Origin of the sequence: Micromonospora sp. NPDC005206 (assembly GCF_040608175.1) — a bacterium.
GTDB lineage: Bacteria > Actinomycetota > Actinomycetes > Mycobacteriales > Micromonosporaceae > Micromonospora.
The window spans coordinates 281708-338993 of record NZ_JBEXHU010000003.1 but is presented as its reverse complement, the minus strand read 5'-3'; the positions used below and the strand labels follow the sequence as shown (position 1 = coordinate 338993).

General features: G+C 73.2%; 49 protein-coding genes, 1 pseudogene and 1 riboswitch (2 of these 51 cut by a window edge). Of the genes and pseudogenes, 35 read left to right on the top strand and 15 right to left on the bottom strand.

Features of this window, described 5'->3' with window-relative positions; translation table 11 throughout:
* On the bottom strand, nt 1-633 hold the beginning of the coding sequence (locus ABZU69_RS05725; protein WP_354963229.1) for a glycogen debranching N-terminal domain-containing protein. 1470 nt of this gene lie to the left of the window's left edge; only the first 633 of its 2103 coding nucleotides appear in the window; its start codon is at nt 631-633; the stop codon falls past the left edge of the window.
* A 145-nt stretch (nt 634-778) separates the two neighbouring features.
* Here ABZU69_RS05725 and ABZU69_RS05720 point away from each other — a divergent pair, with 145 nt between their 5' ends.
* From ABZU69_RS05720 to ABZU69_RS05705, 4 genes are all read left to right on the top strand, one after another.
* Complete coding sequence (locus tag ABZU69_RS05720; RefSeq protein ID WP_354963228.1) at nt 779-1768, top strand: LacI family DNA-binding transcriptional regulator; 990 nt, start codon at nt 779-781, stop codon at nt 1766-1768.
* A 25-nt stretch (nt 1769-1793) separates the two neighbouring features.
* Nucleotides 1794-3044 (top strand): extracellular solute-binding protein, encoded by a 1251-nt coding sequence (locus ABZU69_RS05715; RefSeq protein ID WP_354963227.1) that lies wholly within the window; start codon nt 1794-1796, stop codon nt 3042-3044.
* An 88-nt stretch (nt 3045-3132) separates the two neighbouring features.
* Complete coding sequence (locus ABZU69_RS05710) at nt 3133-4254, top strand: sugar ABC transporter permease (protein WP_354963226.1); 1122 nt, start codon at nt 3133-3135, stop codon at nt 4252-4254.
* A 1-nt stretch (nt 4255) separates the two neighbouring features.
* Nucleotides 4256-5143, top strand: coding sequence for a carbohydrate ABC transporter permease (locus ABZU69_RS05705; protein WP_354963225.1), 888 nt, complete (start codon nt 4256-4258; stop codon nt 5141-5143).
* A 45-nt stretch (nt 5144-5188) separates the two neighbouring features.
* On the opposite strand, the gene ABZU69_RS05700 is transcribed toward ABZU69_RS05705, so the two are convergent.
* The 3 genes from ABZU69_RS05700 to ABZU69_RS05690 form a co-directional block, all read right to left on the bottom strand.
* Entirely contained in the window at nt 5189-5569 is a 381-nt protein-coding gene (locus ABZU69_RS05700) for a VOC family protein (RefSeq protein ID WP_354963224.1), read from the bottom strand.
* A gap of 78 nt (nt 5570-5647) precedes the next feature.
* Nucleotides 5648-6622 carry a sigma-70 family RNA polymerase sigma factor gene (locus tag ABZU69_RS05695; protein WP_354963223.1) on the bottom strand — a complete coding sequence of 325 codons (975 nt, stop codon included), beginning with the start codon at nt 6620-6622 and terminating at the stop codon, nt 5648-5650.
* A 78-nt stretch (nt 6623-6700) separates the two neighbouring features.
* Nucleotides 6701-7297 (bottom strand): GNAT family N-acetyltransferase, encoded by a 597-nt coding sequence (locus ABZU69_RS05690; RefSeq protein WP_354963222.1) that lies wholly within the window; start codon nt 7295-7297, stop codon nt 6701-6703.
* 35 nt (nt 7298-7332) lie between these two features.
* Between ABZU69_RS05690 and ABZU69_RS05685 the strand changes: the two genes are divergently transcribed.
* The gene (locus ABZU69_RS05685; protein WP_354963221.1) at nt 7333-8607 is read left to right on the top strand and encodes a glycosyltransferase 87 family protein; all 1275 of its coding nucleotides are present in this window, start codon (nt 7333-7335) and stop codon (nt 8605-8607) included.
* Here the strand turns inward: ABZU69_RS05685 and ABZU69_RS05680 are convergent.
* On the bottom strand, nt 8506-9057 hold the full coding sequence (locus ABZU69_RS05680) for a GNAT family N-acetyltransferase (RefSeq protein WP_354963220.1): 552 nt from the start codon (nt 9055-9057) through the stop codon (nt 8506-8508). The two genes, ABZU69_RS05685 and ABZU69_RS05680, sit on opposite strands and share 102 nt — an antisense overlap.
* An 80-nt stretch (nt 9058-9137) precedes the next feature.
* On the opposite strand from ABZU69_RS05680, the gene ABZU69_RS05675 reads away from it, so the two are divergent.
* From ABZU69_RS05675 to ABZU69_RS05655, 5 genes are all read left to right on the top strand, one after another.
* Nucleotides 9138-10367: a crosslink repair DNA glycosylase YcaQ family protein gene (locus tag ABZU69_RS05675; protein WP_354963219.1), complete on the top strand. Its 1230-nt coding sequence runs from the start codon at nt 9138-9140 to the stop codon at nt 10365-10367.
* A gap of 4 nt (nt 10368-10371) precedes the next feature.
* Nucleotides 10372-11001 carry a DUF2752 domain-containing protein gene (locus ABZU69_RS05670; protein ID WP_354963218.1) on the top strand — a complete coding sequence of 210 codons (630 nt, stop codon included), beginning with the start codon at nt 10372-10374 and terminating at the stop codon, nt 10999-11001.
* A gap of 301 nt (nt 11002-11302) precedes the next feature.
* Complete coding sequence (thyX, locus tag ABZU69_RS05665; protein ID WP_354963319.1) at nt 11303-12043, top strand: FAD-dependent thymidylate synthase; 741 nt, start codon at nt 11303-11305, stop codon at nt 12041-12043.
* 47 nt (nt 12044-12090) lie between these two features.
* On the top strand, nt 12091-13017 hold the full coding sequence (gene dapA, locus ABZU69_RS05660; RefSeq protein WP_354963217.1) for a 4-hydroxy-tetrahydrodipicolinate synthase: 927 nt from the start codon (nt 12091-12093) through the stop codon (nt 13015-13017).
* 52 nt (nt 13018-13069) lie between these two features.
* Complete coding sequence (locus tag ABZU69_RS05655) at nt 13070-14758, top strand: ribonuclease J (protein ID WP_354963216.1); 1689 nt, start codon at nt 13070-13072, stop codon at nt 14756-14758.
* 56 nt (nt 14759-14814) lie between these two features.
* Here the strand turns inward: ABZU69_RS05655 and ABZU69_RS05650 are convergent, their stop codons facing one another.
* Complete coding sequence (locus ABZU69_RS05650; RefSeq protein ID WP_354963215.1) at nt 14815-16455, bottom strand: YbjN domain-containing protein; 1641 nt, start codon at nt 16453-16455, stop codon at nt 14815-14817.
* Nucleotides 16452-16922: a YbjN domain-containing protein gene (locus ABZU69_RS05645; protein ID WP_354963214.1), complete on the bottom strand. Its 471-nt coding sequence runs from the start codon at nt 16920-16922 to the stop codon at nt 16452-16454. Before ABZU69_RS05645 ends, ABZU69_RS05650 begins: the two co-directional genes overlap by 4 nt.
* Before the next feature lie 113 nt (nt 16923-17035).
* Between ABZU69_RS05645 and ABZU69_RS05640 the strand changes: the two are divergent.
* Both ABZU69_RS05640 and ABZU69_RS05635 read left to right on the top strand, forming a co-directional pair.
* Nucleotides 17036-18517 (top strand): annotated as a pseudogene (locus ABZU69_RS05640) (DNA translocase FtsK 4TM domain-containing protein); the annotation flags it as partial.
* Nucleotides 18503-20980: an FtsK/SpoIIIE domain-containing protein gene (locus ABZU69_RS05635; RefSeq protein ID WP_354963318.1), complete on the top strand. Its 2478-nt coding sequence runs from the start codon at nt 18503-18505 to the stop codon at nt 20978-20980. The pseudogene ABZU69_RS05640 and the gene ABZU69_RS05635, both read left to right, overlap by 15 nt.
* 55 nt (nt 20981-21035) lie before the next feature.
* Here the strand turns inward: ABZU69_RS05635 and ABZU69_RS05630 are convergent, their stop codons facing one another.
* Both ABZU69_RS05630 and ABZU69_RS05625 read right to left on the bottom strand, forming a co-directional pair.
* Entirely contained in the window at nt 21036-21281 is a 246-nt protein-coding gene (locus ABZU69_RS05630) for a hypothetical protein (RefSeq protein WP_328424690.1), read from the bottom strand.
* A 91-nt stretch (nt 21282-21372) separates the two neighbouring features.
* Nucleotides 21373-21687, bottom strand: coding sequence for an SMR family transporter (locus ABZU69_RS05625; RefSeq protein WP_354963213.1), 315 nt, complete (start codon nt 21685-21687; stop codon nt 21373-21375).
* Nucleotides 21688-21747: 60 nt separating this feature from the next.
* A riboswitch (guanidine-III (ykkC-III) riboswitch) is annotated at nt 21748-21815 on the bottom strand.
* 101 nt (nt 21816-21916) lie between these two features.
* Between ABZU69_RS05625 and ABZU69_RS05620 the strand changes: the two genes are divergently transcribed.
* The 9 genes from ABZU69_RS05620 to ABZU69_RS05580 all read left to right on the top strand — a co-directional run bounded on the left by ABZU69_RS05620 (nt 21917) and on the right by ABZU69_RS05580 (nt 31006).
* Nucleotides 21917-22840 (top strand): ornithine cyclodeaminase family protein, encoded by a 924-nt coding sequence (locus ABZU69_RS05620; protein WP_354963212.1) that lies wholly within the window; start codon nt 21917-21919, stop codon nt 22838-22840.
* Between the two features lie 146 nt (nt 22841-22986).
* Entirely contained in the window at nt 22987-23553 is a 567-nt protein-coding gene (locus ABZU69_RS05615) for a LemA family protein (RefSeq protein WP_354963211.1), read from the top strand.
* A gap of 2 nt (nt 23554-23555) precedes the next feature.
* Nucleotides 23556-25445: a hypothetical protein gene (locus ABZU69_RS05610; protein WP_354963210.1), complete on the top strand. Its 1890-nt coding sequence runs from the start codon at nt 23556-23558 to the stop codon at nt 25443-25445.
* 153 nt (nt 25446-25598) lie between these two features.
* Nucleotides 25599-27089 (top strand): 30S ribosomal protein S12 methylthiotransferase RimO, encoded by a 1491-nt coding sequence (gene rimO / locus ABZU69_RS05605; RefSeq protein ID WP_354963317.1) that lies wholly within the window; start codon nt 25599-25601, stop codon nt 27087-27089.
* 77 nt (nt 27090-27166) lie between these two features.
* Nucleotides 27167-27757: a CDP-diacylglycerol--glycerol-3-phosphate 3-phosphatidyltransferase gene (pgsA, locus tag ABZU69_RS05600; protein WP_354963316.1), complete on the top strand. Its 591-nt coding sequence runs from the start codon at nt 27167-27169 to the stop codon at nt 27755-27757.
* 153 nt (nt 27758-27910) lie between these two features.
* The gene (locus tag ABZU69_RS05595) at nt 27911-28504 is read left to right on the top strand and encodes a CinA family protein (RefSeq protein ID WP_354963209.1); all 594 of its coding nucleotides are present in this window, start codon (nt 27911-27913) and stop codon (nt 28502-28504) included.
* A gap of 152 nt (nt 28505-28656) precedes the next feature.
* Entirely contained in the window at nt 28657-29115 is a 459-nt protein-coding gene (locus tag ABZU69_RS05590; protein WP_089017185.1) for a helix-turn-helix transcriptional regulator, read from the top strand.
* A 200-nt stretch (nt 29116-29315) separates the two neighbouring features.
* Nucleotides 29316-30197 carry a PspA/IM30 family protein gene (locus ABZU69_RS05585; protein ID WP_354963208.1) on the top strand — a complete coding sequence of 294 codons (882 nt, stop codon included), beginning with the start codon at nt 29316-29318 and terminating at the stop codon, nt 30195-30197.
* 23 nt (nt 30198-30220) lie between these two features.
* On the top strand, nt 30221-31006 hold the full coding sequence (locus ABZU69_RS05580; RefSeq protein WP_354963207.1) for a hypothetical protein: 786 nt from the start codon (nt 30221-30223) through the stop codon (nt 31004-31006).
* Between the two features lie 59 nt (nt 31007-31065).
* On the opposite strand, the gene ABZU69_RS05575 is transcribed toward ABZU69_RS05580, so the two are convergent.
* Complete coding sequence (locus ABZU69_RS05575) at nt 31066-34770, bottom strand: hypothetical protein (RefSeq protein WP_354963206.1); 3705 nt, start codon at nt 34768-34770, stop codon at nt 31066-31068.
* Between the two features lie 169 nt (nt 34771-34939).
* Nucleotides 34940-35767, bottom strand: coding sequence for a DNA-formamidopyrimidine glycosylase family protein (locus ABZU69_RS05570; protein WP_354963205.1), 828 nt, complete (start codon nt 35765-35767; stop codon nt 34940-34942).
* Between the two features lie 109 nt (nt 35768-35876).
* Here ABZU69_RS05570 and ABZU69_RS05565 point away from each other — a divergent pair, with 109 nt between their 5' ends.
* Nucleotides 35877-37127 carry a hypothetical protein gene (locus tag ABZU69_RS05565; protein ID WP_354963204.1) on the top strand — a complete coding sequence of 417 codons (1251 nt, stop codon included), beginning with the start codon at nt 35877-35879 and terminating at the stop codon, nt 37125-37127.
* Nucleotides 37128-37134: 7 nt separating this feature from the next.
* Here the strand turns inward: ABZU69_RS05565 and ABZU69_RS05560 are convergent, their stop codons facing one another.
* Nucleotides 37135-37395 carry a CPCC family cysteine-rich protein gene (locus ABZU69_RS05560; RefSeq protein ID WP_354963203.1) on the bottom strand — a complete coding sequence of 87 codons (261 nt, stop codon included), beginning with the start codon at nt 37393-37395 and terminating at the stop codon, nt 37135-37137.
* Between the two features lie 163 nt (nt 37396-37558).
* On the opposite strand from ABZU69_RS05560, the gene ABZU69_RS05555 reads away from it, so the two are divergent.
* Nucleotides 37559-38128 (top strand): hypothetical protein, encoded by a 570-nt coding sequence (locus ABZU69_RS05555; protein ID WP_354963202.1) that lies wholly within the window; start codon nt 37559-37561, stop codon nt 38126-38128.
* A 230-nt stretch (nt 38129-38358) separates the two neighbouring features.
* On the opposite strand, the gene ABZU69_RS05550 is transcribed toward ABZU69_RS05555, so the two are convergent.
* Nucleotides 38359-42927 (bottom strand): ATP-dependent helicase, encoded by a 4569-nt coding sequence (locus ABZU69_RS05550; protein WP_354963201.1) that lies wholly within the window; start codon nt 42925-42927, stop codon nt 38359-38361.
* Nucleotides 42928-43105: 178 nt separating this feature from the next.
* On the opposite strand from ABZU69_RS05550, the gene ABZU69_RS05545 reads away from it, so the two are divergent.
* From ABZU69_RS05545 to ABZU69_RS05500, 10 genes are all read left to right on the top strand, one after another.
* Nucleotides 43106-43492, top strand: a complete 387-nt coding sequence (locus ABZU69_RS05545) for a hypothetical protein (protein WP_354963200.1) — start codon at nt 43106-43108, stop codon at nt 43490-43492.
* Between the two features lie 151 nt (nt 43493-43643).
* Nucleotides 43644-46478 carry a Na+/H+ antiporter subunit A gene (locus ABZU69_RS05540; protein ID WP_354963199.1) on the top strand — a complete coding sequence of 945 codons (2835 nt, stop codon included), beginning with the start codon at nt 43644-43646 and terminating at the stop codon, nt 46476-46478.
* The gene (locus tag ABZU69_RS05535) at nt 46475-46954 is read left to right on the top strand and encodes a Na(+)/H(+) antiporter subunit C (protein WP_354963198.1); all 480 of its coding nucleotides are present in this window, start codon (nt 46475-46477) and stop codon (nt 46952-46954) included. Before ABZU69_RS05540 ends, ABZU69_RS05535 begins: the two co-directional genes overlap by 4 nt.
* A gap of 22 nt (nt 46955-46976) precedes the next feature.
* Nucleotides 46977-48482: a Na+/H+ antiporter subunit D gene (locus tag ABZU69_RS05530; RefSeq protein ID WP_354963197.1), complete on the top strand. Its 1506-nt coding sequence runs from the start codon at nt 46977-46979 to the stop codon at nt 48480-48482.
* Complete coding sequence (locus ABZU69_RS05525) at nt 48479-49093, top strand: Na+/H+ antiporter subunit E (protein WP_354963196.1); 615 nt, start codon at nt 48479-48481, stop codon at nt 49091-49093. The genes ABZU69_RS05530 and ABZU69_RS05525 overlap by 4 nt, the downstream gene beginning before the upstream one ends.
* On the top strand, nt 49090-49353 hold the full coding sequence (locus tag ABZU69_RS05520; RefSeq protein WP_354963195.1) for a monovalent cation/H+ antiporter complex subunit F: 264 nt from the start codon (nt 49090-49092) through the stop codon (nt 49351-49353). Before ABZU69_RS05525 ends, ABZU69_RS05520 begins: the two co-directional genes overlap by 4 nt.
* Nucleotides 49350-49712: a monovalent cation/H(+) antiporter subunit G gene (gene mnhG, locus ABZU69_RS05515; RefSeq protein ID WP_354963194.1), complete on the top strand. Its 363-nt coding sequence runs from the start codon at nt 49350-49352 to the stop codon at nt 49710-49712. The genes ABZU69_RS05520 and mnhG overlap by 4 nt, the downstream gene beginning before the upstream one ends.
* A 183-nt stretch (nt 49713-49895) precedes the next feature.
* The gene (locus ABZU69_RS05510; protein ID WP_354963193.1) at nt 49896-51263 is read left to right on the top strand and encodes a hemolysin family protein; all 1368 of its coding nucleotides are present in this window, start codon (nt 49896-49898) and stop codon (nt 51261-51263) included.
* Entirely contained in the window at nt 51260-52324 is a 1065-nt protein-coding gene (locus ABZU69_RS05505) for a hemolysin family protein (RefSeq protein ID WP_354963192.1), read from the top strand. Before ABZU69_RS05510 ends, ABZU69_RS05505 begins: the two co-directional genes overlap by 4 nt.
* Before the next feature lie 219 nt (nt 52325-52543).
* On the top strand, nt 52544-53473 hold the full coding sequence (locus ABZU69_RS05500) for a sporulation protein (RefSeq protein ID WP_354963191.1): 930 nt from the start codon (nt 52544-52546) through the stop codon (nt 53471-53473).
* Between the two features lie 73 nt (nt 53474-53546).
* On the opposite strand, the gene leuE is transcribed toward ABZU69_RS05500, so the two are convergent.
* Entirely contained in the window at nt 53547-54215 is a 669-nt protein-coding gene (gene leuE / locus ABZU69_RS05495; protein WP_089017168.1) for a leucine efflux protein LeuE, read from the bottom strand.
* Nucleotides 54215-55456: a bifunctional pyridoxamine 5'-phosphate oxidase family protein/GNAT family N-acetyltransferase gene (locus ABZU69_RS05490; protein WP_354963190.1), complete on the bottom strand. Its 1242-nt coding sequence runs from the start codon at nt 55454-55456 to the stop codon at nt 54215-54217. Before ABZU69_RS05490 ends, leuE begins: the two co-directional genes overlap by 1 nt.
* A 34-nt stretch (nt 55457-55490) precedes the next feature.
* Here ABZU69_RS05490 and ABZU69_RS05485 point away from each other — a divergent pair, with 34 nt between their 5' ends.
* A complete protein-coding gene (locus ABZU69_RS05485; protein ID WP_354963189.1) occupies nt 55491-56831 on the top strand; it encodes an aminotransferase class I/II-fold pyridoxal phosphate-dependent enzyme in 1341 nt (446 codons plus the stop codon).
* 317 nt (nt 56832-57148) lie between these two features.
* Nucleotides 57149-57286, top strand: the 5' end (the start) of a protein-coding gene (locus ABZU69_RS05480) for a UdgX family uracil-DNA binding protein (protein WP_354963188.1). 567 nt of this gene lie beyond the right edge of the window; 138 of the gene's 705 nt are visible here — the first part of the coding sequence; its start codon is at nt 57149-57151; the stop codon falls past the right edge of the window.

The window sequence follows — 57286 nt, the reverse complement described above, 5'->3', positions numbered from 1 at the left end:
GACCACGGCGCGCGGGTCCTCGACGGTCAGGTGCCAGCGCAGCACCGTCTCGCCGCCGGGGGGCAGCTCGACCGGCCAGGCCAGCCGGGGGGCCGTGATCCGTTCGCCGGTGGCGAGGACGTCGGCGCCCGCGCCGGTGACGGTGACGGTGATGCCCTCCGCCGCCCAGGTGAGCACGCCGGGCTGGCCGGTCTTGGCTTCCAGCGGCGGCGCGGCGCCGCCGGACTTGACCACCTCGATGGGTGCCAGATCGCAGGCGAGGTCGATGCTGACGGTGGCGCGTACCGGCACGGTGGCGGTGGAGACGACCCGCAGCTCCTCGGTGAGGCCGTCACGGGTGGCCCGGCGGAGCCGGTCGACCCGGACGGTGGGGTCGGGCACGGCGTCGCCGAGCCAGCGCGCCAGGCTCACGAAGCGGGCGCCGTGCGCGCCGTCGTCGCCGCGGGTCAGCCCTTCCAGCTCCCGGTCGTCGACCCGTAGCTCGGCCCGGGAGAGCACCCTGGCGTCGGCGTGGAAGACGCCCTGGACGCCGGTCGGGCGGATCTGCCCGGTCGCGTCCCCCAGTGCGCTGGTCGGGGCGAGGACCACCCCCACCAACTCGTGCAGGAGGGGTTGCAGCTGGCGTTCGATCACGGTGTGGCTCCAGATCCTCAGGGTGCGGGACGGACGTCTTGACAACGCGCCCCTGGCGGTGCAAAGTGCGAAACATTCCAGAAACTTGAACGATCTAATCCTGCCTTATCCAGATTGGATCGTTCAAGATGGCGAGAGGGATTAAGTGGCCGAAAAGGTGACCATCGCGACGGTGGCCCGGCACGCCCGAGTGAGCCGCCAGACGGTGTCCAACGTGCTCAACGCCCCGCACATCGTGCGGGAGGAGACCCGGCTACGGGTCCAGGACGCCATCAGCGCGCTCGGCTACCGGGCCAACCAGGCCGCCCGGCAGATGCGTACCGGCCGGTCCCGGCTGATCGCCGCACGGATCGAGCCGACCCGTGACGGCATCAATGGATCGGTGCTCGACCGCTTCCTGCACGGCCTCACCGAGACCGCCGACGCCGCCGGCTACCGGGTGCTGCTCTACACGGCCACCGACGACGAGCGGGAGATCGCCACCTACGACGACCTGCTGGGCACGTACGAGCTGGACGCGTTCGTGCTCGTCGGCACGAAGTACGGCGACCCGCGTACCGCCTGGCTCGCCGGCCGGGACGTGCCGTTCGTGACCTTCGGCCGGCCGTGGGACGCGCTCGACGCCCATCCCTGGGTCGACGTCGACGGCGCGGCCGGCACGGCCCAGGCCACCCGGCACCTGCTGGCGTCCGGGCACCGGCGGATCGCGTTCATCGGTTGGCCGCTCGGCTCCGGCGTCGGCGACGACCGCCGGGCCGGTTGGCGCGACGCGCTGCGCGCCGCCGGCATCGACCCGACCGGGCTGCACCGGGAGACCGAGGACGGCATCGCCGAGGGGGAGCGGCTGATGCGCGACCTGCTCGTCACCGTGGCACCGACCGCCGTGGTCTGTGCCAGCGACTCGCTCGCCCTCGGCGCCCTCCAGGCGATCCGCGGCGTCGACCCGCCCGTGTCGGTGATCGGCTTCGACGACACCCCGGTGGCCGCCGCGGTCGGGCTGGCCAGCGTCAGCCAACCGCTCGGCGAGGCCGCCGCCCGCTGCGTGGACCTGCTCACCGGGGTCCTCGACGGTAACCACGAGACCCCCGCCCACGTGCTGCTCCAGCCCGCGCTGGCGCTTCGGCACACCGCGTAGTCCCTTCCCCCACCAGGAGAAACCCATGGCACCTCGAACCCTCACCCGGGCGGCGGTGGCCGGCCTGGCCGCCGTCGCCCTCCTCGGCTCTGCGGCCTGCGGCAGTGGCTTCGACGACTCCTCCGGCGACGCCACCCAGTCCAGCGGCCCGGCCAGCCTGCAGATCCTGATCGGCTCCTCGGGCGAGGCTGAGACCAAGGCCGTCCAGGACGCCGCGGCGAAGTGGGCCGGCAGTTCCGGCAACACCGCCACGGTCACCCCGGCGCAGGACCTCACCCAGCAGCTCGGTCAGGCCCTCGCCGGTGGCACCCCACCGGACGTCTTCTACGTCGACGCGGCGCGGTTCGCCGACTACGCCAGCGTCGGGGCCCTGGAGCCGTACGGCGACAAGGTGAGCAACACGAGCGACTTCTACGAGAGCCTGCGCACCGCCTTCACCTACGACGGCAAGCTCTACTGCGCGCCCAAGGACTTCTCCACCCTGGCCCTGCAGATCAACACGGACCTGTGGACCAAGGCCGGGCTGACCGACGCCGACGTGCCGACCACCTGGGACCAGCTCACCGCGACCGCCCAGAAGATCAAGGCCAAGGGGCAGGTCCCGCTGGCCCTCGGTGACACCCGCGACCGGATCGGCGCCTTCATGGTGCAGAACGGCGGGTGGCTGATGAGCAAGGACGGCAAGCAGGCCACCGCCGACACCCCGGAGAACCTGGCCGCCCTCCAGTACGTCAAGACCATGCTGACCACGGGCCTCGCCAAGTACCCGAAGCAGCTTGACGCCGGTTGGTCCGGTGAGGCGTTCGGCAAGGGCAAGGCCGTGATGACCATCGAGGGCAACTGGATCAAGGGCGCCCTCCAGAACGACTTCCCGAACATCAAGTACAAGGTCGTCCCGCTGCCGGCCGGCGCGAAGGGCCAGGGCACGCTCTCCTTCACCCAGTGCTGGGGCATCGCGGCCAAGAGCAAGTACAAGGACCAGGCGATCAAGTTCGTCGAGGCGATGACCAGCGGCGAGCAGCAGATGGCCTTCGCCAAGGCGTTCGGCGTGATGCCGTCCCGGCAGTCGGTGCGCGACCAGTACACCAGCGCCTTCCCGGCGGACAAGCCGTTCATCGACGGCGCCGCGTACGCCCAGGGCCCGGTGAACGCCCCGAAGATGGACAGCGTCCTCGGCGACCTCGACACCGGTCTGCAGGGCCTGGTCAACGGTGACCCGAAGACCGTGCTGCAGAACTTCGACAAGAACGCCAAGGCGGCGCTCGGCGCCAGCTGAGGTGTTAGGAAGGGCCCCTTTTTATGCACCAGGCGATAACAAGGGGCCCTTCCTTACACCGTCGGCCCGAGACAGGGAGGGAGGGGAGATGGCAACCGAAACATTGAGCGCCGTGGCGACCGCGTCCGGCGAGAGCCCCCGCCGACGCCGAGGCGGCATCCGCAGCAACGAGACCGTCGCCGGCTGGCTCTTCGTCGCGCCGGTGATCGTCATCCTGGGGCTGTTCCTACTGCTGCCGATCCTGATGGCGCTCTGGGTCAGCCTGACCGACTGGAACGGCCAGGGCAGCCCGTTCACCGGCGACGTGCCGTTCGTCGGCGGGCACAACTACACCCAGTTGTTCACCGAGGACGGGCTGGCCCGCCGCGACTTCATGACCAGCATCCGCAACAACATCTACTACGTGGCGATCGTGGTGCCGGCGCAGACCGTGCTCGCGCTCGGGCTGGCGCTGGTCGTCAACAACCGGATGCTCAAGGGCAAGAGCTTCTTCCGCAGCGCCTTCTACTTCCCCTCGGTCACCAGCTCGGTCGCGATCAGCGTGGTGTTCCTGTTCCTGTTCGCCAACTCCGGCGCGGTCAACGCGCTGCTCAACGTCCTCGGCATCGACGGACCGGAGTGGTTCGCCGACTCGCGGGGCGTGCTGCACCTGCTGTTCAAAGCGGTCGGCGTCGACTCGCCCCCGGCGGCGCTGGCCGACGGCGGCCCGTTCGGGCTGAGCTGGTGGGACTGGCTGGCCGGTCCCAGCGTGGCGATGATGTCGATCATCACTCTTGTCATCTGGACCACCTCCGGCACCTTCATGCTGATGTTCCTGGCCGGCCTGCAGAACGTGCCGGTCACGCTGGACGAGGCGAGCACCCTCGACGGCGCGTCCCGGTGGCAGCGGTTCCGGCACGTCACCCTGCCGCTGATCAGGCCGACCATGTTCCTGGTGCTCACCCTCGGCCTGATCGGCTCCTGGCAGGTCTTCGACCAGGTGTACGTGATGAGCCAGGGCGGCCCGGCCAAGACCACGCTCACCCCGGCCTACCTGTCGTACCGGACCGCCTTCCGGGACTTCGACTACGGCTCCGGAGCCGCGATCTCGTTCGTGCTGTTCCTGATCATCATCGTGCTCACGCTGATCCAGCGCCGAGTGCTCGCCGAGCGGGACACCGACCGGCCGCGACGCGGCTGGCGGCGTCGACGCGTACCGGGGAGGTCCTGAGATGGCCGTGCTGACCGACCGACCGCCGGTGGCGCCAGCGCGGCGCGACCAGCGCGCGGCGCGCACCCTGGCCACCCGCTTCCTGGGGTACGCGACGCTGATCTTCTTCGGGCTGGTGTTCCTCTACCCGTTCGTCATCCAGATCAGCAGTTCGCTCAAGACCGAGCCCGACGCGGCGGCCAACCCGCTCTCCCCGTTCCCGGACCCGCTCACGCTGGCCGGCTTCGAGCGGATCTTCGGCGGCACCAACTTCCCGCTCTGGCTGGGCAACTCACTGCTGGTGACGGTGCTCGTCACCCTCGGTCGGGTGTTCTTCGACTCGCTCGCGGGGTACGCGCTGGCCCGGCTGCGGTTCCGGGGACGCGGCGGGCTGTTCGCCGCCGTCATCGCGGTGATGGCGGTGCCCGGAGTGGTGCTGCTGATCCCGAAGTTCCTGGTGCTCAACCAGCTCGGCATCTACAACAGCTACGCGGGTCTGGTGGTGCCGCTGCTGGCCGACGCGGCGGGCGTGTTCATCATGAAGCAGTTCTTCGAGTCGATCCCGTTGAGCGTGGAGGAGGCCGCCCGGATCGACGGGGCGAGCATCTTCCGCACCTTCTGGTCGGTGGTGCTGCCGATGGCGAAACCGGCGCTGATCACCCTGACCATTTTGTCGTTCCAGGGCTCCTGGAACGAGTTCCCGCACAGCCTCGTGTCGGTGCAGGACCCGGACCTGTTCACCCTGCCGCGTGGGCTGGCCGACCTGGTCAGCGGCTCACTCGGCAGCGGCACCCAGCATCCGCTCAAGCTGGGCGCGGCGCTGCTGGCCACCATCCCCGTCGCGATCATCTTCGTGGTGTTCCAGCGGTACTTCGTCCGGGATGCCAACGACGGCTCGGACAAGGGCTGACCTGCCCCGGTGGGGCGGCCCCGACGTGCGGAGCCGCCCCACCGGTCAGCTCTGCTGGAGGACGGACAGGATGTTGCCGGCCGGATCGGTGAACCAGGCGATGGCCGGCCCCTGCCCGCGCATGACCCCCTTCTCGTCCTGCGGCATCCCGTCGTAGCGGGCGAAGTGGACCCCCCGCGCGATCAGCCCGTCGACCGCACGGTCGATGTCGTCGACCGGGAAGTTGAGCACCGTGTAGGTCGCCGGGGTGTGGTCGTTCTTCGGATAGACCAGGACGGGCCGGTCCCCGGCGATGTGCAGGGTCAGCAACCCGCCCATCGCGTCGTCCCGGGTGACCCGCAGGCCGAGCGTCTCGCCGTAGAACCGTTCGGCGCGCCCGGTGTCGTCCACCGAGAATCCGCTGAACGCCTTGGTGTCTGTGAACACGGTGGTCTCCTCGTTGTCGGCGTACGAGGGGTGGACGATGTCGCCGGCCGGAACTCATCGCCCGGCCGGCCCGGACGGTCAGGGGTCGAGACGGGCGGGCAGGCCGAAGCGCGGAAAGAGCCCCGGGTCGAGGTAGTGGGTGAGGCGGGTGATCCGGCCACCGGCGACCTCCGGCAGCTGGATCGAGAACGGTCGGTGCCCGCCCGCCGGGTCGGGCCGGTACTGGGCGAAGGCGGGGCCGCCGTTGGCCGTCACCCGGATGAGCCGGGAGCCCCGGCAGCCCGCCCCCGGCCCGACCAGCCAACGACCGATGTCGCCCGCGCCACGCAGCCACATCCGGTACGGCGGCATGCTCTGGACGGCGTCGGCGCGTAGCAGGCCCACCAGAGCGTCGACGTCATAGCGCTCGAAGACCTGCACGTAGCGGTCGAGCAGGTCGCGGTGCTCCCGATCCAGCGGCCGGCCCGGAGCGTCACCGACCCGGTCGGCCAGCGTGGCCCGGGCTCGTTGCAGCGCGCTGTTGACCGCGGGCACGGTGGTGTCGAGCAGACCGGCGACCTCCTCGGCCCGCCAACGCAGCACGTCCCGCAGGATCAGCACCGCGCGCTGCCGGGCCGGCAGGTGCTGGAGCGCGGCCACGAACGCCAACCGGACCGACTCCCGAACCACCGTCAGCTCGGCCGGATCGGCCGCCGCCGGCAGCACCGCCGCGTCCGGGGCGGGCTCCACCCAGCCGGTCTCGGGACCGCCCAACGCCGCGGCCACCGGCGACGACGGATCGCCGAGGTCCATCGGCAGGGCCCGGCGCCGACGACCGCGCAGCAGGTCCAGGCAGACGTTGGTGGCGATCCGGTAGAGCCAGGTGCGCGGGCTGGACCGGCCGTCGAAGCCGTCCCACCCGCGCCAGGCCCGCAGCAGCGTCTCCTGCACCGCGTCCTCGGCGTCGTACAGCGAGCCGAGCATCCGGTAGCAGTAGCCGGTCAGCTCGACCCGGAACTCCTCCAGCCGGCCGTCCGCGGTCGGCGCCGGCACCGGCACGGTCGCTGCACTCATGGGGCCGACGTTAGGCGACCCGTGTGACATCGGCCGCCGTAACGGCCCGGACGCGCCGGGACCCGGCTGGATCGCGTGTCAGGCGCCGGGCTGCTCGTCGGTTGGAACCTTCTCGGCCGGGACGGCCACGTGCAGGCGCACCTGGGGCACCAGCATGTCGTCGACGTCCAGCGCGCGGGCCGCGCCGTCGGGCTCCCAGCCGGTGCTGGTGAGGAACTTGCGGGTCGCCTCGTCACCCTCGAACGCCCAGGCCACCGCCCGGCTCAACCCGTCCTCCCGCCACAGGTCCACGGCGGCGGCGAGCAGCCGGCTGCCGTGCCCACGCCGACCCCAGCGCGGCTCGACCAGCAGGTCGGTCACCGCGGCCACGTCCGGGCCGAGCGCCTCGGCCGGCTCGCCCGGGGCCAGCGCCTCGGCGTCGGCCGGGCCGGAAGCGGCGAACCCCACCAGATACGATTGCTCGGCCTGTTCGACGGCGACCAGCACCCGGTGCGCGCCCGAGGGCGGCTCCTGCACCGCGGCGCTCCACTGCCGGGCGAGGAACGCCTCGTCCAGGTTGTCGAGCACGTGCCGAGGCAGGATCCGGCGGTACGCGACCCGCCAGGTTGCGAGTTGGATGCGTGCGATCTCGCCGGCGTCCTCGGGACGCGCCGGGCGGACGTACCCGAGAGCCATGGGACGGAAGCCTACGCAGGGCGAGGGAGGCGACGGTGGCGCAGGGTGCCAACAGGACGACCGCGCAGGTCGTCGGGGTGGTGGTGCTCGCCGCGGCGGTCACCGCGTTCCTCGCCGTCGCGGCCGTCCGACACGGTTTCTTCGACCTAAAGGTCTACTACGGCGCGTTGACGTGGTGGGTGCACGACGGCGGGGAGATCTACGACTACCTCAAGCCGGGCACCCAGTACGGCTTCACCTACCCGCCGTTCGCCGCGCTGGTCATGCTGCCGATGGCGTACCTGCCGTGGACGGCCGCGATCGTGGTGAGCGTGCTCGCCAGCGTGGTCACCACCACGGTGCTGATCTGGTGGCTGGTCGACCCGATCGCCCGCCGCGCCGGCTGGACCCGGTGGTTCGCGCTCGCCGTGGCGCTGTGCCTGGCCGCCGCGTTCGAGCCGATGCGGGAAACGGTCAACTTCGGCCAGGTCAACACCCTGCTGCTCTTCCTGGTCGCGGTGGACCTGCTGCGGCTGCTGCCCGCCGGCAACCGGTGGGCGGGGATCGGCATCGGGTTCGCCACCGCGATCAAGCTGACCCCGGGCATCTTCATCGTCTACCTGCTGGTCACGGGGCGCTGGCGGGCGGCGCTCACCGCCAGCGGCACCGCCGCCGGGGTGTCGCTGCTGGCCGGCGCGCTCTTCCCGGACGCCTCCCGGGAGTTCTGGACCGAGGCGCTGTGGAACACCGGCCGGGTGGGCGAGTTGGCGTTCGTGTCCAACCAGTCGCTGCGCGGGGTGGTCGCCCGGCTCGACCCGGAGCACCCGAGCACCCTGCTCTGGCTGCTGCTGGTGCTCGGCACCCTGGCGCTGTGGGCCTGGCGGTCCCGGACGGCCGTCGCGACGGGCGACGAAGCGACCGGTCTGGCGCTGACCGGCGCGGTGATGTGTCTGGTCAGCCCGGTCACCTGGGTGCATCACCTGGTCTGGCTGCTGCCCGCGCTGATCCTGCTGGTCGACAACGCGATGGCGGCGCCGGCCGGCCGCCGGCGGTGGGTCCTGCTGGTCGCCGCGACCATCGGGTACGCGTTGCTGATCAGCCGGACCGTCTGGTTCTGGGAGAAGGACTTCACGGGGGTCGACGGATTCCTGGGCAGCAACGCCTACGTCTGGATCAGCCTGGCGCTGCTGGCCTTCCTGCCGATCCGCCGGTGGCTGACCCCGGGCGGATCAGTCGTCGAGGCGGCCGGCGTACCGCAGCTCGACCAGCCCGACCGGCGGGCACCCACCGGCGAGGGGCACCTGGTAGGTCGACCGCTCACCGTCCGGTGACAACCCGGCCCGCTCGTAGAACCGGCGGGCCCGCCGGTTGTCCGCCAGCACCCACAGCCGGTAGCCGGTCCAGCCCCGCTCGACGAGCCCGGCACGAGCAGCGGCCAGCAGCGCGGCGGCGGTGCCGTCGCCCCAGCACGCCGGCTCCACGTAGAGGGCCAGCACCTCCCCGACCGCCGGGTCCAGGTCGTCGCGGTCCTGGTTGCGGCGGTACGGCCCGAAGGTGGCGAAGCCGACGACCAGCCCGTCCACCTCACCGAGCAGGGTGGTGAACGGATGCTCGGGGTCGGCCGTGCCGATGTCGCGGCGGCGCTGCGCCCAGGCCACCACGTTGAGCCGTCCGAGCACCTCGTCCGGCATGAAGCCGGCGTAGCCCGCCTGCCAGCCGTGCACGTGCACCCGGGCGACCGCTTCGGCGTCGTCCGGCTCCTCCCGGCGGATGGTCAGCATTGCACCGTTCTATGCCCCGGTGACGGTCGGAGTCCAGCTTCCCGCACCGGCGTCGTACCGATGATTTAAGGTCGCCGACGATGGCCGCACCGGAATCACTCTCGCTCGCCCAGGCCCGGCGGGTGGCGCTCGCCGCCCAGGGCTTCGCCGACCCGGCGCCGACCGGGGTGCCCACCCGTCGGCATCTGCGCCGGGTGCTCGACCGGGTCGGGCTGATCCAGATGGATTCGGTCAACGTGCTGCAACGCGCGCACTACCTGCCGCTCTACAGCCGCCTCGGGCCCTATCCGACCACGCTGCTCGACCAGGCCGCCTACCGCCGCCCACGGGAGCTCTTCGAATACTGGGGCCACGAGGCGTCGCTGGTCCCGGTCGGGCTGCACCCGATGCTGCGCTGGCGGATGGCCCGGGCACACAGCGAGTCCTGGGGTGGCATGCGGCGGATCGCCCAGGAGCAGCCGGAGCTGGTCGCCTGGGTGCGCGACGAGGTGGCCGCCCGTGGTCCGCTGACCGCCGCCGAGATCGAGCACGACGCGCCCCGCGAGACCGGCAACTGGGGGTGGAACTGGTCGGCGGTGAAGCGCGCCCTGGAATATCTGTTCTGGGCCGGCGAGGTGGCCGCCGCGGAGCGCAGCACCTCCTTCGCCCGCCGCTACGACCTGCCCGAGCGGGTGCTGCCGGCCGCCGTGCTGGCCGCGCCGACCCCGACCGACGCCGAGGCGTACCGCACCCTGGTGGCCCTCGCCGCCCGGTCGCTCGGGGTGGCCGCCGAGCCGGAGCTGCGCGACTACTTCCGGCTGCCGCTGGCCGGTGCCCGCCAGGCCGTCGCGGAGCTGGCCGAGGCGGGTGAGCTGGTGCCGGTGACCGTGCCGGGCTGGCGGCAGCCGGCCTGGCTGCACGCGAGCGCCCGGCTGCCGCGCTGGATTCGGGGCAACACGCTGGTCAGCCCGTTCGACCCGCTCGTCTGGGAGCGTGGCCGCACCCAGCGGCTCTTCGACTTCACCTACCGGATCGAGATCTACGTCCCGGCGCCGCAGCGGGTGTACGGCTACTACGTGCTGCCCTTCCTCCAGGGCGACCGGTTCACCGCGCGGGTCGACCTGAAGGCCGACCGCAGGGCGGCGGTGCTGCTGGTGCCGGCCGCGTGGGTCGAGCCCGGCGCCGACCCGGGGGAGACCGCGATGGCGCTCGCCGCCGAGCTGTACCGGCTCGCCGGCTGGCTCGGGTTGGACGCGGTGGCGCCGCCCGCGGCCGGCGACCTGGCCGGTCCGCTCACCGCCGCGTTGGCCGGCGTGTCCGGTGTACCGTGAGCGCGTGACGAGCGCTCCCGGACCGGCCGACCAGCCACAGCCCGCGCCCGGTGCGGTCGACCCGTGGCCGGACGCCCAGCCGTTCGCGTCGACCCCGACGGTCACCGCCGACCCGTCCGCCGGTGCCGCCGGCACCGGTCCGGCCGGCTGGCCGACGAGCCCGCCGGGTGGCTACCCGGTCCCCGAGCCGGACCGGCTCACCCGGTTCGTGCTGCGGCTCTACGAGCGCTCGCCGCGCTGGGCGGTGCCGCTGGCCGCGGTCGGCTGCGTCGCCGCCGGCATGGGCTACGCGCTGCTCAGCGACCCGACCCACGCCGCCCCGGACGCCGCGCCGACCTGCCTGCTCAAGCTGACCACGGGGCTCGACTGTCCGGGCTGCGGCGGCACCCGCGCGCTCTGGTACGTGCTGCACGGCGACCTGCCGGCCGCCGCCCGGCACCACTTCCTGTTCGTCTTCGCGCTGCCGTTCCTGGCGTACCTCTTCGTGGCCTGGGCGGGCAACCAGGCGTTCGGCTGGCGGCTGCCCGAGCTGCGGATCAGCTCCAAGGTCATCGGTGGCTTCCTGGCGGCGTGGCTCGCCTTCTCGGTGTTGCGCAACCTGCCCTGGGCGCCGTTCACCTCGCTCTACGTCTGACCCGTCCGCCAGGCTCCCGTCCGCCGGTGGCGCGGCTGAAAGCCCGTGCGGCTTCGCCCAGGGCGAGGTAGGACCGTGTCGTGCCCCTGTAGAACTGCCCCAGATCCGGGGCAGCTCTACAGGCAACCGGAGAGGTGCCCGGGACTGGCAGGCGTGAGCCAGCTTGTCGAGACGTTGGACACCCGTGCGGCCACGATGACCGCGACGTGTCGGCGATTTGGCTGCCGCCAGGCGCTTTCGCCACCGCGAGCCCGAGTTGGGTGAGCGGCCGGGGACCACTACAGTCCCAGGCATGCCGGAGATGGTGCAGCCCCAGGTCAAGTTGATCGCGTGGACCCAGTTCGCGGCCCCGGACGACGTGCCGTGGTCGACGGACGCGGAGGGTGGCCAGGCGCTCGCCGAGTTCGCCGGCCGGGCCTGCTACCAGTCGTGGAAGAAGCCGAACCCGGCGACCGCCACCAACGCCGGCTACCTCGCGCACATCCTGGAGGTCGGGCACCTCTCGGTGCTGGAGCACGGCTCGGTCACCTTCTACTTCACCGGCGTGTCCCGCTCCTTCACGCATGAGCTGATCCGGCACCGGCACTTCTCGTACTCGCAGCTCTCCCAGCGGTACGTCCCGGAGCGGGACGCGGCCATGGTCGAGCCGACGGTGATCGCCGACGACCCGGAGCTGCACAAGCGCTTCGTGGAGGCCGCCGAAGCGAGCGTGCGGGCGTACAACGAGCTGCTGGAGGGGCTGGAGCAGCGGTTCTCCGACGAGCCGAACCCGACGCTGCGCCGCAAGCAGGCCCGGCAGGCGGCCCGCGCGGTGCTGCCCAACGCCACCGAGACCCGGATCGTGGTCACCGGCAACTACCGGGCGTGGCGGCACTTCATCGCGATGCGGGCCACCGAGCAGGCTGACGTCGAGATCCGTGAGCTGGCCGTGGAGTGCCTGCGCCAGCTGCAGGGGGTCGCGCCGAACGTGTTCGCCGACTTGGAGATCTCCACCCTGCCGGACGGCACCGAGGTGGCGGCCAGCCCGCACGAGGCGTCCTGAGGCCTTCCCCGGCAGGCCCCGGCTGGTCGTCCGCTAGGTTGGAGGGTATGACGCACGACCGCCCTGCCGCCGCTGCCCGACCGGTGTCCCGCCCCTTCGGGCGGCTGCTCACGGCCATGGTGAGCCCGTTCACCCCCGACGGTTCGCTCGACCTCGACGGCGCCGCCCGGCTGGCGAGCCACCTGGTCGACGAGCAGGGCAACGACGCGCTGGTGGTCAACGGCACCACCGGTGAGTCGCCCACCACCACCGACGCGGAGAAGGAGCGCCTGATCCGGGCCGTGGCGGAGGCCGTCGGTGACCGGGCCAAGGTGGTCGCCGGCGTCGGCACCAACGACACCCGGCACACCATCGAGCTGGCCGCCGCCGCCGAGAAGGCTGGTGCGCACGGCCTGCTGGTGGTCACCCCGTACTACAACAAGCCACCGCAGAGCGGGCTGCTGCGGCACTTCACGGCGGTGGCCGACGCGACCGGCCTGCCCGTGATGCTGTACGACATCCCGCACCGCGCCGGCGTGCCCATCGAGACCGAGACGCTCGTCCGGCTCGCCGAGCACGGCCGGATCGTCGCGGTGAAGGACGCCAAGGGTGACCTGACCGCCACCAGCTGGGTGACCAGCCGCACGGCCCTCGCCTTCTACAGCGGCGAGGACGCGCTCACCCTGCCGGCGCTGGCCGTCGGCAGCGTTGGCCTGGTCGGCACCTCCACGCACTTCACCGGGGCGCTGACCGCACAGATGATCGAGGCGTACGACGCGGGGGACATGCCGACCGCGCTGACCCTGCACCGACGGCTGCTGCCGCTGTTCACGGGCATCTTCCGCACCCAGGGCACCATCCTGGTCAAGGCGGGCCTGGCGTCGCTGGGCCTGCCCACCGGCCCGGTGCGACCCCCGCTGGTGGACGCCACCGACGACGAGATCGCCCAGCTGCGCGCGGACTTCGCGGCAGCGGGCCTGGAGCTACCCGAATGATCGAACGACACGATGGGCGCCGAGTGACGGCGTCGCAGAATGAGGTGAACGCGTGACCGAGGCGCACATCGAGGCGGAACTGCCCCCGCCGCTGCCGGAAGGTGGCCTGCGGATCATCCCGCTCGGCGGGCTCGGCGCCATCGGTCGGAACATGACCGTCTTCGAATACGACGGCAAGTTGCTGATCGTCGACTGCGGGGTGCTCTTCCCCGACGTCGAGCAGCCGGGTGTGGACCTGATCCTGCCCGACTTCGGCCCGATCCTGGACCGGCTGGCCGACGTCCAGGCGATCGTGCTGACCCACGGCCACGAGGACCACATCGGCGCGGTGCCCTACCTGCTCGCCCACAAACCGGACATTCCGCTGGTCGGCTCACAGTTCACCCTCGCCCTGGTCGAGGCGAAGCTGGCCGAGCGGCGGATCCAGCCGTACACGCTGACCGTGCGGGAGGGCGGCAAGGAACGGCTCGGCCCGTTCGAGTGCGAGTTCTTCGCGGTCAACCACTCGATCCCGGACGCCCTGGCCGTCGCCATCCGTACCCCGGCCGGCCTGGTGCTGCACACCGGCGACTTCAAGATGGACCAGCTCCCGCTGGACGGCCGGATCACCGACCTGGCCGGCTTCGCCCGGCTCGGCGCCGAGGGCGTCGACCTGCTGCTGTCCGACTCCACCAACGCGGAGATCCCCGGCTTCGTCACCCCGGAGCGGGAGATCGGGCCGGTGCTCGACTCGATCTTCGCGAAGGCGAAGGGCCGGATCATCGTGGCCTCGTTCGCCTCGCACGTGCACCGGGTGCAGCAGGTCTTCGACTCCGCCGCGGAGCACGGCCGCAAGGTGGCGCTGATCGGTCGGTCGATGGTCCGCAACATGGGCATCGCCCGGGACCTCGGCCTGCTCAACATCCCGGCCGGCCTGGTCATCGGGATCGAAGAGGCGACCACGCTGCCGCCCGAGCAGATCGTGCTGATGTCCACCGGGTCGCAGGGCGAGCCGATGAGCGCGCTGGGCCGGATGGCCAGCGGCGACCATCGGCACATCACCATCGCCCCCGGCGACACCGTCGTGCTGGCCTCCTCGCTGGTGCCGGGCAACGAGACCTCGGTCTACCGGGTGATCAACCGGCTGGCCCGGGCCGGCGCGGTGGTCGTGCACAAGGACGTGGCCAAGGTGCACGTCTCCGGGCACGCCCCGGCCGGTGAACTGCTCTACCTGCTCAACGTGGTCCGGCCCAGCAACCTGATGCCGGTGCACGGCGAGTGGCGCCACCTGCGTGCGCACGCCCGCCTCGGCGTCGAGTCCGGGGTGGCCGCCGACCGGGTGGTGCTCTGCGAGGACGGCGACGTGGTCGACCTGGTCGAGGGCCGGGCCAGCCTGGTCGGGCACGTGAAGAGCCGGTACGTCTACGTCGACGGCCTCGCGGTCGGCGACGTCAGCGAATCCCTGCTCACCGAGCGACGGATCCTCGGCGACGGCGGCTTCATCGCCACCACGGTGGTCGTCGACTCGGTCACCGGCAAGGTCGTCGCCGGCCCGACCCTGTCCGCGAAGGGCTTCTCCGAGGACCCGGAGGCGTTCAACCCGGTGATCCCGCTGGTCACCGAGGCCCTCAACCGGGCCGCCGCGGACGGCATCACCGACCCGCACCAGCTCCAGCAGATCGTCCGGCGAACCGTGGGACGGTGGGTCAACGACGCGTACCGTCGTCGGCCGATGATCGTGCCCACCGTCGTCGAGGTCTGACACCGCGCGTCGCGACGCCCGCCGGCACCTCGTGCGCCGGCGGGCGTCGCCCTTGGTCAGGGCAGCGCGGCGACCGCCTCGGCGTACGCGACGCCGGTGGCGATCGCGGCGTCCACCAGCACCAGCAGCTGCGCCGGCGTCACCCCGTGCGCCAGGTCGGTGGCCACGTCGCCGGCCAGCACCAGTTCCTCGCCGAGGTCGTGCGCGTACGCCTTGGGTAGCAGCCGGTCGTGGTTCCACGCGTTGCAAAAGGCGTACGCCTCGGCGCGCCGCGCCACCGGCAGTCGGCGGACGGCCATCGCCCGGGCGTGCAGCACCTCGCCCCTCTCGCCCGCCCGACGGAACTGGATCACCGCGGCACCCCACCGCCCGACCACCGTTGCGCCCTCGTCCACCAGGTACTGGTCGCCGCGCCGGTCCAGCGCCGACGTGATCATGTCGAGGGTCAGCGCCACCAGCTCCTGCTCGCCCGGCCCGTCACCGGGCCCCTCCGTGGGCTCGTCGTCGGCGGGCAGCGGGACCGGTTCGGCGAGTGGACGCTCGGCCAGCCAGGCAGCCATCCGGCCGGAGTGGTGGCCGGTGCCGTTGCGGGCGTCGAAGCTGCCGGCCAGCTCACTGGCGACCCCGAGCAGCAGCGCGCCGAGGGTCGCCACGTTCGGCTCGGTGGCCGGCCGCCCGTCGTACGGCGGGCGGTGCACCGTCCGCCCGCCCAGGCCGGCCTCCACGGCCAGCCCGCAGACCAGCGCCCCCGCGGCGGCGAACTCCATCGCGGCGAGGTCGTCGGTGGGCTCGTCCAACCGGGGCAGCTGCTCGGCCAGGACGTCCAGCCCGCGTTCCAGGTGCCCGCCCAACGCGCAGAACCGTAGGTGCGCGGCGAGGTGCGGGAACGCCGCGCGCTCGCGCCGGTGCCGCCGGTACGCCCGCACGTGTGCCGCCGCGGCCCGCTCCGGCTCACCGGCCCGCAGATCGGGCAGCAGCACCGCGACCAGCGCCCGCTCGGGCTGGTCGGTGCAGTCCTCCGGCTCGTCGGCGCACTCCCGCAGCTCGGCGAGCGCGGCTCGCCACTCGCCCCAGCCGGCGAGCAGCTCCGCGCGCCGGGCCGGGGCGCAGCCCGGGCAACCGCCGGTCGGCCCGGGACGCGTCCCCGCCCAGCGCTGGTACCAGTGGCGGGCGGTGGGCTCGTCACCGAGGTGATCGGCGATCCGGCAGCGCAGCTCCGCGACGGTCGGCGCGTCGGGCCCGTCCACGCCGACCCGGTGGGCCAGGTCGTCCAGGAGGGACCGGGTCTGGTCCAGCCCGACCCGGGGAGTGCCGAGCAGCGCCTCCACCGCGTACCGCTGGTAGCGCAGCAGCGGACCGGCTTCGGCGTCGGCGAGCAGCTCGGGTCGGTGATCGGCGGCGGCCCGGCAGCGCCGTACCGGCTCGACCAGCCGCCACCGCTCTCCGTGCAGCAGGTACGCCTCGATCAGCGCGAAGCGGGCCTCCACCGCGGTCCGCGCGTCTCCGGCGGCGTCCGCCCGCTCGGCGAGCCGTTCCAGGGCCACCAGCCGCCCCGGCCCGTCGGGCAGGTCCCGGGCGTCGGCGAGCGCGGCCACCAGCGCCGGAACGCGACGGACGGCGACCCGCTCAGCGGGGCCGTTGCGCGCAACGCCGGGATCATCCGTCCGGCTGCCCGTGGACTCCTCCCGGCCGGTCATGCCGGCACCGCCCCCGGCAACCGGCCGACCGCCACGGCGAGCTGGCAGCCGGCCGAGATGCCACAGTCGAGCAACTGGTCGAGCTGGTGCGGGGTCACTCCGCGTTCCAGATCGGTGATCACCTCACCACAGACCCGAGCACGGCCGTCGTCGTCGACGTGCACGAACGCCTTCGGCCAGAGCCGGTCGTGGTTCCAGGAGTTGCAGAAGGCGTACAGCGCGGGCACCTGCTCGATGGAGAAGGTCGGCGCGACCAGGGTGCGGACCTGGAGCAGCTCGCCGTCCCCGCCGAGGCGCAGGAACCAGATCAGGTTGTCGTCGAAGCGGCCCACCAGGTCGCCGTTGACGGCTCGACCGACCGGCCGGCCGCGCGCGGCGAGCACCGCCGCGACCAGTTCGCCGGTCAGCGGACGCAACGCGTCAGGGTGCCCGGCCAGCGGATCGTCCTCGAATCCCGGCGACGCCATCGGGCATCCCTCCTGAGGCGGATATCACGGCCGGCGGCGCGGTCCGTGCTGCGACGCGCGGACACGACCCGGAAAAGCGGCGATCTGCCGGGTCCCGCCGTTACCGTGACTCTATGGCGGGCCGTACCTCTCAGGCGAGCCGGCGACGCGGCGCGTCGCCGCGCGGTGGCACCAACAGCCGTGCCCGTCAACCGGCGAAGAAGACCCGGGCACCGGTTCGGCGCCGCACCGCGGCCTCCCGGCCCGGACCGGCCGTCTACGTGGGCCGCGCGATCGGTGCACTGTGGATGGGGCTGGCGCACGGAATGGGGTGGGCGGTGCGGGCCGCAGGCCGGCAGGCCGCCTCCGCCCGCGACCTCGACCCTGAGCACCGCCGCGACGGCGGTGGTCTGCTGCTGTTCGGCCTCGCCCTGCTCAGCGCCGTCGCGCTCTGGTTCTCCGGGGCGGGCCCGGTCGGCACGCGGCTCGCCGACACCGTGCGACTGTTCCTGGGCGCGATCTCCGTGGTCGTGCCGGTGCTGCTGATGATCGGGGCCTGGCGTCTGATGCGCCAACCGGCCGATCCGGCACACCGGGGCCGGGGGCTGATCGGCTGGGGCTCACTGCTCGTGTCGACCGCCGCGCTGCTCCAGATCGGCCAGGACCCGGTCGACACGGTGCAGCGTGACTTCGCCGGTGGCCTGCTCGGCGCCGGCGTCGGCGGCCTGCTGGAGCGCGCGGTCACCGCGTGGGTCGCGGTGCCGCTGCTGATCCTGCTCCTGCTCTTCGGCCTGCTCGTGGTCACCGCCACGCCGATCAACAAGATCCCCGAGCGGTTGGGCCTGCTCGCCGGTGGGCTGGTCGCCTCGCCGGACGCCACCGAGGAGGAGGCGGACGGGACGGCCGTCCGGCCGGCGCGCAAGCGACCCGCGAAGCGGATGCCGCCGCCGGTGGACCCGGACGACTTCGACGACCTGGACGGCGCCGACCTCCAGGAGACGATGGTGCTGCCGCGCAAGGCGCCGGCGAAGGTGCCGGCCAGCCGCAAGCCGGCCGAGCCGCCGGAGCACTCGCCCGCGCCGACCCGCGCCGAGCAGCTCGCGTTGACCGGCCTGGCCGGCGACTACACCCTGCCGCCGGCCAACATGCTCAGCGCCGGCGCCGCCGCGAAGACCCGCAGCAAGGCCAACGACGAGGTGATCGCCGCGCTGACCGGGGTGTTCGACCAGTTCGACGTGGACGCCGCGGTCACCGGCTTCACCCGGGGGCCGACGGTCACCCGGTACGAGGTGGAGCTGGGGCATGGCGTCAAGGTCGAACGGATCACCCAGCTGTCCCGCAACATCGCGTACGCGGTCAAGTCGCCGGACGTACGCATCCTGAGCCCGATCCCGGGCAAGAGCGCGGTCGGCGTGGAGATCCCCAACACCGACCCGGAGAACGTCGCGCTCGGCGACGTGCTGCGCTCGCGGGCGGCGACCAGCGACCACCACCCGATGGTCGTGGCGCTCGGCAAGGACATCGAGGGCGGCTACGTGGTGGCCAACCTCGCCAAGATGCCGCACATCCTCATTGCGGGAGCCACGGGCGCTGGGAAGGCACTGGCCCTCGATACACCGATCCCTACGCCTGACGGATGGTCCACCATGGGTGCTCTCCGGGTAGGTGGGAAGGTGTTCGACGAGCAGGGCCGGCCGTGCACCATCGTCGCCGCCACCGCGGTCATGTATGACCGCCCCTGTTACGAGGTGGAGTTTTCTGACGGCACGGTCATCGTCGCCGACGCCCAGCACCAGTGGCAGACGACGACGAGGGCTGGCCGGACCCAGCGAACCCACCGTTGGAAGGATGGTTCCTACTGGTCCGTCAATGATGTGCAGCGGGTGACTGCACGAGCCGACACGGTGCTGTCGGATCTCGATCGACCGGTGTCGACTGACGAGGTCATCGCAGATGTCGGCCAGCAGTTCCGGAACGTGCTGTACCGGATCGTGCGTGGGTTGCCTAAGGAGCCAGGGAACGCCCTGACCAGCTACCTGCGGGGTGGTCGCGAGGTGACCCGGCGGGTCCCTACCTATTCCCGTCATCGGGTCTACCAGGCATTGCGCGAACTTGTCGCAGATCCGGGACGATCAGGTCGGAGGCTCAGCTTTGACGATCGACCAGTCACGACGGCAGAGATAGCAGCCTCGCTACGGGTGGTCGGGCGTAGCGGATCCTGGACCAATCACGCGGTGGCAGTGTGCGGAGCGCTCGACTATCCAGAGCAGGATCTACCGATCGCGCCGTACACCTTGGGCTGCTGGCTGGGTGATGGCACCACCGGGTCGGCGGGTTTTACGTGCGACGAAGAGGAGTTGCTGGACAACATTCGTCTGGACGGGTACGTCGTGACAAAGCATCCCGCCGGCCGGATGCAGTACACGATCTCGAACAGGCCGGAGCGGGACGGGCGAATCGCCGAGGCTGTGGAGCTATTCACCCGGGGCGTGAGCCTCGCTCGGGCGGCCAGGCAGGTCGGGGTCGGCCTTTCCGCGGTGTGTCTGGCGGCCCGCGGTCAGGAAAGGCTTCAGCCGCCGAGCCACATCGAGCCGGGAGCTCCTTCCCGTGACCGATACCGGACGCTGCAGCAGTTGTTCCGCGAGCTCGGTACGAAACACATCCCTGCCAGCTATCTGCGATCTTCTGAGCAGCAGCGGCGAGCCCTGCTGGCAGGTCTGCTGGACACCGATGGCACGGTTTCCGCGCAAGGCGGAGTCGAGCTTGCACTCACCAATGAGCGTCTGGCGCAGGATGCTCTCGAGTTGATCATCGGGCTCGGTTACCAGGCCACAATGACGACCAAGCGGGTGAAAGGTCGGAGTGAGTTGACCTCCACCTGCTATCGGATTCACTTCACCCCGGCTGACAAGGTCTTCCGGCTGACGCGCAAAGCAAGCCGCCAGGTGATCGGTACGCGCGCGACGACCTCGCGGCGTTACATCGTGGACGTGCGGCCGATCCCCTCGGTACCCGTCCGATGCATCGAGGTCGACAGCCCGAGCCACCTGTACCTGGCCAGTCGTGCGTGCATCCCCACGCACAACTCCAGTTGCCTGAACACACTGCTGGTGTCCGTCCTCACCCGGGCCACCCCGGACGAGGTGCGGCTGCTGCTGATCGACCCGAAGCGGGTCGAGATGACCGGCTACGAGGGCATCCCGCACCTGGTCACGCCCATCGTGACCAACGCCAAGAAGGCGGCCGACTCGCTGGACTGGGTGGTCCGCGAGATGGACATGCGCTACGACGACCTCGCCGCCAACGGGGTCCGGCACATCGACGACTTCAACCGCAAGGTACGCAACGGCGAGATCAAGGCCCCGCCGGGCAGTGAACGGGAGATGCGTCCGTACCCGTATCTGCTGGTGATCGTGGACGAGCTGGCCGATTTGATGATGGTCGCGCCGCGCGACGTGGAGGACTCGGTCGTCCGGATCACCCAGCTGGCCCGGGCGGCCGGCATTCACCTGGTGCTGGCCACCCAGCGCCCCTCGGTCGACGTGGTGACCGGCCTGATCAAGGCGAACGTGCCGTCCCGGCTGGCGTTCGCCACCTCCTCGCTGGCCGACTCGCGGGTCATCCTCGACCAGCCGGGCGCGGAGAAGCTGCTCGGCCGCGGTGACGGGCTGTTCCTGCCGATGGGCGCCTCGAAGCCGGTGCGGATCCAGGGCGCCTGGGTCACCGAGCGCGAGATCGCCGATGTGGTGAAGTTCTGCAAGGGCCAGCGCGAGCCGGAGTTCCGCAAGGACGTGCTGGCCCCCGCACAGGACACCAAGAAGAAGATCGACGAGGACATCGGCGACGACCTCGACCTGTTGACGCAGGCGGTCGAGCTGGTGGTCACCTCGCAGTTCGGCTCCACCTCGATGCTCCAGCGAAAGCTGCGGGTCGGCTTCGCCAAGGCGGGCCGGCTGATGGACCTGATGGAGACCCGTGGCGTGGTCGGGCCCTCGGAGGGGTCGAAGGCGCGCGACGTGCTGGTCAAGCCGGACGAGCTGGAGGAGGTCCTGGTCGGCCTGCGCGGCGGCGGGGACTGACCGGGCAACGCGGCGGGCCCGCCGGTGCCCGGCGGGCCCGTGGCGGAAGAAGTGGTCAGTTGTTGATCAGCGCGGAGATGATCACCAGGCTGATCACCGCGGCGACGACGCTGGCCGCGGCCGCGTACCAGCCCAACGGCTTGTCGCCGAGCACCGCGCCGACGATGCCGGCGATCACGCCGAGCACGCCGAAGATGATCGGGTTGAGCAGCAGGGCGAGCACTGCGAAGACGAAGCCCACGATGGTGAGGATCCGGGCGGCGTTGCTGCGCGGGCGGGCGGTGCTGGGCATGTCGGCCATGTCTGCCTCCGGGTGAGAGCCTGTCGTGACGGATCGATCTCTACCCACTGTGGGCGCTGCTCACGCGTACCGGCGCCGCGCCGCGCGGTACTCAGTGGAAGATCTTCAAACCGACGACGCCGGCCACCACCAGCAGCAGGCACAGGATCCGGGGCAGGCTCGCCGACTCGCCGAGCGCCAGCATCCCGACCAGGGCGGTGCCGACCGCGCCGATGCCGACCCAGACCGCGTACCCGGTGCCGATCGGGATCTCCCGCAGCGCGTACGCCAGCCCGCCCATGCTCAGCGCCAGGGTCACCGCGAACACCAGCGACGGGATCAGCCGGCTGAAGCCGGCGCTGCGTTCCAGGGCGATCGCCCAGGCCGTCTCCAGCAGTCCCGAGATCACCAATACCAGCCAGGCCATCGTTCACCTCACGGGGAGCGCCCGGGCTGTCGCGCCGGGACGAGTGGAGTCTGCACGTCACGCGGGGCGTCTTGGCCTGACCGGGTACGCCCACCACTCGTCCGGGGCGGCCACGGACGACCGGGCCACCGGCACCGACGCTAGCACCGGCCCCGGTCCGCCGACGGCTCGGTGACCCCCGCCACCTCGCGTTGACCTGCACCTCACTTCAACTTGCAGTATGGCGGTCATGACCCTGCTCTACGCCGACCCCGAGGTCGCCGCCGTGCTGGACGCCGCCACCACGGTCGACGCCATGCGCGCCGCCCTGCTGGCCGCGTACGACGGGCGGCTGGTCGCCCCGCCCCGGGCCACCGCCTCGCTCAGCGGTGGGCGGATGGTGCTCACCGCCGGGCACCTGGTCGACGAGTGGTACGGCTTCCGTTCGTACGACACCTTCGGCCACCCGCAGGGCGAACAGTTGGTGGTGCTGCACGACGCCCGCACCGGCGCGATCCGGGCCGTCGCGATCGGCGAGGAGTTGGGCTCCCGGCGTACCGGAGGGCTGGGTGGCGTGGCGGTCGACGCGCTGGCCCGACCGGACGCGGCCACCCTCGGCGTGATCGGCTCCGGTCGGCAGGCGTGGACCCAGGTCTGGGCCGCCGCGGCGGTCCGCCCACTGCGCGAGGTGGTGGTGCACAGCCGCTCCGCCGCCCGGCGGGACGCCTTCGCCGCCCGGGTCCGCGCCGAGTTGGACGTGCCGGCCCGCGCGGTGGCCGACCCCGGCTCGGCGGTGGCCGGGCGGGACATGGTGGTGCTCGCCACCACCAGCCCGACCCCGGTCCTCTGCGCCGCCGACCTGAGCCCCGGCACGCACGTCAACGCGGTCGGCTTCAAGCAGCGCGATCGCAGCGAGTTCGGTGCCGACCTGCTCGACGCCGCCGACCTGCTGGTTACCGACTCGCCGGCCCAGGCGAAGGACTACCGGCCGCCGATGCTCGCCGCCACGCCCCCGTACGCCGGGCGGCTGCTTGACCTGGGCGGCGTCCTGGCCGGCGCGGTCCCCGGCCGAACCACCGTGGACCAGGTCTCCGTCTTCTGCTCCACCGGTCTGTCCGGGACCGAGGTCTTCCTGCTCGACCGGCTGACCCGGGTGGGAGCCGCGACGCGCTGACCGGTTCGCGAGCTGGCGCGATCGGGACTGACCGAACAGTGGACGGTCGCATAGGCGACCGGGCGGAGTTGCCGGCCCCGGGAACCGATCATCATGGAGGCGACCGCCGCGACGGGGCCGGCGGAGCAACTTGAACGTGAGGTGTCATGAACCTCGGGCTGGTGCTGGTAGCTGTCCTGGTGGTGCTCGTCGTCGTGCTGCTGGTCGTCGCGGTCGGCGGCTACAACCGGCTCGTGCGGTTGCGGGCCCAGGTGCAGGCGTCCTGGGCGCAGGTGGACGTCCAGCTGAAACGGCGGCATTCGCTGATCCCCAACCTGGTGTCGACGGTGCAGGGCTACGCCGGGCACGAGCGGGCGACGCTGGAAGCGGTGACCGCCGCACGGGTCACGGCCACGACGGTGGCGGGTGGTGGGCCGGCGCGGGTCGACGCCGAGGGTGCGTTGACCGAGGCGCTCGGTCGGCTGTTCGCCGTCGCCGAGGCGTACCCGCAGCTGCGGGCGGGTGAGAACTTCGCCGGGCTGCAGCGTGAGCTGGCCGCCACCGAGGACAAGATCGCCTACGCGCGGCAGTTCTACAACTCGGCCGTTCAATCGCTCAACACGGCCGTGCGGACCCTGCCCACCAACGTCATCGCCGGGCTGGGCGGCTTCCGTCCCGAGTCGTACTTCGAGGCGACCGGTCCCGAGCGCACCGACGTCTCCGTCCGGTTCTAGCCGTGCTGGAATTCTCCGACCCGGTCGTCGAGATCGGCCTGCCGGTCGCGGGCCTCGCCCTCTGGGCGCTGGTCTACGGGATCACCCGGCTGGCCAGCCGGCCCGCCGCCGTGGCCTCAGCGCCCGCTGCCATGGAGTTCCCCGGGCAGGAGCCGCCGGCCGTGGTCAGCCTGCTGGCCAACCGCTGGCAGTTCACCGTGGACGCAGCCGAGTCCACCTTGCTCGACCTCGCCGCGCGCCGCTACCTGGAGCTGCGCCAGGCCGGCCCCGATCCCCGGCACACCACGGTGCACCTGACCGGCCGCGCCCCCGACGACCTCAACCGGTACGAGCGGCAAGTCTTCGACCGGGTGGCGGCCCGCGCGGTCGACGGGATGGTGCCGCTGACCGCACTGGGATTCTCGGACGCCAACCGATCCGCCTCGTGGGCCAAACGGCTGCGCCGGTCGATCGTGGCCGACGCCCAGCGGCTCGGGCTCTCCCGTCGGCGGTTCTCTCGGGCACTGGTTGTCCTGCTCACCGTGCTCGGCGCTGTCGCCGCCGGCGGGGTCGCGGGCGGGGTCTGGCACTATGTGGCCCGCTCCGGCGAGGACCCGTTCGCTCCCGTCGCCGCCTTCCTCGTCACCATCGTCGCGCTCGCCGGCCTCGCCGGCCGGGACCTCGGAGAACGGGACACCCCCGCCGGCCGGGCCGCCGCCGCCCGCTGGCTGGGGTTGCGCGCCTGGCTCGCCGGGCACGAGAGCTTCGCCGACCTGCCGCCCGCCGCCGTCACGGTCTGGGACCGCTATCTGCCGTACGGGGCCGCACTCGGCGTCACCCGGGTGGCCTCGCAGGTGATCGATTTGGGCATGGCCGACCGGAAACAGCTCTGGTCGTCGTACGGGGGCGGGTGGCGTCGGGTCAGCGTCAGCTATCCGCGCGGGCTGCCCCGGTACGGCCAGCCGCTGGGCTGGGTCCTCTTCCGGGCGCTGATCGCCGGCCTGCTGGGCTGGACGTTCGCCCGGGTGGTCGGCGGGGTGTTCCTCGCCTCGACCGGGGACTCGTCGGCCGGCTCGACGGGGTTCACAGACCTCCGCCCGGTCACGCTCGGCTTCGTCCTGCTCGGGTTCGCGCTGCTCGGCCTCGCCGGGTATCTCCTCCTCCGGGCGCTGGTCGACCTGGTGGCCCCGGCCACGGTCACCGGCGAGGTGCTCTGGCACCAGGTGTGGCAGCGGCAGACGTCGGACGACGGGCCGGGACGGACGATCAACCATTACCTCGTCATCGACGACGGCCACGCCGAGCGGCTCCGTGCGTGGATCATCCCGGACCAGATCGCGGGGGAGTGTCGGCTCGGTGACGTGGTCACCGCACGGGTCCGGCCGTGGACCCGGCGGGTGCTCGGGGTGACCGTCCAGCGCGCGGCGCCCGAGCAGGCCGACCCGGACGCGTACGCCGAGGAGGAGCCGCCGGCCGGCAGCGTCCTGCCCGCCACGGCGACCCACGGCGCGGTCCAGCCGGAGCGCCTGCTCAGCGCGACGGAGGTGGGCGCCGCGACCGGCCGGCGGGTGTCGTTGGTCAGACCGGCCACGAGCACCGGTCAGGTGCGGGGCATGGCGTCGTTCGTCGACGGCAGCGGGGCGACCGTCCTCGCGCTCCAGGTCACCCGGGGAACGATGGCCCGGTTCAACCTGACCGTCGGGCGGAGCACGGGTGTCCCGCTGCCCGAGGTGGGTGACGAGGCGTACGCCGGGCCGGACCGGGTGGTCGGCCGGCGGGGGGACCTCGTGCTGCTGCTGGTCCGCGGGCCGGGCGCCGGCGAATTCGAGGCCGAACAGCTCGCCGGGCTGCTCTCCACCGCCCTGTCCCGGCTGCCGAGCGAGTCCGCGCCGCAGCACAGCGGGGCGGGCTGAGGAGCGGGCTGGGGCCCGAAGGAGGTGCCGAGGTACGGGCGCAGGAGTGCGCCCGATCTCCCGGCCGCCCGCGTGCACGGGCTTCCCCGGTCGGCCCGGTACCCTCGGATGGTGTCTGCCACCTCCCCTTCCAGCTCGGCGCGTCCGACGCCGCTGGAGCTGTCGTCCGCCGCCGAGGGCCGTCGCGTGGCCCTGCTCACCCTGGGCTGTGCCCGCAACGAGGTCGACTCGGAGGAGCTGGCCGCCCGGCTGCACGCCGACGGCTGGCAGGTGACCACGGACGGTGAGGGCGCCGACGTGGTGGTCGTGAACACCTGTGGCTTCGTGGAGAAGGCCAAGCAGGACTCCATCCAGACCCTGCTCGCCGCCGCCGAGACCGGCGCGAAGGTGGTCGCCGCCGGCTGCATGGCCGAGCGGTACGGCCGGGAGCTGGCCGACAGCCTGCCCGAGGCGCAGGCGGTGCTGAGCTTCGACGACTACCCGGACATCGCCGCCCGACTTAGCGCGGTCGTCGCCGGCGAGCAGGTCACCGCGCACACCCCGCGGGACCGGCGGGAGCTGTTGCCGCTCACCCCGGTTAAGCGGCGCGAGGCCGCGGTGTCGCTGCCCGGGCACGGCAGCCCGGCCCGCACGGCCGTCGACACCGACGAGCACACCCCGGCGCACCTGCGTCAGGTGCTGCGCCGCCGGCTGGACACCGGCCCGGTCGCCTCGCTGAAGCTGGCCAGCGGCTGCGACCGCCGCTGCGCGTTCTGCGCCATCCCGGCCTTCCGTGGGGCGTTCGTCTCGCGTACCCCGGACGAGCTGCTCGCCGAGGCGGAGTGGCTGGCCAAGTCCGGCGTCCGGGAGCTGGTGCTGGTCAGCGAGAACTCCACCTCGTACGGCAAGGACCTGGGCGACCCCCGGGCGCTGGAGAAGCTGCTGCCGCAGCTCGCCGCGGTGTCCGGCATCGTCCGGGTCCGGGTGAGCTACCTCCAGCCGGCCGAGACCCGGCCCGGGCTGGTCGAGGCGATCGCCGGCACGCCGGGGGTGGCCCCGTACTTCGACCTGTCGTTCCAGCACTCGAGCGAGCCGGTGCTCCGCCGGATGCGCCGCTTCGGCTCCACCGACCGGTTCCTGGAGCTGCTGGCGAGCGCCCGGGCGCTGGCCCCGGAGGCGGGCGCCCGGAGCAACTTCATCGTCGGCTTCCCCGGCGAGACCCGCGGCGACGTCGACGAGCTGGTCCGCTTCCTGACCGAGGCCCGGCTCGACGCGATCGGCATGTTCGACTACAGCGACGAGGACGGCACCGAGGCCGCCGGGCTGCCCGGCAAGGTCTCCGCCGCGACGATCAAGCGGCGCTACGACCGGCTCAGCGCGCTCGCCGACGAGCTCTGCTCGCAGCGGGCGGAGGATCGGCTCGGCTCGACCGTCGAGGTGCTGGTCGACTCGATCGTCGATGGCGTGGTGGAGGGCCGGGCGGCGCACCAGGCGCCGGAGGTGGACGGCTCGACGACTCTGGTCGCCCCGGTCGAGGGCGGGGTCGACCTGGCCGCGCTGCGCCCGGGTGACCTCGTGCGGGCAAGGGTGACCGGCACCGAAGGGGTGGACCTGCTCGCCGTGCCGGATGAGATGATCTCGGCGGCGCCCGGCGCGGCACGGTGACGGCGGGCCCGAGCGGAGCGGGGGACCCAGGTGGTGCGGTGTCGGGAACGCCACGGCGGTCCGAGTGGGGCGAGGCGGTGACCGGGGCGACGGAGTCCACGCCGCCTCGGGTGGTTCCCGGGGTGCCGGTGCTCAACGCGGCCAACGCGCTGACCGCGTTACGGCTGGTGCTGGTGCCAGTCTTCGCCGCCTCGGTGATCATGGCCGGGATGACCCACGCCGGCTGGCGGATGGCGGCCTGCCTGATCTTCGCGGTCGCCTCCGCGACCGACCTGGTGGACGGCTGGATCGCCCGCCGGTTCGGGCTAGTCACCTCGGTCGGCAAGGTGGCCGACCCGATCGCGGACAAGGCGCTCACGGGCGCCGCCCTGGTGCTGCTCTCCTGGTACGACCGGCTGCCCTGGTGGGTGACCGCGCTGATCCTCGTCCGTGAGCTGGGGATCACCGGGCTGCGGTTCTGGGTGATTCGGCACGGCGTGATCGCGGCCAGCCGAGGCGGCAAGGTCAAAACGGCGCTCCAGATCCTGGCCATCGCCTGGTACCTCTGGCCGATGCCGGCCGCCCTCGCCCCCGTGGGCCCCTGGATCATGGGCGCCGCCGTCCTGGTCACCGTGGCCACCGGCTTCGACTACATAGCCCAGGCCCTCCGCCTCCGCCGCCCCCGCTGACCCCACCCCGCCCCCACGGACCCCGCCCCCGCCGTCGCCCCGTCGATCATGAAGTTATCGCCGTCCGGCGCGGCGTGTCGGGGCAGTAACTTCATGATCGACGCCACCGGTCGGGGGAGGGTTGGGTGGGAATGGGTGGGGAAGGACGGGTGCATGGAGCGGGATGGGGGTCGGGAACGGCCGGCGGGCAGTCCAGAGGTCGGCAGTCCGGCCGCGGGCGTGGTGCACAGCCTGTCGCAGAGGCACGAGACGCTGGCCACGGCCGAGTCACTCACCGGTGGGCTGCTCGCCGCCTCGATCGTGGAGATCGCCGGGGTCAGCGACGTCTACCGGGGTGGGCTGGTGGTCTACGCCACCGAGTTGAAGTCCGAGCTGGCGGGCGTACCGGCCGAGCTGCTGGCCGAGCGGGGGCCCGTCGACCCGGACGTGGCGGCGGCGCTCGCCGAGGGTGGCCGGCAGCGCTGCGGCGCGGACTGGGGGCTCGCCACCACCGGGGTCGCCGGTCCCGAGCCGCAGGACGGCAAGCCGGTCGGCCTGGTCTACGTCGCGGTCGCCGGCCCGGACGGCGGTGAGGTGCGCCAGCTCGACCTGGACGGGGGCCGGGACCACGTCCGATCGGCGGCGGTGACCGAGGCCTTGCGGCTGCTCGGCGAGCGGATCCACGCCGCGGACGCCGCGGATGCCGCGGAGGCGGCGGGGACCGCCAGCGCCGCCGCGGCGGGAACGGCCGGGGCCGGGCGACGGTGAGCCGGCCCGGGCGAACCGACGGGCGGGGCGGGATGTCGCCCGGGCCCACACCGGGTACGGTTGCGGGAAGGCTTCGGCGCTCGGGGCCGGCGCGGTCCGCCGCGACCGGCCGCGGGACGCCGAGCGAGAGGTATCCCTCAGGGGGAGGTGCGATGGTCCTGCTACGCCGGGTGATCGGTGACGCACTGCGGGCGCGCCGGCAGGGGCAGCAGCGCACCCTGCGCGAGGTGTCCACCGCCGCCAACGTCAGCCTTGGTTACCTCTCCGAGATCGAGCGCGGGCACAAGGAGCCGTCCAGCGAGCTGCTCGCCGCGATCTGCGACGCGCTCGGCGCCCGCCTGTCCGAGCTGCTGCGCGAGGTCAGCGACACCGTCGCGCTGGCCGAGCAGATGCCCGGGGTGCTGGTCCCGATGCAGGACGAGTCGGCCGAGGCCGTGCCCGTCGGCGCCGCCCCCGCCGTTCGCAGGAACACCAACCGGGGCGTTCGCCAGGTCACCTCCGATGGCAAGGTCGCCGTCTCGGTCCGCCAGGAATCGCCGCTCAAGGCCACGCTGCGCAGCACCCGAGTCCGCCCCACCGAGCGCGACCGGGACGTGGTCTGCGCCGCCTGAGCCCGTCCTTCCGGTTGACCATGGGCGAGTTGGCCCCGGCCGCGTAGGGTGGCCCGCAGGAGCTGCCGGTGCCGTCGACCGCCCGGTACGGATGCCTCGTTGGCCTCCGGCTGGGACGATGGAGACCGGCCGGGTCGTGGTCGGCAGGTCCATCCGGCCGGGCCACGGTGGATCGACGCTACTGAGGGGATACGGCGGAGATGGCGAACCCGTTCGTCAAGGGCTGGAACTACCTGATGGCGCTCTTCGGTGCCAAGATCGACGAGCATGCCGATCCCAAGGTGCAGATTCAGCAGGCCATCGAGGATGCGCAGCGTCAGCACCAGGCGCTGGTGCAGCAGGCTGCCGCGGTGATCGGCAACCAGCGTCAGCTGGAGATGAAGCTGTCCCGGCAGATGTCCGAGGTCGAGCGGTTGCAGGGCAACGCCCGGCAGGCCCTGGTGCTCGCCGACCAGGCCCGGGCCAAGGGTGACGAGGCCGAGGCCGGGCGGTTCGAGCAGTCGGCGCAGACCCTGGCCACCCAGCTGGTCTCCGCCGAGCAGGCCACCGAGGACCTGAAGACCCTGCACGACCAGGCGCTGGGCGCCGCCGCGCAGGCCCGTCGGGCGGTGGAGAACAACTCGATGATCCTCCAGCAGAAGCTCGCCGAGCGTACCAAGCTGCTCAGCCAGCTGGAGCAGGCCAAGATGCAGGAGACGGTGGCCCGCTCGCTGGAGTCGATGTCGTCGCTGACCGCACCCGGCACCACCCCGTCCCTGGACGAGGTCCGCGACCGCATCGAGCGGCGGTACGCCAACGCGATGGGCCGGGCGGAGTTGGCCGGCAACTCGGTCGAGGGCCGGATGTTGGAGATCCAGAAGGCGAGCATCGACTCGGCCGGCTCGGCCCGGCTGGAGCAGATCCGGTCCAGCATGGCCGGGGAACAGCTCGGCGGCGCGGCGCAGCGACCGGCGGTGCCGCAGGGCGAGACGACGGGCGCGGCCGGCCCGGCCAGCGACCCGACCGCCGCTGCCCGGCTGGACGAGCTCCGGGCCAGCATGGCCCGCGAACGGGGCACCGGCGACCCGACCGCCGCCGGCTGAACGACCGGCCCGAGGAGGTCAGCGTGGCAGACGAGCGGACGCGGTACTTCCGTCGGCTGGACCGGCTGCGCCGGTCCGCGCGGCGGTGGAGCGTGTTGGCCGGTGGGCTCGGCGGCGCCGCGGCGGTGCTGACCCCGTACGCCGGTCTCGGTCTGCCCGACGCGGCCTGGGCCGGCGCCGCCGGCAGCGCGGTGGCGCTGGCCGCCTGGCGCTGGGTCGACCTGCGCGCGCTGGCCGCCCGGCCGGCGCCCCCCGCGTTGGACCCGGCCGAGGCCGCAGCCCGTTCGCGGGCCCGGCTGGTGGCCGCGGTCGAGCGGCTGCCGGTCGGTTCCGGAGTGCTGGCCGAGGTACGCCGGGTCCGCAGCCGGATCGCGCTGCGCGGCACCAGTGCCGGGCAGCAGTGGGCCCGACTCGATCGGGCAGCGCTCACCCTGGCCGGGATGACCACCCGGCTCACCGGGCTGGCCGAGCCGGCGGTGCTGGAGGCTGCCGCCGCCGACCGGTCGCTGCGTGACCTGGCCGCGCGGGTGGCCAGCGTCGAACGGGCGCTGCGGCTGGCCCCCGCCGACGCGCGGGCGCCGCTGGCCGAGGCGCACGGCGCATTGACCGCCCAGTTGGAGAGCGGGGTCGTGGCCTACGAGCGGCTGGTCGTCGCCGCCGCCGGCTACCTGGCCGAGGACGCCCGACCGGAGACCGCCCACCCGGCCGCCGCCCGGCTCACCGAGGCGACCGACCTGCTGCACGGCGTGGCCTCGGCGTTGGCCGAGTTGCGCGCGGTCGGCACCCCGCTGCGCGCACCCACCCGCTGAGCCCGTACACCCGCTGAGCCCGTACACGCGCTGACCGGGCGCCGCGAACCGGCGCCAGGTCACGGCGGGGTGGTGACCGGGATCCGGGCGGTGTACGGCGAGCTGCCCACGACGTTGAACGACCGGATCCGGTAGTGGTACGTCACACCTCGGGCCAGTCCGGTGTTGGTGAAGCCGCGACCCGTCACCGTGAAGGTGGCCACCTCCCGGCCGAAGGCCGGGTCCAGCGCCCGCTGCACGATGAACCCGGCCCCCGGACCGGCCGGCGTGCTCGCCGCCCAGACCAGGACCACCGTCGCGGTGTCCGGTCCCGGCGCGCTGGCGGTGGCACCGACCCCGCTCGGCGCGACGGGTGCGGGTGGGGTGCTCGCCGCGGCCACCGTCGACCAGGCCGACGCGGCACCCAGGTACGTGGTCCGCACCCGGTAGTAGTACGTGGTGTTCGGGGCGACTGTGACGTCCAGGTGGTTGTCACCGACGCCGATGGCGGTGGTGCCCGGGCCGCTGGTGAAGGTCGGGTTGGTGGCCCGCTGCACGTCGATGCCGGTGGCGAAGGAGCGGTTCGCCCAGCGCAGCGCCACCCGCAGCGGCGCGGCCGGCGGGATCGCCGCGGCCAGCCCGCTCGGGGCGGTCAGGTGCACCGAGGCGGGCACGCTGTTCGACCAGGACGAGTAGCTGACGGCGTTCTCCGCCCGGATCCGGTAGTGGTAGGTGACCCCGGGGGTGACCGTCGCGTCCGTGTAGCGGGTGGCGGTGGCCGCGACCGTGATGGTGGTGACCTCGCCGCCGAACGTCGTGTCGGTGGCCCGTTGCAGCAGGTGGCTGGTGGCCGGCGGGCGACCGCCGTTGCCGGTCCAGGCCAGCCCGATCGCCGGCAGCGCGGTGGCTGAGCCCGGCACCGGCGTGGCGGTCAGCCCGGTGGGCGCCTTCGGCGCCACCCGCAGCACCAACGGCCGGTTCATTCCGAGGTCGCGGTGGCCGGCGAGCTGGCTGTGCCAGCGGTACTCCCAGCCCAGGTTGACCAGTTGGTTCACCACCAGGGCGGGTCGCCCGTCGGCCGGGCTGATCGGGGTCGAACCGGTCCGGGCGCCGGCCGGGCGGCCCGGGTCGAGCAGTCGGACGCTGTCGCCCAGCTTGAACGGCAGCGTCGGTGCGACCGGACGTAGCGCCACCACCACGTCCTCCCGGGGGTTCACCCGGATGATCTCCTTCCAGCCCAGCTCGCTGCCGTGCGGGGGCCGGAGCGTGCCGTCCCAGCCGACCCGGTTGATCAGCTGCACGTCGCAGCCGCCGAAGCGCAGCGCCTCGGTCTGCCGCACGTTGCCGCTGATCCGCCAGAATTGGGTCCCGTCGGTCGGCGCGCCGACCGGCACGGCCGGATCGGCGGCGAAGAGCACCTCGGTGACAGGGTCGGTCGGGCCGAGCGGCAGGGTCGCCGGGACGAGCGGCCCGGCGTTCGGGTGCCCGACGCCGAGCCGGCCGGCCAGCCGGCCGTGGCCGGGCTCGAAGACCTGCTGCGCGGCCTTCACCGCGACGGGCAGGCTGACCGGCCCGGCGACGCCCGCCGGGGTGAAGGTGACCGTGGCGGCGTGCACCGGCACGCTCGTCTCCCGCGCGGTCCGGGTGCCGAACGCCGGGTCGTACGCCGGCTGCGGCACGATCGGCGGGCGCTGGCTGGCCGCGTACGCCAGAGGCAGCCGGCGGCGCAGCAGCGCCAGGTCGTACGTCGGGGCCGGCGCTCCGCTCACCCGGAACTGGAGCAGCGTGCGGGTGTTCGGGCCGTACCCCGGCTGGGTTGGGGGCGGGCCGCCCTCGGCGGTCCGGTCCGGCGCGTCGGTGTGCTGGTCGTAGCGCGGATCGAAGCCGGGCAGCGGTGCCGGGGCATCGTTGTAGAGGATCAGCGTGGTGCCCGGCGGTACGGCGGAGAAGTCGACGAGCACGTCCGCGCGCTCGCCCGGGGCGAGCAGCAGCGTGTGCCCGTCGACGTTCAGCACGGTCGGGTCGAGGCGGTCGTAGCGGTAGCCGATCGGCCGGTTCGGCAGCACGACCGGAGCAGGCAGCAGCCCGGCCTCGTTGCCGATCTGGATGAACGCCGGCCCGGCGGCGCGGGGGTCCGGCACCCCGCCGTCACGCCCGTCGGTCGGCCAGTCCGCCGGCCGGTCCGCAGCCCGCACGGCGGGCACCATCGGCACCTCACCGGCGTCGGCGTCGGCCAAGGCGTCGTCCTCCGTCCACATCGGAGAGTCCGAGCAGGCCCGGTAGAGCTGGAGGTTGAGGCTGCGGTCCAGGCAGGCGTTGAGGATCCGGAACCGGTACGCGCGCGGCCGCACCGCCAGGTACGGGTAGGCGACGCCGTTGACCAGCGGGGTGTCGCCGTACACCTCGGGCACCGCGGACGGGTGCGGCGTGCCGGGGCCCAGCGGCGGCTCATCCGGCGCGCCGACCGGATCGTGGTGCGGGTTCGGCACCGGGCCGGGCCCGGTCAGCGGCGGTCCGCCGGTGACGCCGTCCGCAGCCCGCCAGCCGTCCACCGTCGACCAGCCGTCCATCGTCTGCCAGCTGTCGCCACGGGTGCCGTCCGGGGCGGTGCTGCGCGACCAGGGTCCGTAGTCCCACCGGCCGGTCGGATTGCGCCCGCCGGACCGGTACGGGTTCTGCCGGGGCTGGTAGACGTGTGGGTGCCAGAGGCTGCCCCGGGCGCCCCAGCGTTCCCGGTCCCAGGTCGGGTCCTCGGCGGCCAGTTGGGTGTCGTCCGGCACGAAGGTCTTGTCCTCGATCACCAGCGGCAGCTGGTCGGCCGGCAGCACCCCGTCGGCGATGAGCTGGTCCTCGGCCGGGTCTGTGAGCAGGTACGGCGCGAGCTGCCCGCCGTAGACGGTGAGGCGGGCCAGGCCGAGGGTGTTGTCGTGGAACCACATCAGCCGGCCGCTCTGCTCGTTCGGGTAATAGAGCGTGGTGGCGCCGGCCCCGGGCGGCGGCATGTCCGGCACGTGGGTCAGACCCGTCCCGGTCGGGTACGGGGTGATCTCCCCGGCCGGGGTGATCCACTGCCCCGGGTTGCCGGCGCTCGTCCAGCCTGTCTGCGCACCGGCCAGGTGCAGCACCGCCCGGTTCTGCGGGTACGGCGCCGGGCCGTCCAGCGGGCCACCGCCGGCCCCGTCTACCGTGTCGTCGACCGGCAGGAACAGCTCCCCGGCCCGGCCGGTGGGGAGTTGGTTGATGAACTTCACCCGGACCGGCCGGCCCCGGCGGGCGAGGATCATCGGACCGAGGTGCCAGGGCCGCTCCGGTGGCGCCACCGTGTTGTGGCCCGACGCGTCGGTGCCCAGGTTCAGCTGCCGGTAGCCGCGCAGCCGGGTGGCCGGCAGGTCCCGGTGCAGCCGTTGGACGTACTCCTGGAGGCCGATCTCGTAGTAGTCGCAGCCCGGGAAGCTGATCGTGTCCGGCACCGCCACCGGCAGGTACCCACCGAGGTCGCCGCGGCCCAGCTGACCCGGGGTGGGCAGCACGTCGACGAACTTGCGCAGCCCGGTGCCCGGCACCACCCGCCCTTGCGGATCGCGTGCCGGTCGGGGGCTGTGCGCGAAGTTCGGCACCGGGCCGAAGCAGTGGGGCACGACGGCCGGGTCGAGGCTGGGCGCCGGGGCGGCGTCCTCGGCGGTACGTGCGGCCGGCACGGACGCCACCCGTCCGTTGGCGCCGCCGTTGCTGTCGCGGGCGCTCCGCTCGAACCAGGTGGAGCGGAGTCTGCGGAAAATCGCCATGGCTCTCCCCGGGGTCGGGGCACGAGGGTCGCCACCCCGGCGTGGCGACCTGATCGGGCCCGGCACTCTGACGATCGGTGAGCACTCAACCGCAGCATGCGACTCCGACGGCCGGTTAGGAATTACCCAATCGTCCGTTTCTGGGATGACCCCTGTCCGGGTGGGGTGGTCAGGCGGGCGCGGGAGCCTCCGGGTGCTCCGGTTGGCAGACCGGGCACCAGTAGGTGACACGTTCGCCCAGCTCCTGCTTGCGGATCGCGGTGCCGCAGCGGCGGCAGGGTTGGGCGCGACGGCCGTACACGTAGCTGGTCTGCCCCCGGTGCAGCGATCCGGTGGTGCTCTGCGTCCAGCGGCCCCGGTTGGCGGCGAGCAGCCGCTGCGCCAGAGCAACCGTGCCGGCCAGGTCGGGCACCGCACGCACCGGCGTCCACGGCGACACCCCGCGCAGGAAGAGCACCTCGCACTTGTAGAGGTTGCCCACGCCGGCCAGGTTGCGCTGGTCGAGCAGCGCTTCGCCGATGGTCTGCTCCGGGTGGGCGGAGAGCCGGCGGACCGCCTCGGCCGGCTCCCAGTCGGGGCCGAGCAGGTCGGGGCCGAGGTGGCCGACCAGGCCGTCCTCCTCGGCCGTGGGCACCAGGGCCAGCTCGTGCAGGTGGTAGCCGACCGCGACCGCGCCGGGGCTGCGCAACACCACCCGGATCAGGTGCGCCGGCCGGCCGCTCCAGCGTTCACCCGGCGCGTACGCACGCCAGGCGCCGTCCATCCGCAGGTGCGAGTGCAGCGTCCAGTGCGATCCGTCCACCCCGGGCCGGCCGGCGGGGGCGGTGAGGCGGAGCAGCAGGTGCTTGCCCCGGCTGGCCGACTCGCGGACGGTCCAACCGGTGAGGTCCGTGGTGGCCAGCTGCGGCACCCGGAAGTCACTGCCGGTGAGACGCGCGCCAGCCAGCGCGCGGTGCAGCACGCGCGCGGTGTTCCAGACGGTGTCGCCTTCGGGCACCCCGCCATCCTCCCTCCTTCGAGCAAGATTCGCATGTGTCGCCATTTGTACTCAGGTTCCTCATGATCTCCCGACATGCGAGGGTCAGGAAGTTCTGAGGAGAATGCCCATGGCACGACCCCGATGCCGTAATCGCTCGGTCCTCGTCGCCACCCTGACCCTCGCGCTCACCGCCGCGCTCGTGCCCGCCGCCAGCCCCGTCCCGGCCACCCCCGCCGTCGGCCACCCGCTGACCCTCACCGCCGCCGCCCCGGGCGGCGAACGGTGGAACGCCGACCTGTCCGTCGTCGACCGGGACGACGTCAACGTCCGGCGCAGCGCCGCCGGGCTGCGGCTGCGGGAGGCCCGGGCCGCCGGGCGCCGCCACAGCGCGGTCGCCGAGGGAATGCTGCTGACCGCCCCGCGCGCCCTCACCCGGCCGGCCACCCGGGTCCGCGCCGAGATCACCGCCTCGGTCCCCGCCGGCGCCACAGTGGAGGCGCAGGTCCGGGGATGGCGGGTCAGCGGCTGGACGGAGTGGCGGGCCGCCACCGCCGGCGCGGTCTTCGACCGGCCGGTCAGCCGGGTGCAGACCCGGGTGGTGCTCACCGCGCCGGCCGGCGGCGCCACCGCGACGGTACGCGGCGTCCGGCTCACCGCCGACGCGGCCGCTGCCGTCTCCGCCGCCACCCCCGGCCGCACCTACCGGGTGTACGCCACCCGGATCGGGCTGGTCGGCGAGCTGACCGCCAACGGCCGTACGGTGCAGCCACGGGACCACTTCGCGGCGTTGCCGTCGCGTCGCGGGCTCTCCCCGCTCAACAGCGGCGACTACACCGTGCGGGTCTGCACCACCACCGGCTCCCGCTGCGAGTACGCGCCGGTCTGGGACGTCGGGCCGTGGAACACCCGTGACGACTACTGGAACCCGTCGGCCGTGCGGGAAAACTGGAAGAACCTGCCGCAGGGCCGGCCCGAGGCGCAGGCCGCGTACCAGTCCGGCTACAACGGCGGGCGGGACCAGTTCGGGCGTACGGTGCTCAACCCGGCTGGCATCGACCTGGCCGACGGCACGTTCTGGGACGGCTTGCGGCTGACCACCAACGCCTGGGTGGACGTGGCCTACCTGTGGACCGGTGGCGGGCCGCGCGGTGTGGTCGGCGACGGGCCGCTCAACATCCGCACCGGGGCCAGCACGTCGTACCCGAGCCGTGGCCTCGCCGCCCGGTTCGCCAACGTGCCGATCCAGTGCTACGTCACCGGCCAGTCGGTGGCTGGCCCCTACCGCACCACCACCCGGTGGAACCGCCTGGCCGCCGGGCAGTACGTCAGCCACGCGTACATCTCCGCGGTGTACGGCGGCTCCGTGCCGCTCTGCTGACCCGAGCTCAGCCCCGTCGGGCACCATCCGGGCGCTCGTCGGGGCGGGCCAGGCGCACCATGTCCTGGTAGCGCGGGTGGCTGGCGCCGTAGACGGCGTAGTTGAGGCGGGCATGCGAGAGGCTCAGGTCGCCGTTGGGACCGCCCCGGACCGCGTCGGCATCGGTGTCGGACTGACCGTCGTCGGTCCAGAAGCAGACCGGGCAGGTCCCGCCGCCGGTCCGGGAGGCACAGCAGGGACAGGCCACGGGAACCACGTGTTCACCCACCGGGGAAGCATTCCACAGTCGAACAGGTTCGCGGTCGCCGAGTCTGCTCCGCAGGATTGGCGCGTACCCGCGTCGCTCGGTCGACCGGCTGCTGGCGGATATGGGACACGGCACTGGCCGACCGGCCACTCCCGCTGTTGGGCGCCATGGGCAGACTGCCCTGGTGATACATCGGAGCCTGCCCGCCGTCGCCGTACTCGCCGTCGCCGTCGCCCTCACCGCCGGCTGCGGCAGTGACGACGCCGGTCAGCCGGACGCCGCCTCGTCCGTCTCGGCCCCGGCGGCCACCGGTCCTTCGGGCGGGGCGACGCCCTCGACGGACCAGTCCAGCGCCAGCGGTGCCCCTTCCGCGCCCGCCGTCGCCCCGCGGGGGCCGACCGAGCGCCGACCGGCCAGCCCGCCGCCGGTGGTGCTGCCCAAGCGGTCGGCGGGGGCCCCCGGCGCGAAGCAGGTCGTCGAGGCGTTCAAGGCCGCCGGCCTGAAGGTGCCGCACCCGAAGGACCGTTCGGTCGACTGCGGACCGGACGGGCTCGGCCTGGGGTGCTCCGAGCTGATCGCCACCGACGCCGTCACGGTGTACGTGTTTCCCGACGAGATCAGCGCCGGTGACATCGCGGAGACCTGGAGCGGGCAGTCGTACCGGCGCGGCACGGTGGTGCTCAACTACCTGGAGGCGAAAACTCCCGCCGGGGACCGCACGCGCTACGAGAAGGTCCTCGCCAACCTCGGCTGAGCGCCGAGCCCGTGGCCCCGGCGGTCGGGGGCGTATGTGTCTTGTGAGCGTTATACCTGTGAGTCATATCTATGACTCACAGGTATAACGCGTAAAAGAGTGCGGCCCGCCGGGCGTTGGCCGTCCGGCCGGTGGGGTGGGTTTGGCAGCAGGTCGGTGGTTGACGCCACACGGGAGCGTTCGCATCGTCACCCGCCGCGGGCGGCGCCGGCCCGATCCAGGAGGGCGGGTCAGCCGCGTAGGCGTAGGCCGCGCGGGGTGGCCCGGAAGCCCGCGGCGGTCAGCGCGTCGCGCAGCGGCGAGGAGTGCACCGCCTCACCGTCGGCCCGCTCCACCGACATCGCGCCCAACGCTCCGGAGTGGACGGCGTCGGCGAGTGCCTTGCCGGCCGCGGCGAGCGTGTCGGCGTCGTCGGTGAAGGAGAGCAGCGTCCGGCCGCCGCGCTCCACGTAGAGCACCAGGTCACCGGCGACCTGCACCACCAGCGCGCCCGCCTTGCGGCCGGCCCGGTGCCCGGTCGCCGGGGCGGCGCCGTCGCCGGAGTCGATCACCCGTTCCGGCCAGGGCAGCGCCGCGCCGTACGGGTTGGCCGGGTCGGTGGCGGCCAGCACCGTCGCCGGCCCGCCACGCGCCCGGGCACCGTCGGCCGGCTCGGCCAGCGCACGCAACCGGTCCACCGCGCCGGGCACCGCGAACTGGGCCGCGCCCAGCCCCTCCACGAAATAGCCCCGGCGGGCCGCGCCGCGCTCCTCCAGCGCCGACAGCACCGGGTAGACCGCGGAGAAACCGCCGACCACCTGCTCGGCCATGACCGCGCCGCGGGTGACCACCCCGTGCCGCTCCAGCAGCACGTCGGCCAGAGCGGCGGCGCGCCGGGTCGGGTCGAGGTCCCGCTCCGGCAGCCGCGACCAGCGACCGGCGACGGTTGGTGGGCCACCCCGGGTGGGCAGCGCCACCCGGCCGGGCCGCCGGTAGCGGGTGCGCGGCGCGGACGGCCGGGAGCGGTGCGCCCCACCGGCTCCGAGCACCGCGCGCAGCGGGGCGAGGGTGTCGTTGGTGAGGTGACCGGCCCAGACAAGGTCCCAGATTGCCGCGATCAGCGCGGCGTCGTCGGTCGAGCCGACCCGGTCGGCCAGCGGCCGGAAGAACAGCGCCTGCCCGTCGCCGAGCGCGTCGAGCACCGCCTCGTGCAGCGGGGTCCGGGTCAGCGCCTCGTCGGGCGGGGGGAGCAGCAGCGGCGCGGTGTCCGCGTACGCCAGGGTGACCCAGCCATCCCCGCCGGAGATCGCCCCCGACCCGGCCCAGACCACCTCCCCGCTGGCGCACAGCTCGTCGAGCTGGGCGGGGGAGTAGTCGGCGACGCGACCGGGCAGCACCAGCCGCTCCAGCGCGGACGCCGGCACCGCGGCGCCCTGCAACTGCTCCACCGTGGCGGCGAGCGCCTCCACCCCCCGGGCGGACGAGCCGACCTGCTGCCAGCGGGGCAGGAACGTGGCCAGCGCCCGGGGCGGCACCGGCTCGATCTCCCGGCGCAGCGCCGCGAGCGAGCGGCGGCGCAGCAGCCGCAGCACCTCCGCGTCACACCACTGGGCGCCAGCCGAATCGGGGGTGAACTCCCCGGACACCACCCGACCGGTGGCGCCGAGCCGGCGCAGCGTCTGCTCGACCACGAACACGCCGAGCCCGAAGCGGGCCGCGCAACTCGCCGCGGCGAACGGCCCGTGGGTGCGCGCGTAGCGGGCCACCAGGTCACCGAGCGGATCGGCCACGGGGGTGAGGTACGCCTCGGCCACCCCGACCGGCAGCGCCACGCCGAGCGCGTCGCGCAGCCGGGCGGCGTCCTCGACGCCCACCCAGCGCTGCTCGCCGGCGATCCGGACCTGCAGCACCCGGCGGGCGGCCTCCAGCTCGGTCAGCCAGCTCTCCGGTACGACTCGCTCGGCCAGCTCGGTGTCGCTCAGGTCGCCGAGCACCCGCAGCAGCTCGACCACGTCCTCCGCGTCGCGCGGGCGGCGCTGCTCGGTCAGCCAGCGCAGCTGCCGCTCGGTCTCGGCGAGAACCGTCGGGTCCAGCAGTTCGCGCAGGTCGACCCGGCCGAGCAGCTCCCCGAGCAGCGTGGAATCCAGTGCGAGCGCGGCGGCGCGCCGCTCGGCGAGCGGCGCGTCGCCCTCGTAGAGGAACGCCCCGACGTAGCCGAAGAGCAGCGACCGGGCGAACGGGGACGGCGCGCTGGTCTCCACCTCGACAAGCCGCACCTTGCGGGCGGTCAGGTCGCGCATCAGCCCGGCCAGCGCCGGCTGGTCGAAGACGTCCTGGAGGCACTCGCGGGCGGCCTCCAGGGTGACCGGGAAGTCGGCGTACTCGCGGGCCACGTCGAGCAGTTGTGCGGCACGTTGGCGCTGCTGCCAGAGCGGCTGGCGGCGGCGCGGATCGCGACGGGGCAGCAGCAGCGACCGGGCGGCGCACTCCCGGAATCGGGCGGCGAAGAGCGCGGACGTGCCGACCGACTCCTCCACCAGCTGGGCGATCTCGTCGGGCTCGAAGACCACCACGTCGGCGCCGGGTGGCTCGTCGGCGGTGTCCGGCAGCCGGACCACGATGCCGTCGTCGGAGGGCATCACCTGGGCGTCCACCCCGTACCGCTCGGCCAGTCGGCGGCCCACTGCGAGGGCCCACGGCCCGTTGACCCGGGCACCGAGGACGCTGTGCACGGCCAGCCGCCAGTCGCCCAGCTCGTCGCGGAACCGCTCGACCACGATCGTGCGGTCGTCCGGCAGCGAACGGGTGGCCTCGCGCTGCTCGCGCAGGTAGGCCATCAGGTTGGCGGCGGCCCAGTCGTCCAGGCCGCCGGCGCGCAACGTGGCCAGCGCCGCCTCGTCGCTCTGCCGCAACAGGGTGCGCACCCGGGCGCCGATGGCTCGGCCCAGCTCCACCGGCCGGCCCAGCTGGTCGCCCTTCCAGAACGGCATCCGGGCCGCCTGCCCGGGGGCCGGCGAGACCAGCACCCGGTCGGGGGTGATCTCCTCGATGCGCCAGGAGGAGGAGCCGAGCAGGAAGACGTCGCCGACCCGCGACTCGTAGACCATCTCCTCGTCCAGTTCGCCGACCCGCGCGGCCCGCTCGGCGCCGGCCAGGAAGACGCCGAAGAGGCCCCGGTCGGGGATGGTGCCGCCGCTGGTCACCGCGAGCCGCTGCGCGCCGGGGCGGCCGGTGAGCACGTCGGTCGCCCGGTCCCAGACGAGCCGGGGGCGCAGCTCGGCGAAGGCGGTGGACGGGTAGCGGCCGGAGAGCATGTCCAGTACGGCGTGCAGCGCGGAGTCGGGCAGCTCGGCGAAGGGTGCGGCCCGACGGACCAGCACGGCCAGATCACCGACCCGCCACGGCTCCAGGGCCACCATCGCGACGATCTGCTGGGCCAGCACGTCCAGCGGGTTGCGCGGGTAGTGCAGCTCCTCGATCGCGCCGTCGGTCATCCGCTCGGCGACCACCGCACAGGAGAGCAGGTCGCCGCGGTGCTTCGGGAAGACCACCCCGCGGGAGACCGCGCCCACCTGGTGCCCGGCCCGGCCGATCCGCTGCAGGCCGGCGGCCACGCTCGGCGGCGCCTCGATCTGCACCACCAGGTCGACCGCGCCCATGTCGATGCCCAGCTCCAGGCTGGAGGTGGCCACCACCGCCGGGAGCTGGCCGGACTTGAGCGCCTCCTCGATGTGCTTGCGCTCCTCCCGGGAGACGCTGCCGTGGTGCGCTCGGGCGATCACCGGCGCCGCGCCGGTGGCCGCGCCGGACTGGGCCATCACCTCCGCCGGGGGCCGGTTGCGGACCGGACCGGCGGGGCCCTCCGCCACCCCTTCGGCGGCCAGCTCGTTGAGCCGCGCGCAGAGCCGCTCGGCGCTGCGTCGGGAGTTGGTGAAGACGATGGTCGAGCGGTGCTCGCCGATCAGCGAGAAGACCCGCTCCTCGACTGCGGGCCAGATCGAGGCGCGGCGTGGCCGGGGACCACCAAGGTCGTCCTCCGGCGGCTGCTCCTGTTCGTCCAGGCGGGTCATGTCCTCCACCGGCACCTGCACGCTGACCTCGATGGTCTTCGCGGTGGCGGGCTGCACGACGTCGACCGGGCGGGCACCGCCGAGGAACCGGGCGCAGGCGTCGATCGGCCGGACGGTGGCGGAGAGGCCGATCCGTTGCGCCGGGGCGGGCAGCAGCTCGTCGAGGCGTTCCAGCGAGAGGGCGAGGTGGGCGCCGCGCTTGCTGCCGGCCACCGCGTGCACCTCGTCGACGATCACCGTCTGGACGCCGCGAAGTGAATCCCGGGCGGCGGAGGTGAGTAGCAGGAACAGCGACTCGGGCGTGGTGATGAGGATGTCCGGTGGGGTGCGGGCGAAGGCTCGTCGCTCGTCGGCCGGGGTGTCGCCGGTGCGCATGCCGACGGTGATGTCGGGCGGGGCGACGCCGAGCCGGGTCGCCGCCTGCCGGATGCCGGCAAGCGGGGCGCGCAGGTTGCGCTCGACGTCCACGGCGAGCGCCTTGAGTGGGCTGACGTAGAGCACCCGGCAGCGCTGCCGGGCCTCCGCCGGGGCGGGCTCGCGGGCCAGCCGGTCGAGGGACCAGAGGAAGGCTGCGAGCGTCTTGCCGGAGCCGGTGGGCGCCACCACGAGGGCGTTGCGGCCGGCGGCGACCGATCGCCAGGCGCCGGCCTGGGCGGCGGTGGGGGCGGCGAAGGCGGCGTCGAACCAGGCACGGGTGGCCGGGCCGAACCCGGCCAGCGCCCCGGCCGTGTCTGCGTCTGCCCCGGTCACCGCTCCATCGTGCCCCGCCGGTACGACAACCACGAGCGCCCGACCGTGAAATGTGTCCGAGTCAAAGCCATAAGCACCGGATGCGTGCTTAATGCGTTTAGTCTCACTTAACTGCTTGCTTGTGAGGAGCAACATAAAGTAACTTCACTCGCAACGCGAACCGGGGTGGGGGGATCGGATGGCCGGCGAGCAGCGGAATGTCGCACCCGGCACCGACGTGCTGATCCGCAAGGTCGACAGCCACCTCGCCACGCTCCGTGGCGGCCTGCACGGGCCGGAGCTGGAGCTCGCCGAGCGCCTCGCCCGCTGCCTGCGTGAGCTGGTCATCTCCACCGCGCAGGCCAGCGCCGCCGACCGCGGCCAGGTCCGCGCCGCCGTCCACTACTTCGTGCTGCGCCGGGAGAGCCGCGGCCGGCTGCTCTCGGTGCGGTCGCTCGCCGCCGCGGAGCGGGTGGTCGACAAGGTCGCCCGCCAGCTCGGCCGCGTCGACCTGCTGGCCGAGCTGCGCCGCGACCGCCCCGCCCCCGACGACGCGCTGCCCGTCGGAGACGCCCTGCTGCGCTGACACCGGCGCGCAGCTCGCCCGCCCGGCGGCACGCTCATGACGCGTCGCGGACGAATTCCGGCAAAACGGCCCGACGGGCGATGAACTGGCGTCTGATCGCTGCTAGGCGCCACCGTTGCACTGGCGTCGGCCACCACGACCGGGAGCGCGGGTGCTGGTACTACTCATCCTCCATCTCGTGGCGGCCCTCGTCGCGCCACTGTTCGTTCGGTGGTGGGGTCCGCGTGCGTGCTACCCGCTGGCGCTGGCGCCGGCCGCCGCGTTCGGCTGGGCGGTGGCCCGCACCCCGGCCGTCAGCCACGGCGGCGCGGTGGTCGAGACGTACCCGTGGATCCGACAGCTGGGCCTCGACATCGCGCTGCGGCTCACCACGCTGTCCTGGCTGATGACCCTGCTGATCGGCGGCGTCGGCGCGCTGGTGCTGATCTACAGCGCCCGGTACTTCGCCGCCGGCTCGATCGGACTGGCGCAGTTCGCCGCGGTCCTGGTCGCCTTCGCCGGAGCGATGCTCGCCCTGGTCTTCTCCGACAACCTGCTGCTGCTCTACGTCGGCTGGGAACTGACCACGGTCTTCTCGTACCTGCTGATCGGGCACAGCACCGAACGGCGGTCCAGCCGGTGGGCGGCGGCGCAGGCGCTGACGGTCACCACGCTGGGCGGGTTGGCCATGCTGGTCGGGTTCATCCTGCTCGGCGAGCACGCGGGCAGCTACCGCTGGTCGGAGATCGCCGCACAGCCGCTGCCCAGCGGCGGTTACCTGGTCACCGCCGTGCTGCTGATCCTGGCCGGTGCGCTGTCCAAGTCGGCGGTGCTGCCGTTCAGCTCCTGGCTGCCGGTCGCGATGGCGGCGCCCACGCCGGTCAGCGCGTACCTGCACGCGGCCGCCATGGTCAAGGCCGGCGTCTACCTGGTCGGGCTGCTCGCGCCGGTGCTGGCCGTGGTCGGCCCCTGGCGGCCCGTGGTGCAGGTCGCCGGCCTGGCCACCATGCTGATGGGCGGCTGGGCGGCGCTGCGGCAGACCGACCTGAAGCTGTTGCTGGCGTTCGGGACGGTCAGCCAGCTCGGCCTGCTGGTCGCGGTGACCGGGTCCGGCACGCCGGACGCCGCGCTGGCCGGTACGGCGATGCTGCTGGCGCACGCGCTGTTCAAGGCGGCGCTGTTCCTGGTCGTCGGCGTCATCGACCACACCGCCGGCACCCGCGACCTGCGCGAGCTGTCCGGGCTGCGGCACTGGTCCCGACCGCTGTTCGTGGTCGGGGTGCTGGCCGCGGCGTCGATGGCCGGCGTGCCGCCGCTGGTCGGTTTCGTGGCGAAGGAGGCGGTGTTCGCGGCGTTCACCGACCGGCCGGTGCTCCTCACCGGTCTGGTCGCCGGGACCGTGCTCACCGTCGCGTACAGCGCCCGCTTCGTCTGGGGCGCGTTCGCGGACCGGCCGGGCGTGGCACCGGTCCAGCCGGACCCGATCGCCGGGTCGCTGCTGATCCCACCGGCGGTGCTGGCCGGCGTCGGGTTGCTCGCCGGCCCGGCAGCCGGCCTGCTGGACGGCCTGCTGCGCCCGTACGCCGACCTGTCCGGCGGCGTCCACGCGCACCTCGCGCTGTGGTCCGGACCGACCCCGGCGCTCGGCCTGTCCGCGCTGGCGCTCGCCGGCGGTGGTCTGCTCTTCGCGCTGCGCGGGCCGCTCGCTCCGGTGCTGGCCCGGCTCCGCTGGCCGGTCAGCGGAAAGCAGGGCTACGAGTGGATCGTGGGCCGGTTCGACCGACTGGCCATCGAGGTCACCGGAGCGACCCAGCGCGGCTCCCTGCCGCAGTATCTGGGCGTCATCCTGGTCGTCCTTGTGCTGCTGCCCGGCGGTGCGATGCTCGCCGTCGGCCCGTGGCATGCCCGGATCCCGCTCTGGGACACCCCGCTGCAGACGGTGGTCGTGCTGGTGATCGGGGTGGCCGCGGTGCTGGCGGTCCGCGCCCGCCGGCGGCTGACCGCGATGCTGCTGGTGGGGATGACCGGCTACGGCAGCGCCATGCTGTTCGTCCTGCACGGCGCGCCCGACCTCGCGCTCACGCAGTTCCTGGTGGAGACCGCGACCATCGCGGTCTTCGTGCTGGTGCTGCGCCGCCTGCCCAACCGGTTCTCGGTCCGTCCGCTGCGCCGCAGCCGGTGGGTCCGTCGGGCGATCGGGGTTTCGGTGGGTGTGGTGGCCGCTGGGCTGGCCCTCGTCGCCGCCGGCGCCCGTCGGGCGCCGGACATCTCCGCGGTCTTTCCGGACCTGGCGGTGGCCGAGGGGTACGGCCGCAACGTGGTCAACGTGACCCTGGTCGACATCCGGGCCTGGGACACCATGGGTGAGCTGGCGGTGCTGGTGGTGGCGGCGACCGGGGTCGCCAGCCTGATCTTCGAGCGGTCCCGCACCGGGCCCCGGCCGCGCCGGCCGGAGTCGGCGAGGGCGGCGAACCAGACCGACCGGCCGGTGTGGCTGCGCGGCGGGCCCACGCTGGACGAGGAGCGCCGCTCCATCGTGCTGGAGGTGATCATCCGGCTGATCTTCCACACCGTGGTGCTGTTCTCCCTGTTCCTGCTCTTTTCCGGACACAACGCCCCGGGCGGCGGCTTCGCTGGCGGGCTGGTGGCGGGGCTCGCCCTGGTGGTCCGCTACCTGGCCGGCGGCCGGTACGAGCTCGCCGAGGCGGCGCCGGTCGGCGCCGGCACGGTCCTCGGCGCCGGCCTGGCCCTGTCGGTGGGCACCGGCGTCGTGGCGCTGCTGGCCGGTGGATCGGTGCTGGAGAGCGCCAAGGTCGACCGGTCCCTGCCGCTGGTCGGCGACGCACACCTGGTCACCTCGCTCTTCTTCGACGTCGGCGTGTACCTGGTCGTGATCGGGCTGGTGCTGGACATCCTGCGCAGCCTCGGGGCCGAGGTGGACCGGCACATCGAGGCGACCGGAACCGCCGCCGGTGGACTCACCGTCGACAAGGGGGACCGGCCATGACCACCAGTGGCGCCGGGCCCGTGCTGGTGCTGGTGCTCGCTGTCGGGGTGCTGGTCGGTTGCGGGGTGATCCTGCTGCTGGAGCGCAGTCTGACCCGGATCCTGCTCGGCGTGATCCTGCTCGGCAACGGGGTCAACCTGCTGATCCTGCTGGGCGGTCGGTCCGGTGGGGCGCCGATCGTCGGCACCGGCCCGGTGGACCGGATGAGCGACCCGCTGCCGCAGGCCATGGTGCTGACCTCCATCGTGATCACCTTCGGGTTGACCGCGTTCCTGCTCGCCGTGGCGTACCGGAGCTGGTACCTCACCGGCGACGATGAGGTGCCCGACGACCTGGAGGACCAGCAGATCATCAGGCGGGCCGAGCGCAACGAGGTGGGCACGGCCGACCTCGGCGGGGAGGGCCCGGACGACGATCCGGAGCAGGTCGATCCCGAGCCCGCCCGGCGTCGGCTGCATCGCGGGGACGAGGCGTGATGGCCGGGTCGCGGGGGACGCGATGAGCCGGCTGCTGCCCCTGCCGGTGGTGATGCCGCTGCTCGGCGCGGCGCTGACCCTGCTGCTGGCCGCCCGGCCCCGGCTCCAACGCGCGGTCAGTGTGCTCTGCCTGAGCGGCACCCTCGTCGTGGCGCTCCTGCTGCTGGTGCAGGCGTACCGGTACGGGCCGGTGGTGATGGCGATCGGCGGCTGGCCGGCGCCGGTCGGCATCGTCCTGGTCGCCGACCAGCTCGCCGCGCTGATGCTGGTGGTCTCCTCGTCGGTCATCCTCTGCGTGCTGCTGTACTCGATCGGCCAGGGCCGCAGCGAGATCGGCGAGACCACACCGGTGGTCATCTTCCACCCGACGTACCTGGTGCTCACCGCCGGCGTCACCAACGCGTTCCTCGCCGGTGACCTGTTCAACCTCTTCGTCGGTTTCGAGATCCTGCTGGCCGCCAGCTTCGTGCTGATCACCCTGGGCGGCACCGAGATCCGCATCCGTACCGGGTCGACGTACGTGGTGGTCAGCATCCTCTCCTCGATGATCTTCCTGGCCGGGGTGGGCCTGGTGTACGCGGCCACCGGCACACTCAACCTGGCCCAACTGGCTCAGCGCCTCGACGACCTGCCCGCCAACGTCCGGCTGACCCTGGAACTGATGCTGCTGCTCGCGTTCGCCATCAAGGCGGCGGTCTTCCCGCTCTCGGCCTGGCTGCCGGACAGTTACCCCACGGCGCCGGCTCCGGTCACCGCGGTCTTCGCGGGGCTGCTCACCAAGGTGGGCGTCTACGCGATCATCCGCACCGAGACGCTGCTCTTTCCGGGTGGGCAGGCCGACGAGCTGCTCATGGTCGTCGCCGGACTCACCATGGTGGTCGGCATCCTCGGCGCGGTGGCCCAGTCGGACATGAAGCGGCTCTTCTCGTTCACCCTGGTCAGCCACATCGGTTACATGATCTTCGGGGTGGCGTTGAGCACCGTCGCCGGGCTCGCCGGCGCGATCTTCTACGTGGTGCACCACATCACCATCCAGACCACGCTGTTCCTGGTCGCCGGGCTGGTCGAGGAACGGGCCGGCAGCACCGACCTGCGCCGCCTCGGCGGGCTGGCCCGGATCGCGCCGCTGCTCGGCGTGCTGTTCTTCGTCCCGGCGATGAACCTCGCCGGCGTGCCACCGTTCTCCGGCTTCCTCGGCAAGCTCGGCCTGCTCCAGGCCGGGGTGGCGGCCGGCGGGCCGCTGCCCTTGGTGCTCGTCGCGGCGGGCACGCTGACCAGCCTGCTCACCCTCTACGTGGCCTCCCGGGTGTGGAACATCGCCTTCTGGCGGTCGCCCCGGTTGGCCACCACCGAGCCGGCCGTCCGGCTGCCCACGCTGATGGTCGGGGCCACCATGGCCCTGGTCGCGTTCGGGTTGGCGCTGACCGTGCTGGCCGGTCCGCTCTTCGACGTCACCGTCGACGCGGCCACCGACCTGCGCTCGCGCACCCCGTACGTACGGGCCGTCCTGCCGGGCGGCACACCGTGACCGCCCCGCGCGGAACGGTCCCGGGCGGCGCCGACGAGCCGGCCGCGCCACGGCGGCACGGGCTCGGACGCTGGCGGGACCAGGCGCTGGCGTTCGGCTGGCTGGTGGCGGTCTGGTGCCTGCTCTGGGGCGACATCAACTGGGCGAACCTGGCCGGAGGCTTGCTGGTGGGCGGCGCGGTGCTGCTGTTCTTCCCGCTGCCGGCGGTCACCTTCGCCGGGCGGCTGCGCCCCCGGGCGCTGCTGGTGTTCGCGTTCCGGTTCGGCACCGAACTGGTCGGCGCGAGCCTGCACGTGGCCCGGATCGCGGTGCAGCCCGGCTACCGCCCACGCGGGGCGATCATCGGGGTGCGGCTGCGGGTGCCCACCGACCTGAACCTGGCGCTCACCGCGGAGGCGGTCTCGCTGGTGCCCGGCACGTTGATCCTCGAGGTGGACCGGGGTTCCGGAACGCTCTACCTGCACGTGCTGGACACCCATGGGCCGGCGGAGCTGACCCTCGCCCGGGAGCGCACCCTCGCCGTCGAGCGGCGGATCGTCCGGGCGGTGGGCTCCGCCGCCGAACTGCGCCGCGTCGAGACCGATGCCGTCGAGAAGGGAACCCTCCCGTGATCACGTTCCTGGCCGTCGTTCTCACCGCCCTGCTCTCGGTGACCGCGTTGCTCGCGCTGACCCGGCTCTACCGGGGCCCGTCGTTGCTGGACCGGGTGATCGCCGCGGACATGCTGCTCGCCACCATGGTCGGCGCGGTCGGCGCCGAGGCGGCGGTCAACCGGCACGCCACGACGCTGCCCGTCCTGGTCGTGCTGTCCCTGCTCGGCTTCATCGGCTCGGTGTCGCTGGTCCGCTTCGCCGTTCGGGAGCAGGCATGATCGGGACGATCGCGGACTGGCTCGGCGCCGGTTGTCTGGTGGCCGGCGCGCTGCTCGGCCTGGCCGCCGCGATCGGCGTGCTCCGCTTTCCGGACGCCCTGTCCCGGATGCACGCGGCCACCAAACCGCAGGTGCTCGGGGTGCTCCTGCTGCTGCTCGGCATCATGCTGAGGCTGCGGTCGCCGGCGGACCTCGGCATGATCATGCTGGTGGCGGTCTTCCAACTGGCCACCGCGCCCGTCGCGGCACAGATGATCGGCCGCGCCGCGTACCGGGCCGGCCGGCTGGACCGGGACCTGCTCGACGCGGATGAGCTGGCCGAACGCGGGCCGGGCCGGGGGCCGGCGGGGCCGGGGTGACGGCTTGGGCCACCGCTGTTGAACCGGACGATCGGCGCCTTCGGCCCACCCTCAGCGGAGTCCCAGCCAGCGCCGGTAAAATGAAGGCATGATCGACTCTTCTGCCCAGGAGGGCAGCAGTAGCCAGCCGGGTCGTGCCCGGCATATCCCCGTTCCGACGACCCCGGGAGCCCTGAGCGACCCGTGTTGATCGTCGTCGGTCTCCTTCTGATCATCGTGCTCACCGCCGCCACCGGCTACTTCGTGGCGCAGGAGTTCGGCTATGTCGCCGTCGACCGGGGCAAGCTGCGCCAGCTCGCCGATGACGGCGACGCGGCTGCCGCCCGGGCCCTGACCGTCACCAGCCGGCTCTCCTTCATGCTCTCCGGCGCGCAGCTCGGCATCACCGTCACCGCGCTGCTGGTCGGCTACGTCGCCGAGCCGTACCTCGGTGGCGGCCTCGCCGACCTGCTCGGCGTCGCCGGCGTCGGCGAGGCGGTCAGCCTGCCGCTGTCGGTGGCGCTGGCGCTGGTCATCGCCACCGTGGTCCAGATGGTCCTCGGTGAGCTGGCCCCGAAGAACCTGGCCATCGCCCGGGCCGAGCCGCTGGCCCGGGCACTGAGCCGGTCCACCCTGGCGTACCTCACCGTCGCCGGGCCCGTGATCCGGCTCTTCGACCGGGCGTCGGTGCGGCTGCTCCGTCGGGTCGGCATCGAGCCGATCGAGGAGCTGCCCAGCGGCGCCACGCCGGCCGACCTGGAACAGATCATCGCCGAGTCCCGCGAGGAGGGCAGCCTGGACGCGGAGATGTCCACGCTGCTCGACCGGGGGCTGGATTTCCGCGAGCTGACCGCCGGCGAGGCCATGGTGCCCCGGGTTGACGTGCACACCCTACGGGCGCACGAGCCGGTGAGCCGGGTGGTCGAGCTGCTGGACACCGGTCACTCCCGGTTCCCGGTGCGCGGCGCGGAGGGCGTCGACGACCTGATCGGCATCGTCGGCATCGCCGACGTGCTCGGCGTACCCCCGGGGGAGAGGGCCACCACCCCGGTGAGCGCGGTGGCCGGGCCGCCGCTGCTGGTGCCGGAGACGTTGCCGTTGCCCACGGTGCTCGACCGGCTGCGGTCCGGGCACCGACAGATGGCCTGCGTGGTCGACGAGTACGGCGGCTTCGCCGGCGTGATCACGCTGGAGGACATCGCCGAGGAACTGGTCGGCCCGATCCGGGACGAGGACGACCCGCCGGAGCGCGCACCCGCCCGGCAGGACGACGGGTCCTGGGTGGTGCCGGCCCGCTGGCGGATCGACGAGGTCGCCGACAGCACCGGCATCGCGCTGCCCGAGGCCCCGGAGTACGACACCCTCTCCGGGTTGGTCATGCGGGAGCTGGGCCGGGTGCCGGAGGTCGGCGACCGACTGGAGATCAGCCTGCTGCCCGACGGAGCCGACGCCGAGGACGGCGAGGCCGAACCCCGGGCGCTGGTCGAGGTGCTGGCCGTCGACCGGCACGTGGCCGACTCGGTGCGCTTGCGGCTGACCGACCCGGGCGACCGGCGCGAGGTGTCCCGATGAGTCCGGGGATCGCGCTGTTCAGCTCGGTGATCCTGCTGGCGCTGAACGGGTTCTTCGTGGCCGCCGAGTTCGCCCTGGTGGCCAGCAAGCGGTACCGCCTGGAGCAGGCGGCGGCCAACGGTGGCCGAGCGGCTCGGGCGGCGCTGGACGGCGTCCGCGAGTTGTCGCTGATGCTGGCCGGGGCGCAGCTCGGCATCACCCTCTGCACCCTGGGGCTCGGTGCGCTGGCTGAGCCGGCGATCGAGCACCTGCTCAGTCCGCTGCTGCACGCGGTGGGGCTGCCGGACGCGGCCGGCCACCTGATCGCCCTGGTCTTCGCCCTCGGGTTGGTCACCTTCCTGCACCTGGTGGTGGGGGAGATGGCGCCGAAGTCGTGGGCGATCACCGACGCGGAGCGCTCGGCGACGCTGCTCGCGCTGCCGTTCCGTGCCTTCGCCCGGGTGTCCCGGCCGGTGCTCTCCGCGCTGAACGCGCTGGCCAACGCGATCCTGCGGCTGTTCGGTGTCAACCAGCAGGATCAGCTGGCCCAGGTGCACGGCCCGGACGAGCTGCGGATCCTGCTGGAGCAGTCACGCGAGCACGGGCTGCTCGGCGCCGAGCAGCACCAACTGCTGACCAGCATGCTGGAGTTGCAGGGCACGTCGGTGGCGCAGGTGATGGAGCCGTTCGCCACCATGGTCACCGTCCGCCGGGGCGACCCGGCCGAGCGGATCGAGCAGGTCAGCCGGGACAGCGGCCGGTCCCGGCTGGCGGTGCTGGACGCGGCGGGTGACGTCTGCGGCCTGGTGCACGTGCGGGAGGCGGTGCGGGTGGTCACCACCGGTCGCGTCGCCACCGCCGGTGAGCTGATGACGCCCGCGTTCACGCTGCCCGCGACGTCCTCGGTCACCGAGGCGGTGGCCGCGATGCGGGCCCGGCAGTCCCAGCTCGCGCTGGTGCGCAACGGCGGTGGCCCGGCCCGGCCGATCGGCTTCGTCGCCCTGGAGGACCTGCTGGAGGAGGTCATCGGCGAGTTCGACGACGAGACCGACACGGTGCCGCGCGGGAGGCGGTTGCGATGAACCGGAGGTGTGGTTTCTCTTCGCGGAAGTAGAGGTGACCGGCCGCGATGAACCGGAGGGATGGTCCCTCTTCCCGGAAGTCGGGGTGACCAGGTGCGATGAACCGGAGGGGTGGTTTCTCTTCGCGGAAGCCGGGGTGACCAGGCGCGGGGTCCGCGACAGTTGAGGTGGCCTCGTCGGGGCTGGGGTGGCTGGGGGCGTGGCCTGACAGGGGGCGCGGTGCGGCTGACGGGGGTGTCCCGGGAGTCCGGCTGGACCGGGCTGTCCGTGCAGACCACACTTCCCAACCCGAGTACCCGTCCGGGCCTGCGCCTGCCGGGCCGCGTGACGTTGACGGCGGGGCCGGACGACGTACTGGTGCGGCACATCCGGCTCGGCCTGGTCACCACGGTCGAGCCGGATGATCCGGCCGCCGCCCGGCGCCTGGTGCAGTTTTTTCAGCTGCCGATCGCCGGCCGGTTCGTCGTACCGGCCGGTCGGCGTCGGGCGGTCGACTTCGCGCTGCCGTTGCCGTGGGAGACCCCGGTGACCATCTTCGGCGGGGTGCCGCTGCTGAGCCTGCGGATGGGGCTGCGTACCGAGGTCTCCGTCGACCCGGAGCTGGATCAGGGGGCGATGGTGCCGGTCTTCGTGCACCCGATTCCCACTCAGCAGCACGTGCTGGCGGCGTTCGAGACGCTGGGTTTCATGATCCGCCAGGCCGGTCTGCAGGAGGGTGCGCTGCCGGGGGTGGCGCACACCCTGCCGCTGCACCAGCGGTGGGGGTACTGGGTGGCGCCGCTCTACGCCGGCCCGATCACCGAGCTGGAGGTGATCTTCGTGACCAACTCGGCGGGCCTGGAGGCGATCTTCTGGATGGACCGCCGGCTGGCGCTGGCCGGGATCACCCATCAGAGCATCAGCCGGTTCCGGATCTGGCATGCGGACGCCGACCGGCGGGACTGGATCGCCACCGTGGACGGCTGGCTGCGCCAGGCGATCAACCGGCACGCCGCGGCGGCGGCACACGCCGACTGGTCCGCGCGGCTCGACGAGTCCGCCCACGTCAGCCGCCACCCCGACGAGCCGGTCCGGCCCGGCTACGGCCTCGGCGGCACCGCCGGTAATGCCGGAGTCGGTGGCGGCGGCTCCGGCGGCGACGGCACCTAGCGGGGCCTGTGCCCGTCAACGGTGTTAATAGGGGCCCCCTCCTCTACCGCAGGCGTTAACAGGGGGCCCTTCCTTACACCGAGGCGGTGGCCAGTTTGAGGCTGAAGGCGAGGAAGAGCGCGGCGACGGCGGTGGTGCCGCCGGCGGCGAGGCGGCGACGCTGGCGGAACTGCGTGGCCAGGAAGGTGCCCGCGAAGATCAACGCGGTCAGGTAGATCGCGCTGGTCACCTGGGCGATCAGCCCGAGCAGCAGGAAGGACAGCGCCGGCCAGGCGTAGCCGGGGTCGACGAACTGGATGAAGAACGAGATGAAGAACAGGATCGCCTTCGGGTTCAGCAGGCTGATCACCAGCGCCTTGCGGAACGGGCTGCGCATCGCCGCCGGCTCCGCGGCGTCGATGAGCCGCGGCGTGCTCGGGTCGTTGCGGTCGCGCCAGCGCCGCCAGGCGCCGCGCAGCATGGTCACCCCGACATAACCGAGGTACGCGGCACCGGCGTACTTGATCACCAGGAACAGCGGTGGGTACGCCTTGAGCACCGACGCCACCCCGGCGGCGGAGAGGAACATCAGCACCCCGTCGCCGACGAACACCCCGCCGGCCGCGCGGTAACCGGCCGCCACTCCCCGCTTGGCGGCGGTGGAGAGCACGAAGAGTGAGTTCGGCCCGGGCAGCAGGATGATGGCCACGGTGCCCAGCACGTACGTCCAGATGTCGGTGATCCCCAGCACGCCCGCCATCATCACGCCACGGGTGCCGTCCGGAGAAGCCTTTCCCGCAGCCTGACCTGTGCGTTCGGCCACTCGTCGGTAAGCATGGAGTAGAGCGCCGAGTTCCGCCAACTTCCGTCGGCGCGTATGCGGTTGGCCCGCAGGGTGCCCTCCCGGGTGGCGCCGAGTCGCTCGATCGCCCGCTGCGAGCGCTCGTTGAGCGTGCTGGTCTGCCAGGTGACCCGGGTCGCATCCAGTTCCCCGAAGGCTCGGGTGAGCAGCAGCAGCTTGGCCTCGGTGTTGATCCCGGTGCGCCACCACCGCCGGCCGAGTTGGGTGTAGCCGATCTCCAGAGTTCGCAGCTCCTCGTCCGGCTGGTAGTAGGAGGTGGTGCCGACCACCGTGCCGGTGGCCGCGCAGCGCTGCACCCACGGCACCCGCACGCCCCGCTGGTGAGCCTCCAGCGCGGCGCCGATGTAGCCGGTCATCTCGGCCACGCTCGTCGGTCGCGGGCTGCCGATGTGGCGCCACACCTCGGGGTCGTCGAGTGCGGCGTACAGGCCCTCGGCGTGGCTCGGGTCCAGGGGCTCCAGCAGCACGTGCTCGCCGCGCAGCACCACCGGTTCCAGCCAGGTCGACCGGTTCGGCCGCAGGTACGCCGGCAGCGGCGCGGTGACCCCGGCGTCCGGCTCCGGCAGCCCGGCGGTCAGCCGCAGCGGCAGCACCCCGGCCCAGTGCGGCAGGTGCAGGTCGGCCTCGTCCTCGCGCACCCCACCGGTGCGGGCCCGGACCGACACCTCGCGCAGTGGCAGCGCCAGCACGGCGGTCTCGGCCAGCTCCCGCCGGTTGGGCGGGCGGCTGGCCGCGCTGCGTCCCGCGCCGACCTTCTCCACCAGTGCGGTGAGCATGGCGGTCTTCTCCCGCTCGTCGGTGACCAGTCGGGCGGTGCCCAGCGCGACCACCGAGCGGTAGTTGGCGCTGTGGTGGAACTGGGAGCGGGCGTAGACCAGCCCGTCGAGCAGGGTCACCGTGACGCAGACCGGCAGTCCGTCGCCCCGGGCGGCGAGCAGTGGCCGGCTGCCGGTGGAGCCGTGCAGGTAGAGCGTGTCGCCGATGCGTACGTGCAGGGTGGGCAGCACCCGCGGCTGGCCGTCGACGGTGAACCCGAGCGCGCAGTGGTACGCCTCGTCGAGCACGGCGTGCGCGGCGGCCCGGTCGTAGCTCATCCGGTCCCGGGAACGGCTGGGGATGGTCCGGGCGGTGGGTGGGTACATGCTCGCCCCTTTGTTCTAGTACAATCTCCTGTTTGTGTCAGCACGCTATCAGTTCGCCGGGGCGACGGCCGTCGCGATTTCGGCCAGCATCGAGTCGGGCATCCGCACGGGGGGCCTGCCGCCAGGTGCCGCCCTGCCACCGGTCCGGGTGCTCGCCGTTGAACTGGGCGTCAGCCCGGCCACGGTCGCCCGCGCCTACCAGGAGTTGCGCCAGCGCGGCCTGCTCGCCACCGCCGGTCGGCACGGCACCCGGGTCCGCCCCCGCCCGCCGGTGGCCGCCCGCCGCTCCGCGCTGCGTCCGGCGTCGTTGCCCGGGGCCCGTGACCTGTCCCGGGGTGAGCCCGACCCCCGGCTGCTGCCCGCCCTCGGCCCGCACCTGGCGGCGCTGGCCGCCGAAACCGGCCCGCCGGTCGGCTACTCCGACGCCGGCGTGCTGCCCGAGTTGGCCGCGGCGGCCCGTGCCCGGCTGAGCGCCGACGGTGTGCCGGCCGGGGAGCTCACCCTCACCGGCGGCGCGCTGGACGGCATCGAGCGGCTGCTCGGCGCCCACCTGCGTCCCGGCGACGCGGTCGCGGTGGAGGATCCGGGCTGGGCCAACCTGCTCGACCTGGTCGCCGCGCTGGGGCTGCGCCCGATCGGCGTACCGCTCGACGACGAAGGGCCGCTGGTGGCCGGGGTGGCCGCCGCGTTGGCCGCCGGCGCGCGGGCGCTGGTCGTCACCAGCCGGGCGCAGAACCCGACCGGCGCGGCCGTCTCCGCCGCCCGGGCCGAGGCGCTGCGGGCGCTGCTCGCCGGCCGGCGCGACCTGCTGCTCATCGAGGACGACCACGCCGCCGAGCTGGCCCGCGTACCGCTGCACCCGCTGGCCGGCGCGACCGCGAGCTGGGCCTTCCTCCGTTCGGTGAGCAAACCCTTCGGCCCCGACCTGCGGCTGGCCGTGCTGACCGGTGACGAGACCACGGTGGCTCGGGTGACCGGCCGGACGCGGGTCGGCGCGGGCTGGGTCTCCACCGTGCTCCAGCGACTGGTGCTCGCGCTGTGGCGCGACCCGGCGGTCGCCGAGGTGGTGGAGCGGGCGACGGAGAGTTACGAGCAGCGGCGTGCGGGGCTGCTGGCCGCGCTGGCGGAGCACGGCCTGGCCGCGCACGGCCGCAGCGGCATCAACGTCTGGCTGCCGGTGGCGGACGAGACCAGCGCGGTCACCGCGTTGCGCGACGCCGGCTGGTCGGTGGCCCCCGGAGCCCTCTACCGGATCGCCGCCCCGCCCGCGCTGCGCATCACCGTCAGCCCTCTCACCATTCCGGACCTGGTTCCCCTGGCCGCCGCCCTGGCCCGCGCCGCCCATCCCGCCCCACCACCGGGCTTCTCCACCTGACCCAACGGAGTTGGGCGCGGCTGTCGCCGCCGGGCCTGCGCGGTTGGGTAGGGCAGAAAGCGCGCTATCGCGACGATTCACAGCGGTTGGGGTGGGTATGCGGGCCGCCGGAGGTGGAAGACATGGCTTCAGGTGGCTCGCGCAAGGGGCTCTGGATCGCGGTGGCGGTGGTGATCATCATCATCGTGATCGTGCTGATCGCGATCGCGTCCGGTGGTGACGGCGGCAACGGGTACTGACGCGGCCCGGCCGACGGTGCTGGCGCTCCACCATGGCGTACCCGGCATCGGGCGGCGAACGGGTATATAACAGTCGGCATGGCCGAGCAGACCGGGAGCGCCCCGGGCGCCCAGCGGTTCATCCCGCCGGGCGCGGACACCATCGACGAGCTGCGCGCCGCCTCGGGTGGCTGTCAGGGGTGCGAGCTGTACCGGGACGCCACGCAGACGGTCTTC

Excerpts from the sequence above, each read along its gene's own strand:
- ABZU69_RS05715 (WP_354963227.1), top strand. The coding sequence starts at position 1,794 with ATGGCACCTCGAACCCTCACCCGGGCGGCGGTGGCCGGCCTGGCCGCC.
- ABZU69_RS05710 (WP_354963226.1), top strand. The coding sequence starts at position 3,133 with ATGGCAACCGAAACATTGAGCGCCGTGGCGACCGCGTCCGGCGAGAGC.
- ABZU69_RS05705 (WP_354963225.1), top strand. The coding sequence starts at position 4,256 with ATGGCCGTGCTGACCGACCGACCGCCGGTGGCGCCAGCGCGGCGCGAC.
- ABZU69_RS05695 (WP_354963223.1), bottom strand. The coding sequence starts at position 6,622 with ATGAGTGCAGCGACCGTGCCGGTGCCGGCGCCGACCGCGGACGGCCGG.
- ABZU69_RS05690 (WP_354963222.1), bottom strand. The coding sequence starts at position 7,297 with ATGGCTCTCGGGTACGTCCGCCCGGCGCGTCCCGAGGACGCCGGCGAG.
- ABZU69_RS05680 (WP_354963220.1), bottom strand. The coding sequence starts at position 9,057 with ATGCTGACCATCCGCCGGGAGGAGCCGGACGACGCCGAAGCGGTCGCC.
- ABZU69_RS05675 (WP_354963219.1), top strand. The coding sequence starts at position 9,138 with ATGGCCGCACCGGAATCACTCTCGCTCGCCCAGGCCCGGCGGGTGGCG.
- thyX (WP_354963319.1), top strand. The coding sequence starts at position 11,303 with ATGGTGCAGCCCCAGGTCAAGTTGATCGCGTGGACCCAGTTCGCGGCC.
- dapA (WP_354963217.1), top strand. The coding sequence starts at position 12,091 with ATGACGCACGACCGCCCTGCCGCCGCTGCCCGACCGGTGTCCCGCCCC.
- ABZU69_RS05650 (WP_354963215.1), bottom strand. The coding sequence starts at position 16,455 with ATGACCGGCCGGGAGGAGTCCACGGGCAGCCGGACGGATGATCCCGGC.
- ABZU69_RS05645 (WP_354963214.1), bottom strand. The coding sequence starts at position 16,922 with ATGGCGTCGCCGGGATTCGAGGACGATCCGCTGGCCGGGCACCCTGAC.
- ABZU69_RS05630 (WP_328424690.1), bottom strand. The coding sequence starts at position 21,281 with ATGGCCGACATGCCCAGCACCGCCCGCCCGCGCAGCAACGCCGCCCGG.
- ABZU69_RS05625 (WP_354963213.1), bottom strand. The coding sequence starts at position 21,687 with ATGGCCTGGCTGGTATTGGTGATCTCGGGACTGCTGGAGACGGCCTGG.
- ABZU69_RS05620 (WP_354963212.1), top strand. The coding sequence starts at position 21,917 with ATGACCCTGCTCTACGCCGACCCCGAGGTCGCCGCCGTGCTGGACGCC.
- ABZU69_RS05615 (WP_354963211.1), top strand. The coding sequence starts at position 22,987 with ATGAACCTCGGGCTGGTGCTGGTAGCTGTCCTGGTGGTGCTCGTCGTC.
- ABZU69_RS05595 (WP_354963209.1), top strand. The coding sequence starts at position 27,911 with ATGGAGCGGGATGGGGGTCGGGAACGGCCGGCGGGCAGTCCAGAGGTC.
- ABZU69_RS05590 (WP_089017185.1), top strand. The coding sequence starts at position 28,657 with ATGGTCCTGCTACGCCGGGTGATCGGTGACGCACTGCGGGCGCGCCGG.
- ABZU69_RS05585 (WP_354963208.1), top strand. The coding sequence starts at position 29,316 with ATGGCGAACCCGTTCGTCAAGGGCTGGAACTACCTGATGGCGCTCTTC.
- ABZU69_RS05575 (WP_354963206.1), bottom strand. The coding sequence starts at position 34,770 with ATGGCGATTTTCCGCAGACTCCGCTCCACCTGGTTCGAGCGGAGCGCC.
- ABZU69_RS05565 (WP_354963204.1), top strand. The coding sequence starts at position 35,877 with ATGGCACGACCCCGATGCCGTAATCGCTCGGTCCTCGTCGCCACCCTG.
- ABZU69_RS05545 (WP_354963200.1), top strand. The coding sequence starts at position 43,106 with ATGGCCGGCGAGCAGCGGAATGTCGCACCCGGCACCGACGTGCTGATC.
- ABZU69_RS05535 (WP_354963198.1), top strand. The coding sequence starts at position 46,475 with ATGACCACCAGTGGCGCCGGGCCCGTGCTGGTGCTGGTGCTCGCTGTC.
- ABZU69_RS05530 (WP_354963197.1), top strand. The coding sequence starts at position 46,977 with ATGAGCCGGCTGCTGCCCCTGCCGGTGGTGATGCCGCTGCTCGGCGCG.
- mnhG (WP_354963194.1), top strand. The coding sequence starts at position 49,350 with ATGATCGGGACGATCGCGGACTGGCTCGGCGCCGGTTGTCTGGTGGCC.
- ABZU69_RS05505 (WP_354963192.1), top strand. The coding sequence starts at position 51,260 with ATGAGTCCGGGGATCGCGCTGTTCAGCTCGGTGATCCTGCTGGCGCTG.
- leuE (WP_089017168.1), bottom strand. The coding sequence starts at position 54,215 with ATGATGGCGGGCGTGCTGGGGATCACCGACATCTGGACGTACGTGCTG.
- ABZU69_RS05490 (WP_354963190.1), bottom strand. The coding sequence starts at position 55,456 with ATGTACCCACCCACCGCCCGGACCATCCCCAGCCGTTCCCGGGACCGG.